Genomic DNA, 57,671 nt, shown 5'->3' with positions numbered 1-57,671 from the left:
GTGAACTCGTGGTCACCGGCGTCGGCGGCCAGGGCATCCAGCTACTCGCCAAGACCGTCGCCCTCGCCGCCACCCGCGAAGGGCGGTACGCCATGCTGACCGCCGACTACGGCGGCGAGATGCGCGGCGGCCCCTCCCGGGCCGGCGTGGTGATCGGCGACGCGCCGCTGCGGAGCCTGCCGGTGCTCGCCGCCGCCTGGTCGGCCATCGTCGTCCACCACCGGTTCAGCGAGCCGGCCCTGGTGCGGCTGCGCCCCGGCGGGCCGGCGGTGGTGAACGTTCCGCTCGTCGACCCGGCGAGCCTGCCCGACATGACCGTGTACGCGGTGGACGCCGGCGCCGTGGCGAAGTCCGTCGACGCGCCCCAGGCGATCGGGTTCGTGCTGCTCGGGGCGTACAACGCGGTCGCCCGGGCGGTCGACCCCGAGGCCCTGGTCGAGGCGATGACCGAGCTGCTGCCGCCGTACCGTCGACAGCACGCCCCGGCCAACGCCCGGGCGCTCGCCGCCGGCGCCGCAGCGCTGGCCGGCGCCCCGGTGGGGGTGACGTCGTGACCCGGGAGTTGCTGGAGGGCAGCGCGGCCATCGCGGCGGCGGCCATCACCGCCGGCTGCCGCTTCTTCGCCGGCTACCCGATGTCACCGTTCACCGGCCTGCTCGAGAGCATGTCGCGCGAGCTGCCGGCAGTCGGCGGGGTGTGCGTCAACGCCGAGAGCGAGATCGAAGGGGTCAACATGGTCCTCGGCGCGGCGGCGGCCGGCGCCCGGGCCGCCACGGGCTCCTGCGGCCAGGGGATCGCCCTGATGCAGGAGACGATCGCCGAGGCGGCGCTCAACCAGACCCCGTTCGTCGTCTTCAACATGGCCCGCAACCAGCAGGACTACTTCCAGTGCACCCGTGGCGGCGGCTGGGGCGACTACCGGACGATCACCCTCGCGCCGAAGGACGTCACCGAGGCGGTCGCGCACACCCAACTGAGCTTCCACCTCGCCGAGCTGTACCGCGCGCCGGTGATCCTGTACGGCGACCCCCTGATCGCCCAGACCCGCGTCTCGGTCACCGTGGCGCCCCAGGACCACGGGCCGCTGCCGGCGCGGGACTGGGTGCTCGACGGCACGGGCGGCGGCACCGGCAAGTCCCGCCAGGTCTGGACCTGGGCGATGGGCAAGGCGACCGACCCGGGCCCCGGCCCGGACCGGCACTGGCGGGCGGTGGCCGACAAGTTCGACGCCGTCGCCGCCGCCGAGGCCCGCTTCGAGCAGGCGCACGTCGAGGACGCCGAGACGGTGGTGGTGGCCTTCGGCACCGCGGCGCTCTTCGTCGAGTACGTGGTCGAGCAGCTGCGCGCCGAGGGCCACCGGATCGGGTGGTTCCGGCCGGTGACCCTGTGGCCGTTCCCCGGGGACGCGTTGGCCGCCGCCACCACCGGGGCGCGCCGGGTGCTCGTGTTCGAACTCAACGCCGGGCAGATGCTCGACGACGTCCGCATCCACGCCGCCGACCGCTCGGCCGTCCGGTTCATCGGCGGGGTCAGCATCGCCGAGTCCGGCCTCGCGTACGGCGACCTGATGGACGCGCCGGCGATCCGGGACCGGATCCTCGCCGCACTCACCGGAGGTGCCCCCGCATGACCCGGGAACAGATCGTCATCGATACGTCGGGCCCGCCCTCGGTGCCCGCCCGCAAGGTGGCCGACCCGCGACCGTCGCTGCTCCTCGGGGAGCACTCGCTCTGCCCGGGCTGCGGCGAGCCGGTCGCGCTGCGGCTGCTGCTGGAGGTCCTCCAGGAACTGGACATCGTGCAGCGGACCATCGGGGTGGTGGGGCACGGCTGCTACGGCAGCTTCGTACGGATCATGGACGTCGACGTGCTCCAGTGCCTGCACGGCCGGGCGCCCTCCTGCGCCACCGGGATCAAGCGCGTCCGGCCGGAGTGCGCCGTGTTCACCATGCAGGGCGACGGCGACATGGCCAACGAAGGGCTCCAGGAGGTCCTGCACGCCGCCGCCCGGGGCGAGAAGATCACCTGCGTCATGCTCAACAACGGCGTCTTCGGCGACACCGGCGGCCAGCTCACCGCGACCACCGTGCTCGGCCAGCGGACCAAGACCAGCCTGGCCGGTCGGGACGCGGCGGCGCACGGCTACCCCATCCCGGTAGCCGACCTGGTCGCGGGGTTGCAGGGCAGCGCCTACGTCGCCCGGGGCGCGGTCTCCACCGCCGGCGGGGTGGCCCAGACGAAACGGATGCTGCGCCGCGCCTTCGAGACGCAGCTCTCCGGCGCCGGGTTCAGCCTCGTGGAGATCCTCACCATGTGCCCCACGGGATGGTTCGTGCCGGCCGGCGAGGGCCCCGGATATCTTGTCGGGTCGCTGGAGCAGAGCTATCCACTCGGGGAGTTGGTCACGTGACAGCACTGGTGCGGGCGAAGGCGGGCGAGGCCGTCGCCGGACACATTCTCGGGCTGCTCTTCGACGGCACGCTGCGCAGCGGCGACCGGATCGACCTCGACAGCATCGCCGCCACCCTCGACGTCAGCCGGGTCCCGGTCCGGGAGGGGCTGATGCAGCTCGAGCGCGACGGCCTGGTGAGCATGCCGCACTACCGGGGCGCGTTCGTCTCCGCCTTCGATGCGGGCACGGTCCGCGAGGCGTTCGAGTTGTACGGCATGCTGAGCGCGTTGACCAGCAGCCGGGCGGCCACGTCCGGCGACGCCGGGCTGCGCGAGACGCTCGACAAGCTCATCGAGGCGCTGGGCGGCTGCGACCAGGTGGACGAGTTCGAGCGGCTGGCCCGGGAGTTCCGCAAGGTGGTCAACCTCGCCGCTGCGGGGCCGCACCTGAGGGCGCTGCTGCGTACCTTCAGCGGCCTGGTGCCGGTCGCGGCCAGGTTCTCGATCGAGGACGCGATGGACGAGGAACGGGCCGCGTTGCGCCGCGAACACGCGGCGCTGACGGCCGGCGATCCCGAGGCCGCCGCCGAGGCGAGCCTCGACCACGTGTTGATGACGGCCGAGAACGCGGTGCGGGCGCTGCAACGACGCGGCGTCTTCGCGGCGGATGCCGCGCCGCCCGCCACGGGGGACCGGGACCGACTGCTCGGCATCGTGCGGGCCACGACCGGAGGAGTACGCCAGTGACGGCACCGGAGAACGCGACGAGGAGCAGTCGGGGCACCCTGGTCATCGACGTCGAGAGCTGCAAGGGCTGCGAGCTGTGCGTCATCGCCTGCCCGCCCGAGGTGCTGGTGATGTCCGACGAGGTCAACGAGATGGGCTACCGGTTCCCGGAGCTGACGCCGGGCTGCACCGGCTGCACCGCGTGCCAGATGGTCTGCCCCGACTTCGTCTTCTCGGTCTACCGGCTGACGCCGGCCAAAACGGACGGGGGGCCGGAGCGCACCGCCCGATGACGCTGCCGTCCTCGCCGCCGGGCAGGACCCGTGACGCCCCACACCTGTCACTTCGCGGTAGCGGCGCCAGCAGGCCCCGCACGAAGTCGCGCATGCGCCGTCGGGTTCCGGCCTGCGGAAGCGCTCGCCGATGGTCAACATCAAGTCTTCGAACAACACCCTCCATCGCTGAGCGTCTACCCTGTAGCCGGCAGCCACCGCGACGTCATGGTCAGTCCACACAGCCGTCCGTGATCGACGTGGCCGCTTCCGCTCGCGCAGCACATCGCGCTCAACCTCGATGGTCAGACGAGGACGGCTCAGTGAGTGACATTCCGGACCTCGGTCCCCTGCCGCAACGCATCACCGTTGACGCCGAACAGGTGCGTCGGCTCATCGCCGACCAGTTCCCGCACCTGGCCGACCTCCCGGTTGAGCCGGTAGCCAACGGCGGCTGGGACAACTGGACCTTCCACCTCGGTCCTGAAAGGCTGGTGCGTCTGCCCAGCGCAGCCGAGTACGCCTTGGCGGTCGACAAGGAACATCGGTGGCTTCCTGCCCTCGCCGCTCGGCTGCCGCTGCCCATCCCCGCCCCGCTGGCGAAAGGCAAACCAGATGCGGGCTACCCCTATCCGTGGTCGATCTACCGGTGGCTCGACGGCGAGCCTGCGAGCGTGGATCGCATCGCCGACCCGGTGCGATTCGCGATCGACCTGGCCGAATTCCTGGCGGCCCTGCAGGGCGTCGACTCCACTGGGGGCCCGCAGCCGGGTGTCCACAACTGGTTCCGGGGTGGCACCCTGCGCACCTACGACAAAAAGATTCAGAGTGCGCTCACGGACTTGGACGGCCACGTCGATGCCGAGCTGGTGCGCGAGATCTGGGCGCGGGCACTCGACGCCTGCTGGGACGGTGTAGACCGCTGGTTCCATGGGGACATCGCCCAGGGAAACCTTCTACTTGCTGACGGCCAGTTGGCGGCCGTCATTGACTTCGGGACATGCGGTGTCGGTGACCCGGCCTGCGATCTGGCGATTGCCTGGACGTTGCTGACCGCCGACGGCCGGCAGGCATTCCGCAAGCAGCTGCCGGTAGATGATGCGACGTGGGCGCGCGGACGTGGCTGGGCCCTCTGGAAAACCCTCGCCACCTGCTCCTACACCTTCGAAGATCCCGAGGACGCAGAAGAATTCGCGAACGCGCAACGCGTCCTCGGCGAAATCTTCTCTGAATACACGGGCAGCGCTGTCACCAAGCCTCGACCGTGACAGTGATTACGCCCTGACACGCCCTCGTCCAGCCGTGATCACCATCCCCGACTGGAGTACCAGGCAGCGTCGCGAAGCCGAGTACGCGTGTCGATGATCGATAGGCGGCGAGGTCTCCGGTAGAGGGTCCTTCGGCCAAGAAGAACCTGCTCATGTTGGCGATCCGGCGGCAGCGTCATGTGCCTCCGTTGGTGGCTCGGCCAGCGTGGGCACCGGTCGGTGAACGTGGATGGACCGCCGTGCGCAGGTGGGGATCGGCGCGCTTGGCGATGACGCGTACGCGCAACTGATCAAGGGTGGTCTGGATCGGCTGGCGCAGGAGCTGACCTCCAAGTAGGGCAGCACCAGATCCGCCGCCTGACGCCGTTCGCCGAATGCAAGCCTCCGCAGCTCGCTAATCTCCTGGTGGATGCCTGTTCCGTCAGCTGGAAAGCGAAAGATTCTAATGGCAGAGGAAATCATCCGCGCGGCTGTCCACCCGGCGATCGGTGTGGCGCGGGTAGGCAACAGCGACAGTGAGTATTTCATCGGTCCGGAGATGCCGGATCCTCCGCCTCGTGCGCCGGGCTTCTACCGGGACCCGTCCGGGGCGCTCAAACGTCAGGCCGCCCGGTTCCGGGTGTACGGGTACAACGCCAAAGGTCAAGTGGTCAAGGAGATCCTTCCCCAGGAAGGCACGTCCCTGCGCTGGAGCGTCGAGCTGGCCAACAAGAAGGCCGCCTGGTACCAGTTCCGGCTGGCGTTGGACATCCCCGAGGCCGAGCAGGCCAAGAACGCCGAGCTGCGTAACGTCGACGTGCCGCGCGCCGAGCGCGACCGGCTGGAGATCAAGCCTGGCCCCCGCGAGATCAGTGGTGTCAATGTCAGCACCGGTGCCGTCTTCGACACGGGCAAGTTCATGGGCATTCCCGTCTATCTCGGCGAGCTGCACACCGATGAGGAGGGGCGGCTGCTGGTCCTCGGCGGCAAGGGTGTCGCCGCCCCGTACGACAAGAAGTACGAGACGCTGAAGTCGTATGCCAACAACGACGGTTGGCACGACGACGTCTCCGACGGACCCGTGACCGCGAAAGTGACAATCGACGGCCGTGAGATACCGGTGGATCCGGCGTGGGTCATCGTCGGACCGCCCGACTACGCGCCCGGCGTCAAGAGCGTGCGCACGTTGTACGACCTGCTGTTCGACATGCACGTCGCCAGCGGTGTGCTGCCCTTTCCCGAGGTGTCGTTCCACGAGCACATCGCGCCCGTGCTGCGCCGGATGAGCGAGCTTCAATGGGTCAACCACGGGTTCGCCACCCGGTTCGGCTGGGGCGGGGCCGACTACTTTCTCGACGACTCCTTCCTGGCCAAGCTCGCCCGGCCCGATCAGCAGTACGCGGAGCTGCGCACCCAGATCTACACGGCGCTGCGCCACATCGACCGGGACGGGATCTCCCCGGTGCCGTGGCCATGGATCTACGGCGACGCCATGTCGGTGCCGCCCCGCTCGGTGCGCCACCACGTGACGTTGTCACCCGTCCAGTACCGCATGTTCCGCTACTGGGCGGCGGGCAGGTTCGTGCCGGGCGACCCGCCCGCCACGGGAGGGCAGTTCTGTGACGTGACACTGGATCTGCAGCCGCAGACGCTCGACCGTGCCGCGCTCGACTTCTGCCTGGCCGACGCGTTCCACCCGGGTTGCGAGGTGACCTGGCCGATCCGGCACCCGTCGATGTACCAGGGCCGCTTCCGCATCCGGCACCGGCCCGGCGGCTGGCAGGAGCCGTTCTACGGGCCCTGGCTGACCCCGCAGACCGCACTGGCGGTGGACGGCCCGCTGTACGCCCAGGCTCCCGGCGACCTCACCCGCTGGATGGCCGTGCCGTGGCAGACCGACACCTCCGAGTGCCGTTCCGGCTACGCCAGTCAGGAGGAGATGGGCTTCACCGCCGGGTTCGACCCGTACCTGCCGACGTGGTGGCCCGCGACCGTGCCCAACCACGTGCTCACCGAAGCCGACTACCGCACGGTCATGGACACGCACCAGGACATCGAGGTGCGACGCAGGGCATTCGAGCAGCGGGCGGTGTGGTTCCGTGCGCTGCACGGCGACGACGAGCAGCAGCACAAGCAGATGGTGGAACTCTGGTCCAAGCTCGGCATCGTGGAGACCCGCGACGGCCCTGACGACGGCACGTTTCCCGCTGTCATGCGGGTGGAGTCGACGCCGCTGCTCGACCTCGACCAGGTGCCGTACACCCGCAACCTGATCGCCCTGCACGTGCCCGAGACGGCCGACGGTGCAGGGGTCTCCGATGACGAGGTCGGATACGTCATCGAGCAGAGCCCGTTCGACTCCGACGAGGTGCTGGTGGGCCGCTTCGACAAGGTCAGCCCGTACCGGGACCAACTGTGAGCGGAGGCGGCCCGCCGCCCGGTTCCTGGTACGACGTCGTGGTGGCCGGCGGCGGTCCCGCCGGTGCCGCCGCCACTGCGGCCCTGGTCCGAGCGGGCCGCTCGGTCCTGCTCGCCGACGCCGGCCACCGCACGCCGCGGATCGGGCAGGCCCTGCCCGGGGCGGCCCGCCGCATGCTGAACGAACTCGGCCTGCCCACTCCGGACGCGGCCGGCGGCCACCCACGGTGCCTGGCCAACCTTTCGGCCTGGGACTCGGAGACCCTTGCCCGTGTCGACACGATCCTCGACCCGTACGGGCACGGCTGGCACCTGGACCGGCCGCTCTACGACCGTCAGCTGCGCGCGGCCACCGTGGCCGCCGGAGCCCGGGCCCTCGACGACACACGGGTCGCCGAGGCCGTGCGCGAGCCGGGCGGTGCGTGGACTCTGCGGCTGCACACCGCGACGGGAGCCCGCTGGGTAAGGTGCGCGTGGCTGGTCGAGGCGACCGGCCGGGCCGGGGCCATCGCCCGTCGTCACGGCGGCCACTACCGGACCACCGACCGGCTCGTCGGCGTCGAAGTCCGAGTCCCCGCAGCCGATCCGGGTCTGGCAGCCTCGCTGGTCGAGGCGGTGCCCGACGGGTGGTGGTACGCCGCGCCCGCTCCGCACGGGCACCGGGTGCTCACCTACTTCACCGATGCCGATCTGGCGCCGGCGGACCTGCACCGGCCCGTCCGGTACCGGGCGCTGCTGGCCAGGCTCCACCATGTGTACGCTCCTGTCCAGGACGTCGGAGAATGGGCCCCACCGCGGCGGGTCGCCGCCCACAGCAGCCATCTCACCCTCCCGCACGGCGACGGGTGGATCGCCGCCGGTGACGCCGCCGTGGCCTTCGACCCCCTCTCCAGCCAGGGCATCCTCACCGCCCTCTACACCGGGCTCGTCGCCGGCCGAGCCGTCGACCGGCACCTGCGCGGCGAGCGTGACGCCCTACCCGGGTACGCCGCGAACCTTGCCAGGATCCGGGCGGCGTACCGCCGCCACCACCGCGACGCGTACCAGAGGGAACAGCGGTGGGCCTCGCGCCCCTTCTGGCGCCGGCGCCGGTAGCCCTCTGCGCGGCCACGGTCTTTCGGCAGCACGCCGGTGCCGCATCCGCTCACCGGCAGCTCCTGCACCGCGGCCCCGCGACCCACTCAACTTGGAGATCATGGAGGATCAATGGTGATCAAGCGCGAGATCGAGATTGCCGACGCCGTACCCAGCGCCATGTTCCCGTGGATCATCGACTGCGACAGCTGGGGCGCCCGCCGGCCGAAGCCCCCCGGGGTGGTGCTGCTCGACGGCACCACCCGGAAGATCATCCTTCACCACACCGGGGAGCCGACGCACAACACCACCGACTTCTCCCGCGAGCGGGCGGTGAGGTTGGCGAAGGACATCCAACGATTCCACCAGGACGAGAGGGGCTGGTCCGACTCCGGGCAGCACTTCACGATCAGCCGGGGCGGCCATGTGCTGGAAGGACGGGCGCGCAGCCTCGAGACGCTGGAGACCGGCCTGGCCCAGGTCCGATCGGCGCACTGCCCCGGCCGCAACCACGACTCGATCGGCATCGAGAACGAGGGTTTCTACATCGAGGAGACCCCGACGCGGAAGCTGTGGGACTCGCTGGTGCGGCTCTGCGTCACGATCTGCCGGCAATACCAGCTCAGGGCGCACCACATCTTCGGCCACTGGGACTTCCGCAACACGCAATGTCCCGGCATCGGCTTCTACCGTCAGTTTCCGCAGCTGCGCCGCGAGGTGGCGGCCCAGCTCGGGACACAGATCGGGGAGGTCCCGGAGCGCACCTGGCCCGACATCTACGAGGTCGCCGAGGGTACGCCCGTCGGGGGCCCGGTGGTCACCGTCGCCCAGTACCTCCTGCGCAACGCCGGCTACCCCATCCCGCTGACGGATGGCGGGCAGTGGTTCCCCGAGATGACCTCAGCCATCAGGGACTGGCAGCACAGGCACGGTCTTGCTGTGTCACCGGACGGGACCATGACCGCCGAAACCTGGGAGACACTCGCTCCCGAGCTGGACCAGCACGCCACTGGCGATGTGGTCAGGGCGCTGCAAGGCATCCTCGTCGCCAAGGGATACCTGGAGGTCGGCGTCAACGGCCAGTTCGACGACGCCACCGGGAGTGCCGTCAAGGACCTGCAGGAGCTGCACGGCCTGCCCGCCAACGGCGAAGTGGACACCAGGACGTGGTGCGCCGTCACTGGCGGCGTGATCCGTGAGGCCTTCAGGGACGCCCTTCGTTCGTAGCGCCCATGCGACAGGAACCAGGTTGCCTGGGCCCCACACCTGCGGCAGCCTTCGCGACGTGATCGAGACGCGTGTGCTCACCGAGGGCGATTGGAAGACCTGGCGGGATCTGCGGCTCGCCGCGCTGGCGGAGGCGCCGTACGCCTTCGGCTCCCAACTGGCCGACTGGCAGGGCGACGGCGACCGGGAGGAACGCTGGCGCGGCCGGCTGGCCGTTCCCGGCTCACACAACGTCGTGGCGACGCTCGACGGGCACCCCGTCGGCATGGCCAGCGGCGTGCCGACCGATCAGGACCGCGTGGTCGAGCTGATCTCGATGTACGTGGCGCCGGTGGGACGCGGCCGGAGCGTGGGCGACCACCTCGTGCGGGCGGTCGAGCAGTGGGCTCGACGGGTTGGCGCGAGGACTCTGCGCCTGGCCGTGGCGGAGGGCAACAGCAACGCCTGGGCGCTCTACCGGCGCAACGGCTTCCGTGACACGGGTGAGCTCGGCGACCTCATGCCCGACGGTCTGCGTAGGGAGCACGTCATGGCCAAGGAACTCACCGCCTAGCGGACCGGTCCGACGGGTCGGTGCCGTCACGCCGGCGGCGTCAGGGGATGAGCCGGTCGAGCAGCTCGAACCGCTCGTACGGCTGGTCGTGGTCGCCGAAGTGCCCGTCGTCGCGCACGATCTGGGTGCCGCCGAGCCGCTCGAACATGGCGCGTCCCTGCCGGTCGTCGCAGCCGTACGGATCCTCGCGGGAGTTGACGAAGTAGATGTCCCGTACGTGCGACCGGATGGCGGCCCAGTCGTAACCCTGCTGGAGGACCGGTTCCTCCTCCGTGTTGGGCCGCGTGCAGTACCCGGCGACCAGGATCGCCTGGGCGACGGTCACGTCCACGTGTTCCAGGAGCGCGAGCAGGAGGGCCGCGCCGCCGGAGTGGCCCACGAGGACCGTGTCCTCGTCGAAGCTGTGCCCGTTCAGCACCTTCGGCAGGAACGTGGCGATCGGCTCGACGTTGATGCCCGGGTGGTGCGGCACCTCGACGGCGTATCCCCGGGCCGCGAGCCGCCCTGCCAGCCAGGGATACCAGCACGCGTCCGGGTTGCCGCCGGTCCCGTGGAAGATGATCGCCCTGCGCCCCACCGTGCCCCCTTCGGATCGACGTCCTGATCACATCACCTCTACCGCTGCGCGTCGAAGTGCTCCTTCATCGCGGGGTAGTAGTCGTCGAAGTCCGGCGCCGGCCGGCCGTCGCGCGAGGCGGCCAACGCGTCCAGGTAGTACTCCCAGCCGGGCCCGACCTCGCCGACGCCCTCCGTGCCGGTCAGGTGCTGCGTGAACCGGAGCTCGGTCACGCCCGCACGTTCGACCAGCACCAGGTCCAGATGCCAGTCGCCGTGCTCGTCCACCGCGGAAACCGCCAGCCGGTGCGGCGGTTCGCACGCGTCGATGGTCATGTCCAGCCAGGGCTCGCCCTCCTCGTACGCCATCTGGACCTTGATCGTGCGTCCCGGCGCGGCGTCGCCCTGCCACGGGCCGAACCAGCGTGCCGTGCGCGCCGGATCGGTGAGGCTGGCCCAGACGTCCGCCACGGGGGCGCGGAACGTGCGGGTCAGCATGAGGTCGTCGCCGATCAGTCGGCCGGTGGGTGTGGGGCTCATGCGGTCTCCTTCTCCGATGGGTGCCGCCCGGCGGCTGTCTGCCGCTCGCGGCGGGTGCGGTAGACCTCGGTCTCCAGCGCGTCGAGGCGGTGCTGCCAGCCGGCCGGGCGCGTCAGCCGTCCCAGCCACCCGGTCAGCTCGTCGAGCGGCGCGGTGACCAGCGTGTAGACGCGCCTGCGTCCGTCGGCCGTGTCGCGCACCAGCCCGGCCTCGCGCAACACGCGCAGGTGACGGCTGACGGCCGGCCGGCTGATCACGAACCGGTCGGCGATCTGGCCGGCAGAGAGCGGTGCGTCGCGCAGCATCAGCAGGATCTCCCGCCGAACCGGATCGGCGATCGCGGCAGCCACCTCGTCCACGGCGAAAGGGTAACCAGGTTGTTACGCTTTTGGCAACGTCGCGCCCACGAGCGGACCGGCTCACGCGTTGTCGCGCACGAACGCCCGCATGAGCTCGGCGCACTCCGCCGCGTGCGTCTCCAACAGGAGGTGGCCACCGTCGTAGATGTGCGCGTCCAGGCGCTCGAGGACGCGGTGGTAGGCGAGAACCTCGTCGACGTCGAAGTAGGCGTCGTGCCGTCCCCACAGCACGAGCGCCGGCGGCTGGTGGGCGCGGTGGTATTCGGCGAGCTCATCGAAGCGGGCGACGTGGTTGGCGTAGTCGGTGAAGAGCGCGAACTGCGCGTCGACGTTGCCGGGTCGGCTCATGCGCTCCCAGTCGAGGTGCCACGACTCGGGTGCGTGCAGGGCGCGCAGCCGTTCGGGCAGCCCGGCCAGGTACTGGTCGCGGGTGCCGGCGAAGTGCAACCAGTCCGGCAGGCCGGCGCGCGTGGCGTCGGTCGGGTCGGCCCAGTAGGCCCGGGCGCTGTCCCACTGCACGCCGAGGCCGTCCTGGTGCGCGTTGCCGCTCTGGACGATCAGCCCGCGGATGCGGGCCGGGGCGCGGGTGGCCAGGTGGTATCCCACCGGTGCGCCGAAGTCGTGCAGGTAGACGAAGAAGCGCTCGATCCCGAGCCGGTCGAGAAGGTGCTCGATCGTCCAGGAGAGGTTTTCGAACGTGTAGTCGTACTCGTCGACGGTGGGCGACGCGGACATCCCGAAGCCGGGCAGATCCGGCGCGATCACGTGCGCGACGTCGGCGAGGGTGGGCATGACCTGGCGGAACGTGTGCGACGAGGAGGGGAACCCGTGCAGCAGCAGTACCGCCGGCTGACCGGGACGCCCGGCCTCGCGGAAGAACACCTCCAGTCCGTCGACGTCGGCCCGTCGATGGTGGATCTTCTGGACGGCCCGCATCGCGTCCTCCTCCCGGCTGCCCCGGCGCAGTGGCGCCGGTGGTCGCCGTCGCGTCCGGCCACGGCCGTGATGATCAGGTGTACGGGACACCGACACCGCCCACCCCATCGTGCCGGACCCGAACCGACCTTGCCCGACCATCTCGACATCCGTAGCTACCGCGCAAGCAGGGAGCGCAGGACCTTGATGATCTCGTCAGGCGCTTCCTCGGCCATGAAGTGCCCGGCCGACGTGGTGCGGTGGTCCAGATCAGCAGCCCAGGTGTGCCACAGCGCGGCGGCGTCGTAGCCGAGTGCGGCTCCCCAGTCCTGCTGGACGACGGTGGCCGGCATGGGCAGCCGGTTCCCGGCGGCGCGGTCGGCCTGGTCGTGTTCGATGTCGATGCCGGCCGAAGCGCGGTAGTCGGCGACGATGGAGGGGACTGCCTCGCGGGAGGCATTCAGGTACTCCGCCCGCAGGTCCGCAGGAATCGCCTGGGGATTCCTGGCCCACACGTCGAGAAAGTAACCGAAGAAGGCGTCCGCGCTGGCGCTGATCATCTGCTCGGGCAGGCCGGGCGGCTGGGCCATCAGGTACAGGTGGAAGGCGATGGCGGCGGAGGACCCGTGCAGGATGTCCCACATGTCCAGCGTCGGCAGGACGTCGAGGATGGCGAGGTGGGTGATCGTGGCGGGATGGTCGAGGCCGGCGCGGATGGCGACGAGGGCGCCACGGTCGTGTCCGGCCAGGGCGAAGCGCTCGTGGCCGAGCCTGCTGGCGAGGGTGACGATGTCGGCGGCCATGGTCCGCTTGGAGTACGTCTCGACGTCGCGCGCGTCGGGCTTGTCGCTTGCCCCGTAGCCGCGCAAATCAGGACAGATCACGGTGTGGTCGGTGGCCAGGTCGACGGCGACGTGCCGCCACATGACGTGGGTCTGCGGAAAGCCGTGCAACAGCACGATCGGGCTGCCCGTACCCCCCACCGCCGCGTTAATCGTCACGTCCCCGTCGACCGCGACGCGCTGGTAGTCGAAGCCGGGAATGGTGATGGTCATGGTCGTCCTCTTCTCGTCGGGTGGGCGATTCCAGCGTGCCGGTCGCGGATGAGCAAACGATGAGCGCGATACGTTGAACGCAGGTGCGGAAGGGCGGTTCGATCAGTGCAGGTCAGGTTCGGTGTCCTCGGGCCGGTCGACGCCTGGGACGCCGCCGGCGCGCCGATAGACCTGAAAGGGCCGAAACACCGCGCGGTGCTGGCGCGACTCCTCGTCGGGCGCGGTCGGGTCGTACCGGTCGACCGCCTCGTCGACGACCTGTGGGAGGAGCCCTCACCAGGTGCGGTGGGCAGCGTCCGCACGTTCGTTGCGGCGTTGCGGCGCGCGCTGGAGCCGCAGCGAGCACCGCGCGAGCCGGCACGGTTGCTGGTCACCGAGGGCCCGGGCTACGCGCTCAGGGTGGCGCCGGACGCGGTCGACGCCTGGCGGTTCGAGAACGAGGTCGCCGCCGCGTCCACCGCGCCGCCGCACGAGGCACTCGAGCGGCTCGATCGTGCCCTGGGCTGGTGGCGGGGACCCGCGTTCGCCGGCATCGACGACGAGCCGTGGACGCGCGTCGAGCGGTCCCGCCTCGAACAGCTACGGCTGAACGCGATCGAGCAGCGGGCCGAGGCGCGACTGACTGTCGGGCGCGCCTCGGACGTCGTACCCGATCTCGACGCCCACGTAGCCGAGCATCCGTGGCGGGAGGAGGCGTGGCGGCTGCTGGCGCTCGCCCTGTACCGCGCGGGACGCCAGGGTGACGCGCTCGCGGTACTGCGCCGAGCCCGCAGCCTGCTTCTGGAACAACTCGGCGTCGATCCGAGCCCGCGACTGCGTCGCCTGGAGACCGACATCCTCCGTCAAGCGGATCGGGTCGGCGACGGGCTGGGTTCACCGGGACCGCAACGGGTCTGGGCGGAGACCGCAGCGGCATTCGACCGTACGGTGGCGTCGGGCTCCGGGTCCCGACTGGAGTCGACGGTCGGCCTGCTGCGAAGTCTCGCCGTGACGGGGGCGAGCGGACTCGAGGCCGCGCGCGAACAGCGGATCGCGGCCATCGCCGCCGCCGAGCAGTTGGGCGATCCCGACCTCACCGCCCGGGTGATCGGCGGCTACGACGTACCCGCGATCTGGACGCGCTCGGATGATCCGGCGCAGGCGACGCGGATCGTGGCGGCGGCCGAGCGGGCCCTGGCCGCCCTTCGTCCTGGCTCGTCCGAGGCCACCCGAGCCCGACTGCTGGCCACGATCGCGGTGGAGTCACGCGGCACCCGCGCGGCGCGCGGACCCCAGGCGGCCCAGGAAGCGGAGCGGATCGCGCGCCGCCTGGGCGACCCGGCCCTGCTGGCCTTCGCGCTGAACGGCGTGTTCATGCAGACCTTCCACCGTGCGGGCCTGGCTCCTGAGCGGGACCAGATCGGCGCCGAGCTCGTCGCGCTCTCCGCCCGGCACGGCCTGGGGACGTTCGAGATCCTCGGTCATCTCGTCCGACTGCAGGCCCGCAGCGCGCTCGCGGACTTCGCCACCGCCGACCAGCACGCCACCGCAGCGGACCGGCTCGCCGAACGGCACGACCGCCCGCTGGTCGGCGTGTTCACCCAGTGGTACCGCGCACTGCGGCTGGCCGCGACCGAGCCGTCGCCGCAGGCCGCGGAAACGGCCTACCGCAACGGGGCGGCACAGCTCGCCACCGCCGGCATGCCCGGCGTCGAGCGGGGCCTCCTACCACTGGCCCTGCTGTGCCTGCGCGTGTCGCACGGCGAACCGGTCCGCTTCGACGGTGACATCGACTGGGGCCCCTACGCGCCCTGGGCGCGTCCACTCGTCCTACTGGGACGGGACCGCCCGGCCGAGGCCGGCGCGGCGCTGCGTCAGACCCCGGCTCCGCCGCGCGACCTGCTGTTCGAGGCCCTGTGGTGCCTCACCGCCCGAGCTGCGATCGCCCTGGACGACCGGCCGGCGATGGAACGCGCCCGGAGCGAACTCACGCCGGCCGCCAACGAGCTGGCCGGAGCCGGCAGCGGCATGCTCACCGTCGGCCCCGTCGCAGGCCATCTCGATGACCTCGACGCGGCCCTCAGCCGCAGCCGATGAGCCGGAGAGCTGGGCCGGGAGATCTTCACGCGCGACGTGACCTACGACGACCCAGGCCCTGGCCTCGCTACGTCACGGAGAGGACTCGCGTAACGTCCCAAAGCGATCGTAGGAAACCCTTGCCCTCCAACGGAAGTAGCCTTACGTTGCATCGATGATCCTCAGCGGTGAGCCTCGCCCTGACCCTCCTCAGAATGTCAGCCACGGCGATCTGCCACCCGAGGATCTCGGTGGCATCGCCTATCTGCGGGGACTTTCGAGACGGGGGTTCATCACAGGCGCCGCGTTGGCGGCATCCGGGGTGTCGGCCGCCTTTGCTCTGCTGCCCGGCTCCGCTCAGGCTGCCGGCAGCTATCAGAGGCCGTGCGGAAACGTCCGGATCTCGAGCTCGTGGCAGGACCACCGGAACCGGACGCCGCCCTCGGGCGAGCCGGGCACCGACTACGCGGTCGGAATCGGTACCCCCGTCAAGGCCGCGGCGAACGGCACGATCCGTTACGTGAAGACCGACACCTCCACCGCGACCGGGCGCGTCGTGGGGATGGCTCACGATGATGGCAACTACACCCGGCACCTGCACCTGTCGACGATCGCCGTCTCGACCGGTCAACGTGTGTCGCGGGGCCAGACGATCGCGTACTCCGGCGCCTCGGCGCACGGCAGTGACCGCGGTGTCGGGCCGCACGTGCATACGAGTCTCTGGCTGAACACCGGCAGCCCCACGAATTTCCGCGCGACGGTGGATTTCGAGAACTACGTCGGAGACGTCGCCAACCCGAACCCGACCGACCAGGAGGTAGATGAAGTGTTCATCGCGAATGTCAAGGGCAACTGGTACCTCGTAGTTCCCCAGGGCACCGGTAAGCCGCGGGCGGTGGTGCTCGGTGGCGACAGCAATGCCGCCGCTTCCGGCCTCCCCGTCCTGAACTTCAGCTGGGACCCGTCGATCAACGCGCTCAGGGCCGCAGTCGACGGCATCGGCTGATCTGGCCTGACACGTCACGACGGCCCGGGACCCACGCGGCGCAGACATCGGCAGCGTTGTCGTGCGCCGCCACCCAGGTCCGTTCGGCGTCGACATTCCCGACCTCGGCCTCGTGCTGCCCGGCAATGCCGCCGGCCTCGACGACGGCGCGCTCAACGTCGCCGGGCGTCGGCCGTCTGGGAAGCCGTCGTCTCACAACTGCCGCGTTCCCGCTGCGCGCCGTACGATGTCGCCGAGCTGCTCCCACGCCTGCTCCGTCGGTTCGGCGAGCGCGTACGAGGTCGGCCAGAACCCGCATTCTTCGTCGAGGGCCGCCTGCGTGCTCACCCCGAACGTCGAGTAGCGCTCCTTGTCCATCTGCCCGCTGCGGAAGAAGACCACGACCTTCCCGTCCCTGGCGTACCCGGGCTGGCCGTAGTACAGCTTGGGGGCGAGGTCCGGCGCGACGGCCGTGACGATCGCGTGCACACGCTCCGCCATTTCCCGGTCTCCGTCGGGCATCCGCGCGATCTTCGCGAGCAGCTCCGCTTCTTCGGCGGCGGCCTTTTCCGCGCCCTTCGTGCGCCTGGCACCCGCTCTCAGCTCCGCCGCACGCTCCTTCATCGCCGCCCGCTCCTGCGTGGAGAAACCTCCCGCGTCAGCGTCCTTCTTCGTCATCGTCGTTTCTCCTCGACGTCGCATGGCCGTGTGCCGTCCACGCTATCGGCGGTGCATCCGACGTCACTTCTCGATTCCTGACCAGTCACGCCAGCTCCTCTCACGAGGACAGGTTGTGCCCGCGTCCACGGCAGCCCGACGAGCAGGGCCTTCCCACAGGATGATGCTGCGGCCACGGCGCAGCGATAGCCTGCCGTCATGGTGAGCGCCGAACTGGATGAGTTGATCGTCGCGGACGCCGAGGCGCTGCGCGCGTGGCTGTCGGCCAACCATGCCACGTCGCCCGGTGTCTGGCTCGCTCTGACCAGGAAGGGCGGCACGGTCACGACGCTGACCTGGCAGCAGGCGGTCGACGAGGCCCTGTGTTTCGGCTGGATCGACGGGCAGGCCCGTAAACGGGATCAGGAGACCTCCTGGATCCGGTTCACCCCGCGCAGGCCCCGCAGTTCCTGGTCGCAGCGCAACGTCGCCCACGTGGCGCGGCTGGAGGCGCAGGGGCGGATGCTGCCCTCCGGCCGCGCCGCTGTGGAAGCCGCGAAGGCGGACGGGCGGTGGGCGGCCGCCTACGCCCCGCCGTCGGAAGCCGAGGTGCCCGACGACCTCCTCGCCGCCATCGCTGCCGACCCCGCCGCCCAGGCCATGTTCGACGTGCTCACCAAAACCAACAGGTTCGCTCTGATCCACCGCGTCAACGGGGTCAAGCGGGCGCAGACCCGTGAGCGGAAGATCAGCGAGTTCGTTGCCATGCTGGCCCGTCACGAGACGATCTACCCGCAGAAGGCCAAGCCGCCGCACTCGCCGTGATCGGCGTTGTCATGATCACGAACGTACGGGAACGTGCCTGCTGTGGGATGTCTGCCTCAGGCATGCACCGGGAAGTTGGCGCGGAACACGTGGTGCGGGTCGTGGCGGCGTTTGATGTCGCGGAGGCGGGTCAGCGTGTGCGGGGTGAAGGCGTCGGCGAGGGTTTCGGTCGGGTTGAGGAAGGTGAGGGGTTTACGGCCGCTGGTGGGCAGTGCCTCGGCGAGGGCGCGTTGCTTGGCGACGACGGCTTCGGCGCGGGCCGGGTCGGTGGGCAGTCCGAACAGGTAGAGCGCGTAGGGCTCGGTGAGCGGGCCGTGCGGGCTGTCCGATGGGCGGGCCAGCGCGCCGCCCAGATGCCGTAGTTGCGCGCTGAGCAGCGGTGCGATCGGGTCGTCCAGCAATGTCCTGACCGCCTTGTCGTCCAGTGTGGTCAGGAGTTCGGTGTGGGACAGTCCGGCGCTCGGCTCGGTTGGTTCGGCGGTGATGGCGCCGAGTTCGGCCACCGACATGGGCTGCCGGCTGTCGGAGATCGGCGAGGGTAAACGGTCCAGCGGGGCCAGCAGGTCGCGGGCCTCGTCCGGGTCGCCGAGATAGGTGGCGTCCACGGCGACCATCGGCTCGGCGCCGGGGAAGTGCAGCAGGTCGAGCCAGACGGTCAGCTCGTCCGGCGCGGCGGCGGTGATCGTGCGGTAGGCGTCCATCACCGCGGGGGCGTGCCCTGCGGGCCACAGCACCCTGCCTCCGTAGAGGCGGGGTGCGGGGTGCAGGGCGAGGTGCAGGGCGGTGACGATGGCGAAGCTGCCGCCGCCACCGCGCAGTGCCCAGAACAGGTCGGGTTCGGTGTCGGCGGTGACGTGTCGTTCGCGGCCTTCGGCGTCGACGATGTCGAGGGCGGTGACGCTGTCGGCCACCCAGCCGTGTGCGCGGCTGAACCAGCTCAGTCCGCCGCCGAGTGCGACGCCGGTGACGCTGACCACCGGCGAGCTGCCGGGCAGGCCCGTCAGGCCGTGTGCTGCGGCAGCGGCCTGGACCCGGCCGGACGGCACGCCGGCGCCGACACGGGCCCGGCGGGTCGCCGGGTCGATCTGGAGGGTGTCCAGGCGCCGGGTGCGCAGCAGGATCGTGCCGGCAGTGTTGCCGGTGGCGCCGTGTCCGTTGGGTTGGGTGGTGATGCTCGACCCGGCCGCGCGGGCGTGGCGGACGAGCGCGGCGACGTCGGCGGCGTCGGCGGCCTCGACGACGGCGTCGACCGGCTGTTCGATGGCGAGGTTCCAGGGCCGGCGGGCGATGTCGAAATCGGGCTCGCCGGACAGCCACACCTGGCCGCGGAGGGTGGAGCGCAGATCGTGCAGGGCGTTCATCGTTGTCCTTCTGCCGTAGGTTCAGGCGGCGACGCGCGTGACCGCGGCGTCGGTGGCCCGTGGTGGTGTGGCGGCGTCCGGCGTGCAAGCCGACCCGGACGACTCCCGGTCCGTGAGGTCCTCACCGAGGCCGAGGCGGGAGATAACGCGTCGAGGACTCCACGCGGTCTCTCGGTGCGCGGACGACCGCCTCGCCGTGGGCGGCGTCCGCGGCCAAGGCTCGGCTGTCGGTGACGTACATGATTGCTCCGCGGTTGATCGGGGTGTTTCGGTGCCTCAACCTTGCGGCTGGCCCGGACGACGAACAATGCCGACGTGTGCCATGATCGTGAAGCTGCGATTAACGATGCAGGGGGACGGGGATGCTGGAGCGGCACGAGCTGGAAGCGTTTCTCGCCGTCGCCGAGGAACTGCACTTCGGCCGTGCCGCCGAACGACTGCGGGTCTCCACCGCGAGGATCAGCCAGACCATCCGCAAGGTGGAACGGCGAGTCGGCGTCGCACTGTTCAACCGGACCAGCCGCCGGGTCGAGCTGTCCCAGGTGGGGCGTGCGTTCTATGAGGATCTCCGACCGGCCTGGGACCAGGTGGCCGCCGCGGTCGACCGGGCGGTAGAGGCGGGCCGTGGGTTCACCGGAACCCTGCGGGTCTGCTTCACGGGCGCCGCCGGTGGCCAGTTGCTGGTCAGCGTCAGCGAGGTGTTCCGGCGGCGCCATCCCGAGTGTCAGGTCCAGATCCGCGAGGCGCAGATGGGTGAGCTGATGCCCTGGCTGCGCGGCGGGAAGGTCGACCTCGCCCTGGCCACCTTCCCCGTGGACGAGCCCGACATCGGCACCGGCCCGGTCCTGGTGTCCGAGGCGCGGTTCCTGGCCGTGCCGGTCGGGCATCCCTTCGCCGGTCGCGACGCTGTTTCGGTCGAGGACCTGGCCGATGTCACCATGCTGCAACTGCCCGACACCCTGCCGTCATCCCTGCGCGCCGACCGCACCCCGCACGCCACCCCGGCCGGGCGACCCATCAGCGCCGGGCTTCCCGGCGCGACGTTCCACGAGATCCTCACGCACGTCGGTGCCGGACTCGGCGTCTTCCCTGTCGGCGACAACGCCAGGCGCTACTACGCCCGCCCCGACGTCGCGTACGTGCACCTGCGCGACGCGCAACCCCTGCAGTGGGGCCTGCTCTGGCGCACCGACGGGGCCACTGCCCGCGTCCGCGCCTTCGCGGAGGCCGCCCACGTGCTCACGTCCGAGGACCGATGAACGGGCGTTCACCGGCCGCAGCCGGATCGACCACCGCCAGCCAGCCGCACGGTCGGTAGTCGTAGCGCTGCTCGCAGTCAGCGTCATCGACGCAGCCTGGAGTCCCGCTTGAAGGGGTCACGTGCAGGCAGGCGCTGTCCCGTGTCGGCTGGCAAGGGGTGGGGTCGACCAGATCCCCTGCCACGCTACGAGTTTCCACGCGCCGATGGCGCTCGTTCGTCGCGGCCGTGAGCCTGCCAGCAGTATCAATGGCCGTGGGTGGCCCCGGCCGGAGGGAAAGTGCCCACCGTCGTCAGGGCGCCCGGGTGGGTGCTTCGGAGCCGGGTGCCGGGAAGAACAAATGCGGCCTGTACCAGACATAGCGCGCGGAATGCAGTCCCTTGCGGGGCATGAGGCGCGCGGCTAATCTCGCCCCATCGAAGACCGCGTATTGGCGCGAACTGCCGATTCACGCTCCGTTGCCTGCACGATGTCGTAGTCGCTCCACGGGGGAGTTGGTGCCATGTCTGGTGACGGCAAGCGTCGAATTCGTCCAGCGCCGCCGATCGCGCCTTCCTTGTGAATCGTCGCATCCACCTCAGGTGACTGTCCTTCATTCGAGGCGGTCCGATCCGCAGGCGATGTCACGCGCCCGAGGGTGCGGATTCGGGTTGCAGTCCGGCCGTGCAAATCCGTAACGGGGGTCTTCAGTTGCAACTCGTTCCCGAGGGCTCCGCCCTGATGTCAGGACGGTTGTCCAGCGGTCCGTCCCGTCAGGTGCATGACGAAATCCTCCGACCGCAGTTCGACTTCGACATGACCCACCTGCTTCCCCACTATCTCGCCGTGGAAGTGGTTCTCCTGCTCGAGTACGAGCGGATGGGCATCGTCACCGGCGACCAACGGCGCGACATCTCGGACAAGCTCGGCAGGATCGACGAGTCCACGCTCAGCGCCGACCCCGCCACCAACATGTCCGACACGTCGATGGCCATCGAGCAGTGGGTGCACGGTCAGTTGACCGGGCCGGTCCCGGCCTGGCACGTCGACCGCAGTCGTAACGACTCTCAGGCGACCGCCCACGCTCTCGCGGCGCGCGAGTGGTTCGGTGGGGCGGCGGAGGACCTGCTGGGCCTCGGTGCGGCCGTCCATCGACTCGCCAACGGCACGACCGACCTGCTGATGCCGGGATACACCCACCTGCAAGCGGCTCAGGTGATCACTCCCGGCTTCTACCTGGCCGCCCTCTCCCAGCAGATCCTGCACAACCTGCGCCGCTGGCTCGCCACCTACGACGGCAACGACCTCTCGCCGCTCGGCGCGGGCTCGATGGCCGGCCAGCAGTTGCCCTGGGACCGTCACCGCATGGCGCACCTGCTCGGCTTCGCGGGACCGGTTCCGCACGCCCTGACCGCCGTGGCGTCCCGGTCGCTGGCCTTGGAGATGATGGCGGAATTCTCCATTCTGGGCGCCGAACTGAGCCGCTTCGTCACCGATCTCATGACCTGGGGCAGCAACGAGTACGCCTTCATCGACCTGCCTGACGAGCTTTCCGGCATCTCGGCGGCGATGCCGCAGAAGAAGAACTTCCCGATCCTGGAGCGGATCCGCGGGAAGTTGGCGCATCTCGGCGCCTTCGGTGTGGACATCGTCCTCGCCCAACGCTCGACGCCCTATTCCAACATGGTGGAGGTGTCCAAGGAGGCGACGGCGAACCTCCATGTCTCCGTCTCCACCACGCGGACGGCCCTGCGGCTCTTCTCGACCGTCGTCGACAACCTGCGTTTCCGGTCCGACCGGATGCGGGAAGCCTGCCGGCGGGAGTATCTGGGGGCGTTCGCACTGGCTAACGACCTGACCCTCGACGACGGGATTCCCTGGCGCGACGCCCAGATCGTCGTCGGCCAGTACATCGCCGCCGCCATCTCCTCTGGCATCCCGCCCCATCCCGGAGACCCCGGGCTGTTGGTCGAGGTCGCCGGCCGGCACGGATACCAGGTCTCCGATGCCGCACGCGTGCTCGCCGCCGCCTTCGACATCGAGAACGCAATTCGTGGAAAGCGGTCGACGGGCTCGGTCAATCCGCAGGAGTTGGCCGACCTGCTCGCCAGCCAGGCGGACGAGTTCCGGCTCCTCCGGCAGCAGTGGGACGACCGTCGTGAACGGCGAGGTTCCGCCCGGGCGCTGCTCGGGCGTCGATGAGCGTCGAATCGGGGGGAAGAATGACGATCTTGAGCGGAGCAGCCCGGGTGGGCGCGAGCGACGTCGGCACCCACGGACGATCGGGGGCCGGCGCGTGATCTTCCAGAACGTCGTCGACGCCATCGGGCACACGCCGTTGATCAGGCTGACGATGGATGTCGACCCGCGGGTCGAGGTGTACGCCAAACTCGAACTCCAGAACCTCTTCGCGATGAAGGACCGGGTCGCCCGCTACGTGATCCTCGAGGCCAGACGGCTGGGCGTACTCCGACCGGGCGCGCCGATCGTCGAGAGTTCCTCCGGCACGATGGCGCTGGGAGTCGCCCTCGTCGGCACCGCTCTGGGTCATCCGGTGCACGTCGTCACCGACCCCCGGATCGACCCCGTGACGCTGGCCAAGCTGCGCGCCCTGGGCTGCCAGGTGCACGTCGTCGACCGGATGTCCAGCCAGGGCTGGCAGGGTGCCCGCCTCGAACGGCTGCACGAGCTCCTCGAAGCCCTGCCGGGCGCGTTCTTTCCCGAGCAGTACCGGAATCCGGACAACCCGGGTGCGTACCGGTCCCTGGCCGGGGAGCTGCTGGGGGACCTCACCTCCTTCGACGTCCTGGTCGGGGCTGTCGGCACCGGTGGATCGCTGTGCGGCTCGGCCCGGGCGCTGCGACGCGCGCTGCCCGAGCTGCGAGTGGTGGGGGTGGACTGCGTGGGCAGCGTGCTGTTCGGTCAGCCGGACGTGCCCACCAGGTTGCAGGGCGGCCTCGGCAACAGCCTCGAGCCCGCCAACCTGGACCGTCGCCAGATCGACGAGGTGCACTGGCTCAACGACCGGGAGGCGTTCGGCGCCACCCGTGACCTGGCCCGCGAGCAGCAGATCTTCGGCGGCAACACGTCGGGCTCGGTCTACCAGGTACTGAAGGACGTGGCTCGCCGGGCGGAGCCGGGGAGCCGGATCGTCGGCATCTTCCCCGATCGCGGCGACCGGTACGCGCAGACCGTCTACGACGACGGATGGGCCGCCGACCGCCTGCACGAGATGGACGCGGCGGACCGGCCACGCCCGATCAGCCCCGGCGAGGTCGCCGTGAGCTGGTCGCGGACGGACGACGTCCCACGCACGGACGGCGAGCGGTACCTGTTGTTCCTGGAGGCGAACACGAGCGGGACCGGCGTGCTCGCCCTGAGCGTCGCGCGACGGATGGGGCTGCGCCCGGTGCTGCTCACCGACCGTCCCGACCGCTACCCGGGGCTCGTCGACACCGACTGCGAGATCCTCGTCTGCGAGACGCACGACCTGCCGGCCCTGCGCTCGCTCATCCAAGGCAGGTTCCGTCGTGAACAGCTCGCCGGGGTGACGACGACGAGCGACTTCTACACCGTGCTCGCCGCCGAGCTGGCCGACTGGCTGGGACTGCCGGGCAACCCGCCGGCGGCCGTGGCCGCCTGTCGGAACAAGGCCCTGCTGCGGGAGGCGCTGCGGGACAGTGGGATCCGGCAACCCCGCTTCGTGGCGGTGACGGATCCGGCACGGGCCGCTGCCGCGGTGCGCGAGGTCGGACTGCCGTGCGTGGTGAAGCCCGCGGACGACTCCGGATCCAACGCCGTGCTGCTCTGCGCCACCGTCGAGGAGGCGACCGCGCACGTGGCGGCGGTCCTCGGGATGCGCGTCAACGTCCGGGGCATGCCGACCGCCCGCTGCGCGCTGGTCGAGGAGTACGTGCGGGGTGCCGAGTTCAGCGTCGAGGTGTTCGGCGAGAGCAGCGGGAACCGCTGTCTCGGGATCACCGAGAAGCGGGTGACCGGTGGGCCGTACTTCGCGGAGCTCGGGCACGTCTTTCCCGCGGACCTGCCGGCGGACCAGGCGACCGAGATGGTGGATGCCGTCCTGCGGGCGCTCGCCACGGTCGGGATGTCACACGGGGCGACCCACACCGAGGTACGCCTCACGCCGTCCGGCCCGGCCATCATCGAGATCAATCCCCGCCCGGCCGGCGGGATGATCCCCGAGCTCTACCGCCTCGCCACCGGCTCCGACCTGCTCGCCGCGCAGCTGGCCGCCGCCGTCGGGGGGCCGACCCGGCTCTCCTCGACCACCCACGGGTACGCCGCGATCGAGTTCCTGGTGGCTTCCCGGCCCGGGACGCTCCGGGCTATCGCGGCCGGGGCGGAGATCGAGCGCCTCGACGGCGTCGAACAGGTGACCGTGACGGCGTCCCCCGGCACGTCCGTGCGGCCACCGCGCAACGGCTACGACCGCCTGGGGCACGTCATCGCCACGGGCTCCAGCAGAGCGGAGGTCGTCCGCCGGATCCGTGCCGCCGTGGACCAGGTCCAGCTGCTGGTCGACGAGGACAGCCCGGACGCCGTCAGCGACGAAGCGTCCCTGGCCCCGGCCCACTGAGGGACGACCATGACCCACACCTCGCTCATCGCGGCACTGTCGGCCTGGGCGGACACCCGAGCGGACGACCCCGCACTGACCTTCGTCGACAGTGCCGGGGCGACGACCACCACCACGTACGGGCAGCTCGACGAGGGCGCTCGTACCGTGGCCGGCCACCTACGGTCGATCGCCGAACCGGGCGACCGGGCGCTGCTGCTCTTCCCACCCGGCCTCGACTACGTCACGGCCTTCCTCGGCTGCCTATACGCCAACGTGGTCGCGGTGCCGCTCTACCCGCCGGGCCCCCACGCGCGCCTCGACCGCGTCACCACCGTCGTACGCGACTGCGGAGCCACCCACGCGTTGACCACCGCGAAGCTGGTCGAAGCGCTGTCGGGGCTGGCAACCGAGCCGGGCGGACCGGCGGTGCACCCGATCGAGGCGGTGCGGGCGCAGGCCGCTCCGGTGGGCCCCCACCGGCCGGCGCCGGGCGACCTCGCCTTCCTCCAGTACACCTCCGGGTCGACGGGCGATCCCAAGGGGGTCATGGTCGGGCACGGCAACCTCACCGACAACCACCGGGCCATCGCGGCCGGCTTCGGGATCACCACCGACGACGTGGTGCTCAGCTGGCTGCCGATGTACCACGACATGGGTCTCATCGGCACCACGTTGCTGCCGCTGTTCATGGGCGTGCCGGCGGTCCTGCTCGACACGTTCGCGTTCGTCCGGAATCCGCTGCGCTGGCCGGCGGAGGTGTCCCGGTTCAGGGCGACCCTCTCCGGTGGACCCAACTTCGCCTATCAGCTCCTGGCGGACCGCTTCGACGCCGGGCTGCTCGACGGGATCGACCTCAGCTCGTGGCGGGTCGCGTTCAACGGCGCGGAGCCGGTGGACAGGCGGACGATGGACGCGTTCTCCGCCGCGTACGCGCCGCTCGGGTTCGACCGCCGGGCGTTCTATCCGTGCTACGGGCTGGCGGAGGCGACGCTCTTCGTCAGCGGCCCCGAGGCGTCGACCGGCTACCGCGCCGGCACCTTCGACCGGCGCGTCCTCGAGACGGGCCGGCTGACCGGGACGACCGGGGCAGCGGCGACGGACCCGGTCACGCTGGTCTCCTGCGGCACCCCGCCACCGGGTACGACGGTCGCCGTGCGCCGCGCGGACGGCGCACCCTGCGCGGCGGGCGAGGTCGGCGAGATCTGCGTGAGCTCCGGCGGGGTGGCCGCCGGGTACTGGGGCAGGTCCGACTCCGCCGCGACGTTCGCCGCCACCGTCGGCGGCCGGCAGGGGACGTTCCTGCGTACCGGGGACCTCGGCGCGATGTACGACGGCGAGCTCTACGTCGCGGGGCGCCAGAAGGATCTGATCATCCGCGCGGGCCGCAACTACCACCCCCACGACATCGAGGCCGTCGCCACCGCGGGCGACGAGCACCTGCGCCAGGGCGGCGCCGCGGCGTTCCAGCCGGAGACCGGTGACCAGCGGGTGGTGCTGGTGGTCGAGGCCTCCCGCAGCGGGCTGGCGCGGCTGCTCGCGGACCCCGCGCTGCTCACGTCGTTGACCGGCGGGCTGCGGCGTCGGGTGGCCACCGAGTGCGGGTTGGACCTCGACGACGTGGTCGTCGTCATGCCCGGCGCGATACCGAAGACCTCCAGCGGGAAGGTCCGCCGGCGTGCCACCAGGGAGCAGTTCGTCGGCGGGCGGCTCAAGCTCGTCGTGCCGGCGGTCCCGTCCGTGGCGCCCGAGCGGGCCGCCGCCGACACCCACCCCGGAGACCGGTCCACTGCGGTGGAACAGCTCGTCCGCCGGTACGCGAACCTCGAAGGGGCCGAGTGGGACCCGTCGCTGCCGCTGGCGGCGCTGGGACTCGGTTCGCTGCGACTGATCGAACTCAAGGCGGCGGTCGAGCGGCTGGTGGACGGCACCCTGGACGCCGAGCTGTTCTTCGGCGACCGGTCGGTGGCCGAGCTGGTCGCCGCCGCCGCGTGCCCCGGCCCGGCCGCCGTGCCGCTACCGGCGGAGACCGGCGCGGTGAGCCCCGCCTCGGCCGGCCAGGTCGAGCTGCACTTCTACGACGAGGTGTCGCGCGGCAGCCGGGCGAACAACCTGGCGATCGCCCTGCGCCTCTCCGGCCGCGTCGAGGAGGACCTGCTGCGGGCCGCGATCGACGAGGCCGTCGCTCGGCACCCCGCGCTGCGCACGACCCTCGGACCGCTCGGGTCCGGCACCCAGACCGTGCACGGGCAGGGCACTGTCGACTGGGAGTGCCGGGCCTTCCCGGACGGCCCCGACGAGACGGTACGCGCCCACCTGCACGAGCGGGCCTACCGCCCCTTCGACCTGGTGAAGGGCCCGTTGGTGCGGGCCGGGGTGGCGTACCCGCCGGACGGCACGGTGCTTCTCGTGGCGTGTCACCACGCGGTCGTCGACCACTGGTCGCTCCAGCTCCTGCTCGCCGAGATCCTGCCCCGGATCACGGGCGGCGACGCCCCGCCGGCCCCGGGTGGACCTGGTGCGGCGGACGCCACCGACTGGGCCCGGCTACAGCAGCAGGCGCGACTCGATCCCGACCGGCGCGACCGGGTCACGGCCCTGGCCGAGAAGTGGCGGCCACTGCGTGACCTCGTACTCTTTCCGCAACGACCCGCTGGCGGCGGGTCTGCACGACGACGGCCGGACCCGGACCGGCACCGGGCCGGCTGGCTCGACTTCGAGGCCGACCCGGACGTCGTACGGGCCCTGCACCGGCACGCGGCGCGGCGCGGCTTCACCCCGTTCGTCCCCCTGCTGGCCGCCTACGTCCAAGCCCTGCACGAGGTGACCGGCGAGCCGCGGATCGTGGTCGGCGCGCCGCACCACGGGCGCACCGACCAGCGCTTCGCCGGCACCGTCGGCTACCTGGTCAACATGGTGCCCGTCCTCGGCGACCTGACCGACCGGCCCGATCCGTCGGCACTCGAGGAACGCCTGTGGCGGGAACTGCGGGCGGCACTGTCGACGGCGGACGTTCCCTTCAGCGACCTGGTCCGGGCACTCGGCGCGGATCGGCACGGCCAGAATCCGCTCTTCCAGGCGACGTTGACGCTCCAGCAGCCGGTGGACGGCGGCGACGTCGGTCTGTCCGTGCCGTGGAGCCGACGGCGGCGACGGATCGGGTCCCACGACGTCGAGACGTTCGATGTGCCGCCGATGGACGTCGCCTTCGCGGCGAGCCTCTACGGCGCCCTCGACGCGGGCGGACTCACGTTCCGCCTCGTCCACCAACGCACCCTCGTGTCCGCGGAGACGGCAGCCGAGGTGTGCCGGCGGTTCTGCGAGAACCTCGCCCGGCTGGTCCGGCGGCCGTCCACAGCACTCGCCCACGACCCGGTTCGACTCAGCTAAGGCGGAGATGATGACTGCTTCCGAAGGTGCCGTCGGTAATCTGGTGGAGTCGTTCGACGAGGTCGTCCGCGCCCACCCGGACAGCATCGCGGTGTGCTGCGGGGACCGGCGGATGTCGTACGCCGAGGTGGCCGCCCGCTCGACGGCGCTCGCCGCGGCGATCAGGGCGCGGGTCGACGACCCGTCGCGTCCGGTGCTGCTGCTCCTGCCGCGTTCGGTGGACATGGTGGTCGCGAGCCTGGCCGTGCTGCGGGTGGGCGCGGCCTACGTGCCGGTCGATCCGTCCATCCCCGCCGCCCGGCTGAGGATGATCGTGGCCGACGCGGCGCCCTCGGTGGTGGTGACGACTCCCGAGCTGGCGCAGCTGCTGCCGCCCGACACCCCAATGCTGGGGCCGCAGGACGTCGCGCAGGAGCGCGGCGACGCCACCGGCGGGCGGTGCCCCGCGGCGTGGGACACCCGCGCCTACGTGATCTACACGTCGGGCACCACCGGGCGGCCGAAGGGTGTGGAGGTCAGCCACGGCAACGTGCTGCGCCTGATCCGGGCCACCCGGCCGCAGTTCGGCTTCGGCGCCGGGGACGTCTGGACGATGTTCCACTCGTTCGCCTTCGACTTCTCCGTCTGGGAGATGTGGGGCGCGCTGCTGTCCGGCGGCCGGCTGGTCGTCGTGGGACAGGACGTCGCGCGGGACCCCGTGGCCTTCCGGGCGTTGCTCGCCGACGAACAGGTGACGATGCTCAGCCAGACGCCCACCGCCTTCAACAGCCTGGCGGCGCACGAGGTCTCCCGGCCCGACCGGCTGCCGCTGAAGTGGGTGGTCTTCGGCGGGGAGGCGCTGCGCTTCGGTGACCTCCGCCCCTGGGTGGACAGGTACGGCGACCAGCAGCCCCAGCTGGTCAACATGTACGGCATCACGGAGACGACGGTCCACTCCTCGTACCGCAGGGTCCTGGCGGCCGACCTGACGAGCACGGCCAGCCTCATCGGTCGTCCGCTGGCAGACCTCGACTTCCTGCTCTCAGACGAGCAGGGCCGGCCGGTGCCCCCGGGCCAGACCGGCGAGATCGTCGTGACCGGACCGGGAGTGGCCATCGGATACCTGGGCCAGCCCGGAGCGACCGCTGAGCGGTTCCTCGACCTGACCGTCGACGGCAGGCCCGTGCGGGGATACCGGTCCGGTGACCTCGCGCGGCTGACTCCCGCCGGCGAGTACGAGTACCTGGGGCGGGCCGACGACCAGGTCAAGATCCGTGGGCACCGGGTCGAGCTCGGGGAGATCCACGCGGCGCTGACCGCGGTGCCCGGCGTCGGGCAGGTCGCGGTGACCGTCCGCCGGGCGCGGCCGCAGCGCAATCCGGTGGTGAAGCAGGAGGCGGCGTCCGGGGGGATCTCCTCGGTCCGCAGTCTCGTCCGGGCCGGTCAGGCGGCGTCGGGCGCCGGCAACGACCGGACGCAGATCGTCGCGTACGTGACCCACGACCCGGGCTGCGAGCTGGGGGAGATTCCGGAACTGCTGCGGGCGAGCCTGCCGTCGTACATGCTCCCGGCGTTCGTCGTCCCGGTGCCGGAGATCCCCGTGAACGCCAACGGGAAGGCCGACTTCACGCTCCTGCCCGCACCGACCCCGGCCAACCAGCTCCGGGCGCCGATGGCCACGGAGGCGGTCGCCGACGCGTCGACGGCGACGGCGGAGCGGGCGATCTGCGCGCTGTTCGAGGAGGTGCTCGGCGTCGAGGGGGTGGGACCCGACGACTCCTTCTTCGGCATCGGCGGGGACTCCATCGTCGCGGTGCAGCTGCGTGCCGCGGCGGCGAGCCGCGGGATGACGCTGGACCTGGCCGACATCTACGAGCTGAAGACGCCCCGTGCGCTGGCCGCGTACGCCGTCACCACGGACGAGACGGTCGACCCGCCGGTCGAGCCGTTCAGCCTCGTCGACCCGGCGGACCGGGCGCACCTGCCGGCCGACGCGGTCGACGCCTACCCGTTGGCCACCCTCCAGGCCGGCGTGCTGTTCCACAGCGCGTACGCCGAGGGCGTCAACATGTACTGCGACATCTTCATGTTCCGGTTGCGCGCCAGGTTCGACCACGACGCCATGAGCCGCGCGCTCGCGCGGGTGACCGGGCGCCACGAGATCCTGCGGACGTCGTTCCACCTGTCCGGGTTCTCGCAACCGCTCCAGGTCGTCCACGCGCGGGCCCGGACCCCGCTGCACGTGACGGACCTGAGCCGGTTCGACGAGGACCGGCAGCTGGCCGAGTTCGAGGCCTGGCGACGCCGGGAGATGAGCAACCCGTACGACTGGGCGCAGCCGCCACTGGTCCGGTTCACGGCACACCTGCTCGGCCCGGACGAGTTCATGTTCTCCATGAGCTTCCACGACACGATGTTCGACGGCTGGAGCGAGACGTCACTGCTCGCGGAGATCCTCGTCGACTACTGGCAGGACCTGCAGGGCATCGCGTCACCCGACCGTGCCCTGCCCGTCCGCCGGTACGCCGACTTCATCGCGAAGGAACAGGCCGTGCTCCGCGACGAGACGGTCCGGGAGTTCTGGCGGCAGGAGCTGGCCGAGGTCGAGCCGAGCCTGCTGCCCCGCCTCGCCCGGGGCTCCGGCGCCGTGCACGAGGGGCGGATGGGCTTCCTCAGCGTGGACCTCCCGGCGGAACTCTCCGACCGCCTGCACCAGCTCGCCGCCGCCTGCGGGGTGTCGGTCAAACACGTGGTGATGGCCGTCCACTCGCGGGTGGTGATGGCGCTCACCGGACGCGACGACGTCGTGCTCGGCGTCGCCGCCAACGGGCGGATCGAGGAGGAGGGCGGCACCGAGGTCATCGGCCTGCACCTCAACCTCGTACCCTTCCGGTTCCGGCCGCGGGGCAGCACGTGGCGCGACCTGATCGCGGCGGCCAGCGACAAGGAGCGGGAGCTGCTGCCGGTGCGGCGCTTCCCGCACGCCGAGATGCTCCGTCTCGCCGGCGTGCCCGAGCTGACCGACATCATGTTCAACTACACCCACTTCCACGGCTACGAACGGCTCGCCCACGCCACGGGCATCGAGGTGGTCGACGGCTTCGGCTACATCCAGACGAACTTCACCCTGCGGGCCGAGTTCAACAAGGACCCGTTCAGTCGGCTGCTCACGCTCGACCTCGAAGCGAACATGGAACGGATCTCGGAGGACCAGCTCCACGAGGTGGCGGATATTTTCCTGCGGGCGCTGACCAGCGTCGTCGACCAGCCGGACGACGAGCCGACGCAGGTCGCGCTGCTCGGTGAGCAGCGGTACCGGGCGCTGGTGGAGATCTCACGCGGGCCGGTCGAGCCGGCGACGGCGACGGGCTTCCTCGAACGGATGGCCCGTTCGGTGGAGACGTTCCCCGACGAGGTGGCCGCCGTCTGCCGCGACCGCGAGATCACCTACCGGGAGCTCGCCGCGCACGTCGAGCGGGTGGCCGGATGGCTGCGTGCCCGGCAGGTGGGCCACGGCACCGTGGTCGGCCTGGCCAGCGGCCGGAACATCGACTACCTCGTCGTCACCCTCGCCATCCTCCGCCTCGGCGCGGTGTACCTGCCGCTGCCGCAGGGCCCGGCCGCACGCGTCGCCCGCATGGTCGGGCGGGCGGAGGCGAGGCTGGTGGTGTGCGACGAGACGCACCGCGCCGCGTTGGCCGCGACCGGTGAGGTCGAGCTGGTCGATCTGGCGGAGGTCATCGCCGCCGCCGGCACGCCGGCCGCGCTCGGCCCCGCACCGGGCGGTCGGGACAGCGCGTACGTCCTCTTCACCTCGGGATCCACGGGCGATCCCAAGGGTGCCCTGATCCGGCACGACGGCATGCTCAACCACATCGACGCCAAGATCCAGCAACTGGACCTGCGGCCCGGCGACCGGCTGGCCCAGGACGCCGCCGCCACCTTCGACATCTCCGTCTGGCAGCTCCTCGCGCCGCTCGCCGTCGGCGCCACGACCGTGATCTACCCGGACGAGATCGGTCAGGACGCGGCGTCGCTGCTGCGGGCCGTGGCCGAGGACGGGGTCACCGTGCTGGAGGTGACGCCCTCCGTGCTCAACATCATGTGCGCCGAACTCGCGTTCTACGGCGTCGACGCGTTTCCGCCGTTCCGCCTGCGCTGGGTCGCCTCGCAGGCGGAGACGCTGACCCCGCAGTCCGCCAACACGTTCCGCCGGCTGCTGCCCGGGGTGGGGCTGCTGAACATGTGGGGGGCGACCGAGACGTCCGACGACGTCCTGCACCACCTCGTCGCGGCGGACGTCGACGAGCGGGACGCCTCCGTCCCGCTCGGCCGGCCCGCGCGCAACACCGCCCTGTACGTGCTGGACGGCGCCCGGGAGCCGGTGCCCACCGGCACGCCGGGCGAGCTGTACGCCGGCGGCGTCTGCGTCGGCGGCGGCTACGTCAACGACCCCGACCGGACCGCCGCGGTCTTCGTCAGCGACCCCTTCGCCGGCGACGGGGACGGCGTCATGTACCGCACCGGCGACCGTGGCCGCCGGCTGGCGGACGGCTCGGTCGAGTTCCTCGGCCGGATCGACAACCAGCTCAAGATCAGAGGGAACCGGGTCGAACTGGACGAGGTCAGTCGGGCCCTCGCCGGCGTCGAGGGCGTCCAGGAGAGCGTGGTGATCGTCCGGCAGTCCGCCGACGGCGGCAAGCAGCTCGCGGGCTTCTTCGTACCGGAGGTGGTCTCCGGCGGCGCCGACGGTGCGCCCGAGGGCTCCCTGGTCCGCCGGGACCTGCGGCCCGAGGAGGTGCGCTCCGGGCTCACCCAGGTCCTGCCCCGCAACGCCATCCCGGACTTCCTCGTCCGCATCGACCAGTTGCCGCGCACGAGCCACGGCAAGGTCGACACCCGCGCGCTGGCGGCGACGGCCCTGTCCCCGGTCGACGAACCGACCCAGGAGAGCTCCGCCCCGATGACCCCGACGGAGGAGGCCGTCGCCGAGATCTGGGCCTCCGTGCTCTCCGGTCGCCGGCCCGGTCCCCAGGTCAGCTTCTTCGACCTGGGCGGGCACTCCCTGCACGCGACGCAGGTCCTCGCCCGACTGGGGGACCGCCTCGGGGTCCGCCTGCCGATCCGGGAGCTGTTCGAGAACCCGACGCTGCGGGGCTTCGCCGCCCGGGTCGAGGCAACGCTGACCGACGACCGGGAGTCGGAGGTGCCGGTCCCGGCGAGGCCCGCCGGCCTGCGGGAGTTCCCGCTGTCCATGGCGCAGTCGGGCCTCTGGTACCTCGACCAGATCGACTCCGACGGCGCCTACACCGACGGGTACCTCCTGCGCCTGCGTGGTGACCTCGACGTGACGGCGCTGCGGGCGGCCGTCGACCGGCTCGTCGCGCGGCACGAGGTGTTGTCCAGCCGGATCGTCGAACGCGACGGCGTGCCGCTGCTGGTCGTGGACCCCGACGCGAGGCCGCACCTGCGGGTCCGCGAGGCCACCGACGCGGTGGTCGCGGAGGGGGACAGCGAGGCGATGCTGGAGTACGTCCGGCAGCGGGCGACGCGGCGCATCGACCTCGGCGGCGTGCTGACCCGGGCCACCCTGTACCGCTTCGCCGACCGGGAGCACGTGCTCGAATGGACGAGCCACCACGTGGTCACCGACGGCTGGTCCAACGAGCTGATCCTGCGGGAGATCGCGGAGTCGTACGCGGCCCACCGGGCGGGGCGGGAGGCGGACCTGCCCCCGCTCCCGATCCAGTACGGCGACTACTCCCGCTGGCAGCAGGACTACCTCGAATCGGCGCCGGCCCGCCGCGACGGCGACTTCTGGCGGTCCTACCTGAAGGGCTACGACGGGGAACTCGCCCTCGCGACCGACCTGGAGCGGACCGAGGACCGTACGCGGACCGCGGGCCGGCGCCGCCGGGAGTGGGACGAGAGCTTCTCCGCCGAGGTGCGGGCGTTCGCGCAGCAGCACAACGTGACCCTCTTCATGGTCGTGCACGCCGTCAGCGCGGTGCTGATGGCCAAGCTCGCCCAGCAGTCGGACGTGGTGATCGGCGCGGCCGTCGCCGGTCGGCACCCGGCGGAGACGAGGGACCTCGTCGGCTTCTTCGCCAACACCGTGCCGTTCCGCTACCAGGTCGACCCGGAGCACAGCGCGCGGGCCGTCGTCGCATCGGTCCGGGACAGCGCCCTGAACGCCCTGGACCACCAGAGCCTGCCGTTGCAGAAGATCGTGGACCTCGTGGGAGCACCCCGCCGGCCCGGGGTGAACCCCCTGGTGCAGGTCGTGGTCTCCGTCGCCCGGTCGATGCACGGTGTCGCCGCGCTGCCGGGCCTGGACACGGGCGTGACCCCGCTGGGCGCGCAGACGAGTCGCTTCGACCTGTTGCTGCACTTCACCGACGAGGACCGGATCGGGCTGACCATCGAGTACGACCGGTCGCTGTTCACCCCGGAGGCCGTCGACCGGCTGGCCGGGGCGGCCGACCGGCTGCTGAGGTTCTTCCTGGACAGCCCGGACCGGCCGGTGCAGGAGGCGACGCTCGTCGACGACGGGGACCGCAGTGCGCTCGGGGAGATCTGGCGGGAGGTGAGCGGCCAGTCCCTGGAGATCGACCACCGCGCGACGGCGACGCTCATCGACTCCCCGCACTGGGGCGCGTACGTGTCGCGGGTCGAAGCGGCAGGGCTGATCGTCCCGCTGGTGCTCGCCCTGTGAGGACCGGCGCGACGAGACCTGGGGAGAGATGCTCATGACGTCGACCGATCGCGCGCTACGGCTGCGTCGGCGGCTCGCCGGACGCCGCGAGGTGTCCACACCGGAGGTCGGCCCGGCCGCCAGCGCACCCGTCACCGCCGACAACCTCGTCGCCGCCTTCGACGAGGTCGCGGAGCGGCACCCCGACCGGGTCGCCGTCCGCTGTGACCGGCAGGCCCTGACGTACCGGGAGCTGGCCGCCGCCTCCCGGGCCCTGGCCGGCCGGATCGCGACCGTCGCGCCGCCCGGCCGGCCGGTCGGCGTGCTGCTGCCGCGCTCGGCGCGGATGATCGTGGCGGCGCTGGCGGTGCTCCGCACGGGTGCCGCGTACCTGCCGCTCGACCCGGAGGCGCCCGCCGCCCGTACCGGCACGATCGTCGGTGACGCCGCGCCGTCCCTCGTGATCACCACGGGCACGCTGGCAGGCTCCCTGCCCGCGACGGCCGCGGCCGTCCTGCTCGACGCGCCGGAGAACGGCGCGGAGCAGCCGGACCCGCCCGCCGCACCGGCCCGCCCGATCGCGCCCACCGACCGGGCGTACGTCATCCACACCTCGGGCACGACCGGCCGTCCCAAGGGCATCGAGGTCTCCCACGCCAACGTCCTGCGCCTGATCGGCACCACGCAGCCACTGTTCGGGTTCGGGCCGGGCGACGTGTGGACCATGGCCCACTCGTTCGCCTTCGACTTCTCGGTGTGGGAGATGTGGGGGGCGCTGCTCACCGGCGGGTGTGTGGTCGTCGTCGCGGGCGAGGTCATGCGGGACCCGGTCGCCCTGCGGCGCCTGCTGCGGGCGGAGCGGGTCACGATGCTCAGCCAGACGCCCACCGCCTTCGGTGCGCTGGCGGCTCAGGAGGACGAGTACGACGACCGGCTGCCGCTGCGGTGGGTGGTCTTCGGCGGTGAGGCGCTCCGGTTCGCGGACCTGCGGCCGTGGGTCGCCAAGTACGGCGACGCCGCGCCCGAGCTGGTCAACATGTACGGGATCACCGAGACCACCGTCCACGCGTCGTACCGCCGGATCCTCGCCTCCGACCTCGCCGGCACGACCAGCCTGATCGGCGTGCCCCTTCCCGACCTCGACTTCCTGCTGTGGGACACCGACGACCAGCCGGTCGCCGACGGTCGGATCGGGCAGATCATCGTCACGGGCGCGGGCGTGGCCCTCGGCTACCTGGGGCAGCCGGAACTCACCGCGCAGCGGTTCGTCACCGTCACCGACGCGCAGGGCCGGGCCGTACGCGGCTACCGCTCCGGGGACCTCGCCCGGCGGACGCCCTCCGGCGAGTACGAGTACCACGGGCGCAACGACGACCAGGTCAAGATCCGCGGCTACCGCCTGGAGCTGGGAGAGGTGCACGCCGCCCTGCTCGCCCTGCCCGGCGTGCGGCAGGCGGCGGTGGTGCCGCACACCGCACCCGGCGCGGGAACGCGGCTGGTGGCGTACGTCGTCGGTGACGGCGAAGCCGGCCCGGCGCAGCTGCGCTCCCGGCTGGAGGACCGGCTTCCGGGGTACGCCGTTCCGTCCGCGTTCATCCCCGTCGACGCGCTGCCGCGAACCGCCAACGGCAAACTCGACCGGGCGGCCCTGCCCGATCCCGGCCCCGTCCTGACGCCACACGTGCCTTCGGGCGTCGACGACGTCACGCGGTCCCTGCTGGCGGTCCTGGCCGAGCTGCTGCCCGGCACCGAGGTCGAACCGGACACCGACTTCTTCCGGCAGGGCGGGAACTCCCTGCTGGCGACCCGCCTGCTGGCCGCCGTACGCCGGCAGTTCGGTGTCGTCGTCCCGCTGCGCGACTTCCTGCGGGCGCCGACGGTGCGGGCGGTGGCGGGCGCGGTCCGCCGGGCCCGGCAGGCCGGACCGGGTGCGGCGTCCCGCCGCCCGGTCGAATTGTTGCCGCTGGGGGATTCCGCGGCGGGCCGGGCGCCCGTGGTGGCGCTGCCCGGTGTCTTCGGGATCGCCGCCTCGATGGCGCGGCTGTCGACGCACGTCCGGGGCCGCCCGTTCCACGCCCTGCACACCCGCGACCTTCTCCGGTCGCAGGACGGGACGCCGTCCGCCGCCGCCGCCGCGCAGGCGTGCCTGACCGAGCTGCTGCCCGTCGTCGATGCCGGGGTCCACCTCGTCGGACACTCCCTGGGTGGGGCGCTGGCGCTGCACCTCGCCCACGCGGTACGGGCGGCCGGCCGCCGGGTGCGGAGCATCACCCTGCTCGACGCACCGAGCCCGCAACACCTGCGCCAGCGCCTCTCCGACGACCAGCGGACCCGGCTGGTCGATTTTCTCACCGACGTCGCCCTCGCCTTCCCCGAGCACACCCGCCCGTGGCGCGAGCTGTCCCCACAGTCCGCCGCCGGGATGGCCGACACGGAACTGCTGCGGTGGGCCGCCTCCACCGCGGCACCCGCGCTGGCTGCCACGATCGGCGGGCTCGCCCACGCGTTCGAGGACTACCGGACGATGGGACGGATCATGGCGGAGCCCGCGCCTGCCCTGACCGTGCCCGCACTGCTGCTGGTGGCGGGCCTGGAGAGGTCCACCGACGACGGCGGGCACACCGGGGGCTGGCACCTGGTGCTGCCGGACCTGACCGAGACGGTGGTGGCCACCAGCCACGAGGGCATGCTGCGGGACCCCGACGCGGCGACCGTCGCCGAGACAATGATCGAATTCCAGCACCAGCAGGACAAGACGGAAGGACACCCGAGTTGACCCGGGAACCGGCTGCGAGCGCAGCGTTCCGCCCACCGCGACTGGCCAGGATCCTCGTCGGCGGTTCCGGCGTGATGAGCCTGGCCAACGGCGTGACGATTCCCTTCCTCGCCATCTACCTCCGCAACGAACTCGGCCTCTCCGTCTCGACGGTCGGCCTGGTCATCGGCTCCTCCGTCCTGTTCGGCATCTCCGGTGGGTTCCTCGGCGGCGCGCTCTCCGACATCGTGGGACGCCGCCGGGTCCTGCTCTCCTGCCTGCTGGTGGTGATCGGCAGCTTCGTCGGGTTCTACTTCGCGCGGGACGCCGTGACGGCGTTCGTCTTCAACGCGTCCATGGCGTTCGCCACCAGTGCCTTCAGCCCGGTCGCGAAGGTACTCATCAGCGACCTGCTCCCCGTCGCGCTGCGGGTGAAGTGGTTCTCCTACCAGTACCTCGCGATCAACGCCGGCTACGCCGTCGGTCCGCTGATCGGGGTGGCCCTCGGGTTCACCGGCGCCCGGATATCCTTCCCCGCCGCCGCCTGCGTGTACCTGGTCTACCTCGCCGTCCTCTGGGCGGCCACGCGGCACCTGCCACGACCGTCCACGGGGGACGGCGGGCTGACGACGCTCGGCCGCAGCACGGGCGCCATCGTCCGGGGACTGGGCGAGTCGGCCCGGGCGGTGATGTCGGACCGCCGCCTGCTCCTCCTGCTCATCGGCGCCATCCTGTTGGAGACGGTGCACAGCAGGATCTCGGTGCTGCTCGCCCAGAACTTCGTCATCGACTTCGCCGACAGCGCCCGGGTGCTCGCCGCGGTCATGACCACGAACGCGGTGGCGGTGATCGTCCTCCAGCTCTTCGCCGCCGGCTACGTGCAGCGCTACAACCCGCTGAACGCCATCACCCTCGGTGGGATCCTCACCTTCGTCGGGATGGCCGGCTTCGCGATCTCCGAGCAGATGTGGCACTACATCGTGGCGATGGTGGTGTTCACCGTCGCCGAGACCCTGATCGTGCCGTCGGAATTCGCGCTCGTCGACCGCATCGCGCCCGAGGAACGGCGCGGAGCCTACTTCGGCGCACAGACCTTCGCGCAGGTCGGTGGATTCACCGGACCGTTCCTCGGCAGTCTCGTCCTCGCGTCCTTCGGCGGGCCGGTCATGTTCCTCGCCATCGGCTCCCTGGCGTTGGTGAGCGTCGTGCTCTACCTGCTGGTCGGCCGGCGCATCCCGGACCTGAGCCGCCACGACACGCTCCCGGAGGCGGAGACCGAGACGGAGACCGAAAAGGCGTCATGAGCGTCGCGGCGGGCATCCTGCGCCTGGCCGCCTGGCCGAGCAGTCGTGCGCTCCGGCGGACCCGGGTGCTCTCCGTGGCGGCCCTGCACGGGACCGTCGACATCGATCGCGACGAACGCGGCATCCCGTGGATCCGCGCGGGCGACGAACGCGATCTCTACGTGGGCGTCGGGGTCGCGATGGCGTACGACCGGCTGTGGCAGATGGACGTCCTGCGCCGGCGGGCGACCGGACGACTGGCGGAGGTGTTCGGCGCTCGTGCCGCCGGTTCGGACGTCCTCGCCCGTACCCTCGCCTTCGAGCGGGCCGCCCACCGGAGCGAGGCCCTGCTCTCACCGCCTGCCCGCGCCAACCTCGCGGCCTTCGCCCACGGGGTCGACACCGCGGTACGCCGGATGCGGCGCCGCGGGCAGCTCCCGCCCGAATTCCACCTCCTGAGGTACCGGCCGGGCCCGTGGTCGGTCGGCGACTCGCTGGCCGTCGTCAAGCAGCTCGGCTTCCACCTGGGCCGCAACCTGCAGCAGGAGGTCTTCCGTGGCCGGCTGCTGGCGGAGCGACCGGAGTTCGTCCGCAGCTTCCTGGCGCCGAAGTACCCGCCCGGCGGCAGCGTCACCATCGCCGCCGACGCCCCGGCGGGGTCGGCGGGACGGCGCGGCGACACCGCGCTGCTCTCCGCGGCCGGCGCCGCCCACCTCGGCGACCTCTTCGGGGGCCGGCAGGGGAGCGGTTCGAACGCGTGGGCGGTGTCGGCGGCCAGGTCCGTCACCGGCTTCGCCGCGCTGGCCAACGACCCGCACATCCTGTTCACCCAGCCGAGCCTCTGGTATCAGCTGGGACTGGACCTCGACGGCGAACGCGTGTACGGGGTGACGGTGCCGGGCGTGCCCGGGCTGGTGATCGGCGCCAACCCCGATCTCGCGTGGGGAGTGACCAACTCCACCGTCGACACCCAGGACCTGGCCGTGGGGGAGCGGCCGGACCCGACGGGAGAGCCCCGGTGGTCGCAGACCAGCGTCGTCCGGGTGCGCGGCGGGACCGATGTCCCCGTGCGCGCCGCAGGCGGTACGGGATACGTCGACCTGCCGGGCCCTGGCGGTGCGGAAGCGGAGCCGGTGGCCCTCTACTGGAGTGGTCTGCACCCGTCCACCGAGGCCGAGAGCTGCCAGCGGATGTGGCGGGCGCGCGACTACCCGGCGTTCCGCGACACCCTGCGGGGCTTCGGTGTGCCCGTGCTCAACCTCGTCGTCGCGACCCGGGACGGTACGGTCGCGCTGCGGACGGCCGGAATCGTGCCCCGCCGGGACCGTCGGGAGGGCCTCGCCCCGGCCGGCGCGGCCGAGGTGGCCGCTCGCTGGAGCACCACCCTCGGGTTCGACGAGCTACCGGAGGTCGTCGATCCGCCGGCGGGCTTCGTGGTCAGCGCCAACCACCAGATCCTGCCCGACGGGGTCGCCCCGCACCTGGGCAGCGACTGGGGCGGACCGTACCGGGCCGACCGGATCGAGGAACTGCTGACGGCGACGCCGACGGCCCGCCCGGACGACTTCGGCGCGTGGCAGATGGACCTGCGCAACGGCCGGGCACAACGCATCCTGCCCACCCTGCTGAAGGCGCTCGACGAGAATCCACCGGAGTCGCCGCTGGCCGTGTTCGGCCACCAGTCGCTGGCCACCTGGGACGGCAGGGACGACGCCGGCCAGGCCGCACCTCTGGTCTTCGGGGCGCTGACCCGGGTGTTGACCGAGCGCTGGATCACCGGCCGGCTCGGCGCGGCCGTCGCCGACGCCATGACCGACGTGACCCTCCAGGTGGATCACCTGGTGATGGACGCGGACGCCCGCCGGCGGCTCGGCGAGACGGAGGACCTTCCGGTCGTCGTGGCCGACGCCCTCACCGAGGCGGCACGTCGACTCGCCGACAGGTTCGGCGTCGACCCCGCCGGCTGGCGCTACGGCCTGTCGAACCGGATCGCGGACCAGCATCCCCTGGCAGCGGTGTCGGACGCGCTGCGTCCGCTGTACGGTTCGCCCCCGACCCCGGTGGGCGGCGGCGGGCAGAGCGTCTGCCTGATGTATCCCGACCGCGACGGCCAGGTGGTCGAGGGCGCGCCGTGGCGCTTCGTCGTCGAGTTCGGCCCCTCCGGCGGCACCCGCATCCGCGACGTGCTCCGCCACGGCAGCTCGGGCCACCCCCTCTCGCCGCACTACGGGGACCAGACGCCGGCGCACGCCGAGGGGCGGCTGTACGAGGTACGCCTCGACAGCCCGCCGGAGGTGCGGAGCCGCCTGACCCTGGCGCCCCGGCCGCCTGGGTGATCGTCTCGCCACGTCCCGGCCTCGAACGGGTGCCGGCGCGGTGCCGGACCGTACCGACCGGGACGGAAAGCGAGTCTTGACACCAGTGGAGCCCGATACCCTAATATCCAAGATCCCAGATGCATGCGGGCTCGCTGGTTCGCCGCCGAAGGGGTTGGTCGGCCCGTCCCGAACCAGCGGCCATCCCCCTGTGGGCAGCAGTCGCAGTCGGTGGTCTCCTCGGTGCGGATCGTTTCCGGTCGTCATTCATCGCGAGCAAGGGGCCGAATGCGGACACTCGACGAAACACTGCCGGGGGACGGGGCGGAGTCGCGTGGCATCGGCCGCCGCCATCTGCTTGGCCTGGTCACCGCCACGCTGGCAGCCGGCATCATTCCGGAGGCGTGGCTCGCGGAAGCCGCGTACGGCGCGACGCCGAGATGGAACCGGCCGTTCGACAAATGGGTGCCGGTCACGTCCTCGTACGGGATGCGGACGGATCCGATCACCGGCGTGTCCCGGATGCACAACGGCACGGACTACAGCTACTCGGGGATCCTCGGCTATCCGATCCGTGCGATCGCGGCGGGCACCGTGACCGGCGTGTCGTACAGCGCGAGCGGCCTCGGCCACCACGCCACCATCACGCACGCCGACGGTTGGCGGAGTGTCTACGGGCACATGCGGGAGGCTCCCAGAGTCGGGACGGGCGTGCAGGTCGCCGCCGGCCAGCACATCGGCAACGTGGGATCAACCGGCCGCTCCACCGGCCCGCACCTGCATCTCGAGCTTTTCCAGCCGAACGGTCAGCGCGTCAACCCCGAGTCGGTTCTCACGGGTGCCCCGTACGCCGGGGCGCCCGGAACTCCCCCTGAGATCGTCACTAAGGATGGACTGATGTACCTCATCTGGAGCACCGGCGGCACCGGTTACCTGGTCACCCCCAACCGCGTCATCGGGCTACGGTCGATGGCGCACTACAACCTGTTCAAGCGCATCATCAACTCGAACCAGGCCGCCGCCCAGCCTGAGGTCTTCAACGCACTGGAGATCGACCAGATCAACGCGTACCTCAACGGGACGGTGCCTGCCTGACCCGTCCGGGGCGGCGGAATCGGCAACGCGACCCGCCGCCCCGACGAGCGGCGTCCGGGGCGACAGCTCCTATCGTCTGCTGCCGGCCTGACGGCGCGGCCTCACCTCAGGTGCCGGGCGAAGAACCGGTTCCCGGCGTCACCCTCGAAGTGCGGGACGCCGGTGTGCCCGCCCATGTTGGCGTGCAGCGTCTTCTCTTTGGCGCCGAAGGCGTCGAACAGGTCCAGGGCCAGCTGCCGGTCGTTTCCTTCGTCGTCCCACTGCAGCAGGACCTGCAGCGGAATGGTGACCCGGCGGGCCTCCTCGAACAGGGTGCGGGGCACGAAGCTCCCGGCGAACAGGAGGGCGGCCGAGATGCGCGGCTCGACCACCGCCAGCCGGATGCCGATGGAGATCACCCCTCCCGAGTACCCGACCGGGCCGCCGATCCCGGGCAGCGGAAGGAGGGCGTCCAGGGCGGCCCGCCATTCCGGGACCGCCTTCTCGACCAGCGGGAGGACGAGCCGATCAACGAGCTCGTCGTCGACCGGCTCGCCGGCCTTCAGCGCCCGGTGCAGGTCGGCGCGGGTCTCCTCGGCGGCGGCGGAACGGGGCCGGTCACCGCTCCAGGGGAGCTCGAGGGTGGCTGCGGCGAAGCCCTCCGCCGCGCAGTGCCGGGCCCGCGCCACCAGGCGGGGGTACATTCTGTGCAGCCCGCCGGGGTGGCCCATCAGGATCAGCGGGACCGGTGCGGAGGCGGATCCCGGCGTCCAGAGGATGCCGGGGATCTCACCGAGGGTGAACTGGCGTTCGAGGACGCCGTCATCGAGGCGCTGTTCGGCGGTGAATCGCATGGTCGTGCCCTTCGGGAGTGCTTGTGAGCGGCGCTCCCGGACGACCTATCGCCCGACCGTGACCCCGGAGGGGAGCACCCATGTCGATACTGCGTTCACGGGTACCACCTCCTCGTTCGCTCGCACGGCCGTCGGCAGAGTAGCGGTGCTCGCCGTGGTCCGCCAACGGGTTTCCGCGGACGCGCGGCAGTCGGGTGTGCAGCGCGTCGCTGCGCACCACGCTGGGGCGGCGAGGGCACGGGCGCGGGACGACGCCACGCCCGTGCTGTCGGCCTCGCCGCCCCGCGCGGTCAGTAGTTGACGTACGCGGTGACGGCGCGGTGGTCGGAGTACGCCCCGCCGGTCATGGACTCGGTGACGGTCGCGACGTTGCTGAAGCCGTTGCCGCTCTTGACCAGTAGGAAGTCGATTCGCCGGCTGTTCAGCGTGTCGTGGGCCGAGGAGCAGTTGCGGCTGCCGCACTTCTCGGCGATCGGGTCGCGGTAGCCGTAGCTCTTGCCGTCTTCCCACCAGCCCTCCGTGTCGGGCTCGGTGTTGGCGTCGCCCGCGACGATCTTGAGGTCGCCGCCGAGGCGTCCCATCGCCTCGTCGGCCTCCTTGATGTTCTCGTCCGCGCACGTGGGGCCGTGCCAGGTGTTGGTGGGCCAGTGGATGGAGGCTACCGAGACGTCCTGGTTGGCGACCCTGTCGTGCAGCCGGATGCCGATGTTGTGGACCCGGTCCTGGCTGCTTCTGGTGGGTTCGAGGTTGCGGCATCCGCCGGTGCCCGCGTCGTAGTCCTCGGGGGCGTCGGAGCGCCAGCGGGTGGCGGCTTCGTAGGTGAACCGGTCGGAGCGGTAGATGACCGCGTTGGTCTGCTGGTTCTTCAGCTTGCCGCAGGTGCTGGTGTAGCCCATCGAGCCCGGGTTGGCGATCGCGATCTGTCCGGCGTAGGTGCCGGGCAACTCGTCGGAGAGGCGCCTGGTCAGGGTGTCGAGCTGCGCCTGGTTCGAGACCTGCTGCACCGTGAAGATGTCCGGGCTCAGCGGCCGGCCCTTGAGGTAGGTGATCAGGCGGTCCCAGATGTGGCCGTCGGCGCAGGAGCTTGGCAGCCAGTTCTCGATGTTGTTGTTGTAGACCACCAGATAGCTCGGCGAGGTGTTCACGGCGGCCTGGGCGGCGGTGGCGCCCGTGAGGCCGACCGCCGCGGTCTTGAGGACCGTGGTGAGCACAGCGACGGCGCCGCGTACGAGGCGGTTGTTACGGATGGACAACTTTCCTCCTGATCTTGCCAACGATCGTCACAAGCCTCAACCCTCTGACCCTGTCAGAGGGTCCGCTGGTATTCCTCCCAGGTGCGCTTGGGGCTGACCGCGGGACCGTCGTCGGTGCCGCGGTTCGCCAGGCCGTTGCGGCCGAGGTAGTAGTCGCCGGCCTGGTTCTGCGCGCCTGCCGACTGGTCGGTGTCGGCGAGTGCGATGGCGTGGATGTGGTAGCCCCAGTCCCCCTGGCTCGGGGTGCGCAGCCAGGCGGCGAAGCCCACTGTGCGAAGCCGGCGCAGCACGTCCGTCCGGGTGGCCGAGGAGAGACCGCTGACCGACAGGTCGAGGGCACCACCGCCGTCATGGGTGCCCGCGGACGCCCCTACGCCGGTGTTGTAGGACCCCTGCGTGATGCTGAGCTGGCGCCCGAGCAGACGTTCGGCCTCGAGCAGCATCGCCCTGGTCCGGGTGTTGACCTGGAAGCCGCGCAGGGTCACGACGCTGCCGGGCGAGATCGCCTTGACCACTGTGTAGCGCCCCTCGCCCAGCAGCCGCAGCGACGACGGGCCGGGCAGGCCTGTCGCGTCGAGGCCGGTGTAGCCGAGGGACCGTTGGTACGCCGCGTACGCGGCGATCGTGCTGGTGCCGAAGTGCCCGTCCACGTAGGTGGCCGACAGATGTCCACTGGCCTGTAGGGCGCGCTCGACCAGCAGGACGCTGTCCTTGGCGCCTGTCGTGATGGCGCTGTCCGCCCGGCGCGGGTCGATCTGGGCGGCCTTGATGAGCGCCTCCATGTCGACCTGGGGCAGCGCGGCGGAGGCTGGGCGGGCCAGCGGCCCGGCGGCGGCCGCGGCGGCGCCGGCGGCGACGAGCAGGCTTCTTCTCGTGATCACGGTTTCTCCGTCGGTGGGTGGGGTGTGGCCGGTCGGCAGCGTGGGACGCCGGGGATGAACCGGCCCGTGCCGATCCGGTCCCAGATGGTGCTGATGCCGTACGTGTCGCCGAGGCCGGTCACCGCGTCGACCTGACCGCGATCACCCGCTCGGTCGCCCGACTATCAGGTACGACGGCGCCTTCGTCAAGATGCTCATCGATGGAGAGCCGGTCCGCGCTGCGTGCGGCGGTGGTGGCCGCCGAGCCGGTCCGCGGGCGGGAGGGTCGGACGACGCTGTCGAGCTGAGTCGTCTGTGACATCAGGCGTCGTCTGGGCCACTGCGCACCGGACGGCGGTGAGTCGCCTGCGACATCAGCTCGACAGCGTGGCACGTGCGGATCCTCCGCCGACGGACACCAGGGCGGAGCATTGGATTCGTCGCGAATCCGGATCTCGGTCGGAAGTGCCGGTTTGCGCCCACGGTCACTCGATCAACGTTCTGAGACGAGGCATCAGCCTCGGATGGCGGAGACGGCGGTGCGTGCCCCGGGAGGTTCCGGGCAGCGACCGCGGCGAACCCAGCCCGCACGGTGATCCCTGCGCCTGGCTGCCGACCGCAGCCGCATGGCGCCGGCCGGAGCCGGCGCCATGGTGGTGGAGCGGCTCCGGTCTACCAGTTGCAGTTGGCGGCCGGGATCCAGCCGTCCTGACCCGGCGCCTCGGCCCCGTGGCCGTAGTACCAGGTCTGGATGTCACTGCCGCCGTAGATCGAGTGGACGCGGAAGCCTCGCCCGGGGCTCAGGGTGCGCAAGGTGTTGCCCCAGGGCTGGTCGCGCAGCCAGGTGGCCTGGTTGGTCACGCAGATGTCACCCGGGCTGTCGCTGGCGGCGGCCGGCGCGGACACCACCGCCGATCCCGCGGTGACGACGGCCATGACCGCCAGCACGCGTACAACGTTACGCTTCATGCGTTTCCTCTCGATCGGGTGCCTTGCGAGGCATCGATTATGCCCAACGCCTCTGACATGACAGGTCGGGCATTCCGAGCAGTAGGTCCGGGCCCAGCCGATGCGTTGGTGGGCGGCTTCCCGGCTGCCGGAGGTGGTGCTGATGCGCCCCGGATGGGGCTGGTCGTCGGCCGCCGGTCCCGGCGCCGGCCTACCTGCGGGTGCGTCGGTCGGAACGCCGGGGCTGGGCGCGGGCGACCCACCAGCCGAGCAGGACGATGAGGAGCGTGACCCCGAGCTTGATCGACAGGCTCCAGATCAACGCCGTGCCGTTGCGGTACCAGTCCCACCAGAGGATTCCGCCCAGTGCGAGCAGCACGACGAGCGCCGCTACGACGAGGCGCACGCCGACCGGCCTGGTCCGGGGCGAGAGCAGGGCGGCGGCCGAGAACCCGGCCAGTAGCAGAAAAACCGCGAGCAGGGTCAGCGCGATCGGCACCGCGGGCACCAGCAGGGACACGGCCAGCAGCACGGCGCCGGCCGCGACGGCGATCTCCACTGCCCGCGTGCCCATCGCGCTGCGGCGGGTGAGCAGGGCCACCATCGCCCAGACGGCGAGTGCGTAGCCGCGGAAGGCGGAGAGCACCACGGCCAACGGCCTGGTGCGCGCCGTGTCGCCGGCGACGTTGGCGAGGACGGTGGCGGTGTGCGACGTGGTTCGGGCGAAGGTGTCGCTGCCGATGTCACCATCGATGCGTTCGCCGCCGATCTGGGCTGCCTCGTTCCACAGCCGCCACAGATCCTGGGCCGGCATCTCCCGACCGGCCTTCCGGTCGGCGGCGTCGAAGGACGCCAGCCAGGCGGTGCTCGTCCTGGCCCGATCGGTGCCCTCGGCGCGTACGGCGGCGGCGAGGCCGGGCAGGTCCTCTCTGAGCACCGAGGTCTGGATCGGTCGGGCGATGGCTCTGGTGCAGGCGCTCAACGATCGGGCGTCCGGGTTGCCGAGGATCTGCTGCGCCTCGCGTTCGCACGCCGCGCGGTCCCGCGCCCACTGGTCGGCCAGCCACCCGCGGTCCGGCGATCCGTCGGGAACGGCGCACCGCTCGAACGCCTCCATCAGCCGGTCCACCGCCGCAGCCTGGGTCGGCCGGGGTCCGGCGCAGGTCGCTGACCCGGGGGCCAGCAGACACTGCCGTAGTCGCTCCGGTGCCAGCAGGATCCGGATGAGCTGCTCGACGGCGTCCATGCGGCCGTGCAGCCAGTCGTTGAGGCGCCACGAGCCGCGGTAGAAGGCGCCGAAATGGTGCAGCTGGATGCCGGTCAGCAGATCCGGGTGCAGCGAGGAGACCTTGGCGAGTTCCACCTCCTGCTCCGGGTCCTGACTGGCGCTGGTGAAGGCGAGCTGTACGACGTCGAGCCGCAACATGTTCCGCAGGACGGTCTCGTCGGCGGGCCGCACCGGGACGAGGAACCGGTGGAGTGCGGTGAGCCGCTCCGTCCACTCGCCATCCGGATCGAGCACGTCGTTGCCTGCCTCGCTGACCGTCCGCAGGGCGGGGGCGACCTCGCGAAGGCTCCGGGCCAGTTCGAGGGCCTGCCGGTGAAGCCGGGCCCGGCGCACGCCGTCACCGGGTACGGGCAGGGCGTCCCACGCCGCCAACGCTGTGGTGAGCCAGCGTTCGAGCTCGGGCAGGTTGTCGGCCGTCCGGTTCAGCGAGCCGCGGCGCCTGGGCATCGGATCGATGCCGTACTGCGCCGGTCCCGTCGGTGCCGTTGACCAGTAGCGGTTGAGGTCGGTGCGGTCTGCGTGGATCTCCTCCAGGGTGGCGGCCGTCTGTTCGCGGCAGCGCACGATCCTCGTTCGCTCCGGCGTACCGAGGTGAGCCAGCCACACCGATCGTTTGAGCAGGTCGACGGTCATGTCCGCCAGGCGCTGGACGGTGGTCTGCCCCCAGTCCCAGCCGGCTCCGGTTCTCCCGAGCGCTTCCGCGAGGGGGCCCTCGGGGACGAACGACAGCCGTTGCCGCCGAAGCGCGGCGAGCAGTTCGTGCCCGCTCCACTGCTCGGCGGGCCGGCCGCGCTGCCCCACCGCCAGCAGGGGAGCGATCGTGGTGGCGGCGTTCTCGACGCGCACCTCCAGGTACGCCGGCCACGCCCCCTCAGAAAGCTGCTCGGCGACACCGATCATCGCCGTCGCGAACCGGTCCCGGGCCCGGCGGCGCATCCGCACGGTGGTGTTGCGGCTGCGGATCTCGGTGAGTTCCCGGGAGACGGAGTCGGTGGCCCGCAGTCGGGTGAGGACTCCGAGCAGCACCTCGCGGGCCGACGGGAGCGGCTCCGCCGGGCCGGCGGCGTCCGCGTGCGGGGCGGCCGGCGAGTCGGCCGCGGGGGAGGGGCAGAGCTGCTCGCCCGGATCCGGGGCGACGTACGCGAGGACCCGGCGCACCTGGAAGCCGGCGGTCTGCCGGTACACGGCCTCCAGGGCCGGGCGGATCGGCTTGTTGAGCAGCACTCCGCCGTCCACCACGTGCTGCGCGTCGCGGAAGTTCGATCGGCCCGCCGCGGACTCCCACCGCAGGTCGCTGCCGGGATCTCCGGGGCGCACCCGCACGAAGTGCGGCTCGAACGCGCCCGGGAAGGACGACGTGCACCGCGCGGCGGCGGCCAACTCGTCGAGCACGGCATCGGCGGCGAGGTCCCCACTGACCGGTCGGCCGTCACGGTAGCCGGCCCGGAGGTCGGCGAACCGGAAGGTGGCGTCGTGATCGGTCTCGGTGATCCCGACACCCAGGTCGTCGGTGAACGTCGTGGACCTGCCCTGCCAGAGCGTCCCGGTCAGCACCAGCTCGATAGGCACCCGTTCATCGTCGGTCCGGCCCGACGGCGCTCCGGTGGTCGAGACGACCTTCTCCAGCGCGTCCCGCACCTTTGGGAGGAAGTAGTCGTCCCCCTTCAGCAAGGATCGTGGACGGCGCGTCAACGGGTCGCGCAACAACCGGTCCAGGCTGCCGTGCTCGTGCCACAGGTCCCGCATGACGGACAGGTCCCCGCCCCTGGCCAGGCCCAGCGCGAGGAAGGCGCCGTTGAGACCGCCCGCCGAGGTGCCCGAGATGACGTCGACGCGAACGTCCGCCCGGAGCAGATCCAGCAGCGACGCGTACGGCGACTCCGGGTCCGTGCGTGCCGCGGCCAGGCGGGAGACCTCGAGGGTGACGCCGCTGATCCACACCGCCAGGCTGACTCCACCAGTCATCACCACGGCAAGGCGGATGTCCTGCCGGTCGGCCTCGTCGCTGGAGTACGCCGGCCGCGGCGGCTCCCGGTCCTCGCCTGTCTGCGCCACTGCTACCCGGCGGTGCGGGCAGGCGGAGGCATGATCGCTCGGGTGGATCGTCCGTACATATCCGACATGTTAGGTCGGGCCGGCCGTTCCGCAAAGCAGGTCCGGCGGTCCGGGCGGGTGCCGAGGGGCGGTGACGGCTGCCCGGACCCCCGCTACCGTCGCTGCCGCGACGGACCCCTGCCGAGACTGGCGGCGACGGCGCGGAAAGGCACGCGGGTGCTCAGGCAGCGGGGTGCGCGAGCGTCACGGCGATCGCCGGTCCGAACGCGACGCTGAGCAGGTACGCGAGATTGAACAGGCCCAGGGCCTCGGCCCGACGCGAGGCGGGCACGACGCCGGTCGCTCGCAGGGCGAGTACGCCCTGGCCGGTCGCGGCGGCCAGCGAGCCGAGCGTCATCGCCGCGAGCAGCAGCGGTACGGCGGTGGTGACCGCCGCCAGCAGCGGCGTGGCGGCGCCGGTGACGAGCAGCGCGGCGGCCGCGACGCGGTGGGGCACCCGCACGGACGCCGCGACGAGGAACCCGGAGCAGAAGCCGCCGAGCAGGTACGGCGCCAACAGCACGATCCCGCTGCGGGTGCCGTCCCATCCCGCGTGCTCCCGCAGCAGGTCCGGCGCGGCGTAGAGCAGGGCGAAGTTCACCACCCCCAGCGCGAAAGCCGACGCGCACGCCGCGAGGAACCGGCCGTTGCGTGCTACCGCGGCGGGCAGGAAACCGTCCGGACGGAACCTGATCCAGCCCACCAGCGCGAGCAGCAGCGCGACGGTGGCCGTGCCGGCCACCAGCGGTCGGTGCGGAATGAGGACGGCCGCGGTGACCAGCATGGACAACAGCACCATGCCGAGGGGGTCGAACGACGCCGGCGCCGCCTCCGGCGAGGTGGTGCCGCGGCGAGCCGCGGGCACGGCGAGCACCGCCAGCAGCGGCAACGCCAGCGCCGCCTGCCACGAGGAGATGTCGGCGACGAGCGCGCCGGTCAGCGGGCCGGTGGCCCCGACGACCGCCAGCGACGCGGTGACCACCCCCATCTGCCGGGCCGAGTCGGCCAGCTTCATCGCCGTCACGGTGAGGCCGGCGGACCCTAGTGCCTGTACCGCCGCGCCGGCCACCAACGCCGGCACGCTCGGCACCAGCACGAGCAGGAGCGTCCCCGCGCCCAGCAGCACGGTCGAGACGGTCAGGACCGCCCGTACGCCGCAGCGGGCCAGCAGCGCCGCCAACAGCGGCGTCCCCAACGCGATTCCCCAGCCGAAGGCCGTCACGCCGGCGGCTGCGGCCTGTTCGTCGGTACGCGTCGCGCGCGCCACGTCGTCGAGGAGCAGGGCCGGTGCGGCGATCCCGTACGACAGCGGGCCGGCCAGCAGGGCGAGCCAGGGTGTGGCTACCCGCCCTGGTGCGAACGGTCGGTGACCGTGAGCGGCCCGGGGCTCTTGCAGACGATCCATCTCATTCCTCCGGTGTCGGCTCGGATCAGCCTGCCCGGGGTCGCTCACCACCGGCTGACGGCCGGCTGACGTACGCGTCGGCGCCGCGAACCGGTGGGCGACCGACGGCCGACGGACGTTCGTGGGGCGCGACCGTCGACTGGCTAGTGTGAAAGTCGTGATGTTCGGGGTGCTGGGCGGGATCGCGGTCTGGACGTCGGACGGCAGGCCCGTCACCGTGCCCGGCCTGAAGGTTCGTGCTCTCCTGGCTGACCTGCTGGTGCACGAGGGACGCCCGGTCTCCGCCGACCGGCTGATCGAGGATCTCTGGGGTGACGAGGCGCCGGGCAAGGCGCTCGGAGCACTCCAGACCAAGGTGTCGCAGTTGCGCCGCGCGCTGGAGACGGGCGAGGCGGGTGGCCGTGCACTGGTCGAGTCCGGCGATGCCGGCTACCGGCTGCGGGCGTCGCCGGAGTCGGTCGACGCCGGTCGCTTCGCCGCGCTGGTGGCGCGTTCGCGCGCGCAGCGGGAGCCGGCGGGGCGGGCGGCGACGCTGACGGAAGCCCTGTCGCTGTGGCGCGGTTCCCCGTACGCCGACTTCCGGGACGAGCGGTTCGTGCGCCAGGCGGCCGAGCGGCTCGACGAACAGCGCCTGGCCGCTTTGGAGGACCTGGCCGAGGCCCGGCTCGATCTCGGCGAGCACCACCTGCTCGCCGGTGAGCTGGCCGACCTGGTCGCACGCCATCCGTGGCGTGAGCGGCTACGGGCCGCGCACCTGCGCGCCCTGTACGGCTCGGGACGGCAGCGTGAAGCCCTGTCCGCGTACGAGCAGTTCCGTCGGCAGGTGCGCGACGAACTCGGCATCGATCCCGGCCAGGAGTTGGCCGAGCTGCATCGGGCGATCCTGCGCCAGGACCCCGCCCTGCGGCCGCCGGCACCGCCGTCGACTCCGGCCCGGACCAACCTGCCGGCCCCTGTGTCACCCGGTCCGTACGGCGGACTGATCGGGCGTGAGACGGCCGTCGAGGCGGTGCGGGAGCGGCTCACGAACGAGCGACTGGTGACCCTGACCGGGATGGGCGGGGTGGGGAAGAGCAGGTTGGCGCTCGAGGCCGCCCGGGTGCTGGCCGACACGTTTCCCGCCGGGGTGTGGCTCGTCGAGCTGGCCGGCCAGCCGCCCTGCGGCGGCCAGGCGACCTGCACCGAGATCGTCGAGGTGGTGGCGGCGACCCTGGAGATCCGGGACGACAGCCCGCCCGGCCTGCCCGGTGAGCGACCACGCGAGCCGATGGACCGGCTGATCGCCGCGCTGCGGGACCGGCGGATGCTGCTGCTGCTCGACAACTGCGAACACGTGGTGGCGCCGATCGCCGAACTGACCGAGAGCCTGCTCGGCGCCGCGGCCGACCTGCGCATCCTGGCGACGAGCCGCGAACCGCTCGGGATCCCCGGCGAGGTGGTCCTTCCGGTGCCGCCGCTGACCCTGCCGGAGCCCGGAGCCACGGCGGAGCAGATCGCCGACGCCCCGGCGGTCCGGCTCTTCGCCGCCCGCGCCCGCGCCACCGAGCCGGGGTTCACCGTCGACGCGCGGAACACGGACACGATCGCCACCATCTGCCGGCGCCTCGACGGCGTACCGCTGGCGCTGGAACTGGCCGCGTCCCGGCTGCCCGTTCTCGACCCGGGCGAGTTGGCAGCGCGGCTCGACGACCGCTTCCGGCTGCTGTCCTCCGGCCGGCGCACCGCGCCCGCGCGTCAGCAGGGGCTGCGCGCCATGATCGACTGGAGTTGGGAGTTGCTGTCGCCTCCCGAACGGGCGGTGCTGCGCCGGCTGGCGGTCTTCGCCGACGGCGCCACCCTGGCCGCCGCCGAGCAGGTGTGCCCGGGCGGGCAGGTGGCGTCGGACGAGGTCCTCGACGTGCTGGCACGCCTGATCGACCGCTCGCTGGTCATGGTGCGGCACGGGGAGAGCCCGCGACGCTACCGGCTGCCGGAGACGGTGGCCGCGTACGGTCTCGAACAGCTCGACAGCGCCGGCGAACTGCGCGCGACCCGCCGCCGTCACGCCGCGTGCTTCGCGCGTCTCGCCGAGCAGGCCGCCCGGCGGCTACGTGGTCGGGAGCAGAGTGGCGCCCTGCGTGCGCTCGACGCCGAGAACGCGAACCTCCGGGCGGCACTCGACGTCGCCGCCACCGACGGTCAGGCCCGCGTGGGCTTGGCGCTCGCCACCTCGTTGTGCTGGTACCGGCTGCTGCGGGGCCGGTTCGGGGAGATGAGCCGGTCCCTGCGGACGGCGTTGGACATCATTCCGGGCAGCGCGGACGACGCCGCACCGGACACCCTGCGGCGCCATGCGGACATGTGGCTGACCGCCCTCGCCACCCGCGACGGTGACCCGACCGCCCCCCGGCAGCGGATCCTGGAGCGCTACCGGGACGCCGGCCGGCCGGAGAAGGCGTTCGCGCAGTGGTTGTTCGCCTCCATGATGCTCGGCTCCGGAGATCCGGGGGAGGCCGCCGACCTCGTCGACGCGGCGCTGGCGGCGTTCCGCGCCGACGGGGACCAGTGGGGCATCGCCGCCGCCTGCGCCACCCGGGCGGACCTCGCGCTCGTACACCGCAGCGACCTGCCCGCCGCGCAGCGTGACTGCGAGACCAGCCGGTCGCTGTTCGGGCAGCTGGGCGACCGCTGGGGACAGGTGCATCCGACGAGCCTGCTGGGGTCCCTGGCCGAGATCCGCGGCGACTACGACCTGGCCGCCGCGCACTACCGGGAGGCGCTGCGCACCGCCGAGCACCTGCGGCTGTGGACGTCGGTGTCGCGGCAGCTGGCCTGCATCGGCCGGCTCGCCCTGTTGCGCGGCGACCTCGACGAGGCCGCCGCCAGTCACGACCGCGCGCTACAGGTCGCGCGGGAACAGTCGAGCCGCTCCGCCGCCGCCTTCGCCGGCACGGGCCTGGCGATGATCGCGCGACGGCGGAGCGACCTCGACGCCGCCGAGGCCCAGCAGCACGACCTGCTCGACTGGAACCGGCACGCCGGCTATCTGCCGGGCTGCGCGCTCGCGCTGGCCGAGTTGGGGTTCATCGCGGAGCACCGGGGCGACGCCGTCCGCGCCGAGCGCCGCCACCGTGAGTCGCTCGACGCGGCGCGCGCCGCCGGAGACCACCGGGCGGTCGCCCTGGCCCTCGAAGGGCTGGCCGGGGCCATGAGCCTCGGCGGTGACCCGCGCCGTGCCGCGCGGCTGCTCGGCGCGGCCCGCGCGCTGCGCGAGGCCGCCGGAGCGCCGCTGCCCCCCGGCGAACGGCACGACGTCCAGCGCGTGACCGGCCGCCTCCGGGAGGCGCTCGGCGGCGGGGAACTCGCTGCCGAGATGAGCCGTGGCGCGCAGCTTGACCTCGACGACGCGACGCTCAACGGCCTCGGTCAGGCGACGGTCAGCGGACGGTAAGCCTGCCCGGCACGGTTGACCGAGAACCGAGCCGAGCCAGGAGGCAACCGTGCAGACCGACGCCAGGATCGCCGTCATCTACTACTCCGCCACCGGCACCGTGCACCGGCTCGCGCAGGCGTTCGTCGACGGAGCGGCCGACGCCGGCGCGGAGGTCCGCCTGCGTCGGGTGGCCGAGTTGGCGCCGGAGCAGGTCGTCGATGCCAGACCGCAGTGGCGGGCCCATCTCGACGCCACCGCCGATGTCCCGCTCGCCACCCTGGACGACCTCCGGTGGGCCGACGGGTACGCCTTCGGCACGCCGACCCGGTTCGGGAACGTCTGCTCCCAGTTGCGCCAGTTCCTCGACACCACGAGCGCCCCCTGGCAGGCGGAGGAACTGGCCGACAAGCCGGCGACCGGCTTCACCGCCACCTACGAGGAGCACGGGGGGCAGGAGGCGACCCTGCTCAGCCTCTACCAGACCTTCCACCACTGGGGAGCGGTCATCCTGCCCACCGGCTACCTGAACTACGACACCGCGCACGCCGCCGGCGGAAACCCGTACGGCGTCAGCCTCGTGGAGAGCCGCGCCGGCCGGGATCCCGGGTACGCCCGGGCCGTCCTCGAGACGGCCCGCTTCCAGGGCGCGCGCCTCACCCGCATGGCAGCCGCCGTCGCCACCGTCCGCGCGGAGCGCCAGCCCGGCTAGCCGCCCGCGACGGGAGCAGTACGGCGTGCGGGACGAGACCGTGCGTGGCGACGAAGGGCTCGCGTCACCTGACGCGCCACCACCACCTGAGTGTGAGACGAGAGGAAAACATGCCGACAACGCCCACCGCCGATCCGACCAACCGGGCCAGCCAGGTCACCGTGCTCGGCCTCGGTGACATGGGATCGGCGATCGCCAGGACGTTCCTCGACCGCGGACACCGTACAACGGTCTGGAACCGGACCGCGAGCAAGGCCCTGCCGCTGGTCGACGCCGGCGCCACGGCCGCCGCGACCGCCGCGGAGGCGGCGGCCGCGAGCCCGCTCGTCGTGGTGTGTCTGCTCGACGGCGCAGCGGTCGACGAGGTGCTCGGCTCCGTGGACGCCGCGGTCGCGGGCAAGGTCCTGGTGAACCTGACGAGCGGCTCGCCTCAGCAGGCACGGGCCAACGACCGCTGGGCGAGAGCGCGCGGTGCCGAGTACCTCGACGGCAAGATCATGGGAGATCCGCCCTACGTCGGTACGCCGCACGTCATGTTCCCGTTCAGCGGTTCCCGCACCGCCTTCGAGGCGCACGGGCCGACGCTGCGGGAGTTGGGCACGGTCGTCTACCACGGGGAGGAGGCCGGCTCGGCCGCCGTGGAGTTCGTGGCGCAGGTCGCGATGGGCTACGAGATCCTCATCGGGTTCCTGCACACGCTCAGGCTGGTGCAGGCCGAAGGGGTCGACGTGGCGGAGTTCGCGGAGCGTGCCGCCGACAACGTGGCCGCGCTGGCACCGCTGTTGACCTCGATCGGCAAGGCGGCCAGGGCCGGCGACCACCCACCGGATCTCGGCCCGCTCGACGTCCAGGCCGCGCTGATGGACGACCTGATCAGCCACCGGGAATCCATCGGCGTGGAGGCCGTGCGGATGCGCGAGGTCAAGGGCCTGATGGACCGCCGGATCGCTGACGGCTTCGGCGCTCAGGGGTTCTCGAGCCTGTTCGAGCTGGTGGCGAAGCCCTGACGGCGGCTGCCCAGGGCCCGGGGGAGACGCCACAGCCCGCGCGGCGTCGTTCCACGTGGGGCGTGCGTCCAGGGGCTGGGTGGGGGCATCCGGACGCCGGGACGGGGTGAGGTCTCCGGTAGGGGGCTGTTCGGGGGGAACAGGCCCGAACCGGAGACCTCGCGGCTACGCCTTGGCGCCGGCCTTCTTGGCGGTGGCGGACTGGCCGACCGCCTGGGTGAACACCGGGAGGTAACCGAGGGACTGCCCGGTCGCCATCGGGTGGTACGAGTTCGACAGGTTCAGGATGTCGACGGCGTGGATCCACTTGTTGCCGCTGCAGATCTGGTGTCCGACGAAGATGCCGCGTACGTCGGCGAAGGTGAACCCGGCGCGGGCCGCGGCGGCGGCGATCAGGCTGTCGGCCAGGTTGATGCCCTCGTTGACCTTCGCGCGGGCCGCCTCGCCGATGCCGAGGCAGACCGTGCCGAGCTGGTAGAAGACCGGGTAGCTCAGCACCACGACCTTCGCGTTCGGGGCCTTGCTGCGGATCGCGGCGTAGGCCCGGTCGAGCAGGCCGGGGAGGTTCGCCCGGGCCTGCACCTGGGCCGCGTCCACCGCGGCGATGCAGGCGCTGGAGCCCTGGAGGGCGCAGGTGCTCATGATGGTGCCGAACCCGGCGTCGTTGCCGCCGATGGTGATGCTGACCAGGGTGGTCTGTGCGCTGAGCGCGGCGACCTGGGAGTTGATCACGTCGGTCGTCTTCGCGCCGCCGCAGGCCACCGACTTGTAGGAGGCCGGCGCGTTGGCCGCCGCCCAGAGGGCGGAGAACGCCTTGGTGCTGCGCTTGCAGGAGCCGCTCTCCGTGGTGTAGCTGCCGGCGCCGACACCTGAGGCGTACGAGTCGCCGAGCGCCACGTAGTGGTGGCCGGCGGCCTGCGCCGGGGTGGCCAGCCCCAGTACCGCGAGTGTCGCGGAGAGGACGCCTGCGAGCAGGCTCAGCGTTCGGGATCTGGTCATGTACCCCTCCAAGGTCCACCGGTTGGTGAACGATTAATAGCACTACATCGATGTTTAGGGATAGGTGCAGATCGACTCGATGTGGCGATCGGGTGGAATTGAGGGGGGGCTCGGCGCGGGGCCGGGCCCACCCCTGCCCAGGACGCCGGATCCGGTGACCTGGCCGTCGATGTTGCGGGGGCGTCGACGTGTGCGGTGCCGGCCGAGCCGCCGGCCGCCACGGGTTTTTTCGATGTTGTGGCCGTGTCCCGCCATCCGGTCGTGGCGGGTGAAGGGAGCCGGCCAATGGATCGCGAGCCGGGCTTGCTGACCTGCCAAGTCGCG

At 71.8% G+C, this 57,671-nt stretch carries 39 protein-coding genes (1 of these 39 running past the window's edge); 25 read left to right on the top strand and 14 right to left on the bottom strand.

Annotation, left to right across the window (positions count from 1 at the left end; genetic code table 11):
* From ACN27A_RS08325 to ACN27A_RS08280, 10 genes are all read left to right on the top strand, one after another.
* Positions 1-554, top strand: partial view of a 2-oxoacid:acceptor oxidoreductase family protein gene (locus ACN27A_RS08325; protein ID WP_421451051.1) — the 3' portion only. It extends 7 nt beyond the left edge of the window; the window shows 554 of its 561 coding nt (coding positions 8-561); the start codon falls outside the window, past its left edge; its stop codon occupies positions 552-554.
* Positions 551-1,630 (top strand): hypothetical protein, encoded by a 1,080-nt coding sequence (locus ACN27A_RS08320; RefSeq protein ID WP_421451049.1) that lies wholly within the window; start codon positions 551-553, stop codon positions 1,628-1,630. Before ACN27A_RS08325 ends, ACN27A_RS08320 begins: the two co-directional genes overlap by 4 nt.
* Complete coding sequence (locus ACN27A_RS08315) at positions 1,627-2,409, top strand: thiamine pyrophosphate-dependent enzyme (RefSeq protein ID WP_421451047.1); 783 nt, start codon at positions 1,627-1,629, stop codon at positions 2,407-2,409. The genes ACN27A_RS08320 and ACN27A_RS08315 overlap by 4 nt, the downstream gene beginning before the upstream one ends.
* On the top strand, positions 2,406-3,137 hold the full coding sequence (locus tag ACN27A_RS08310; RefSeq protein WP_421451046.1) for a GntR family transcriptional regulator: 732 nt from the start codon (positions 2,406-2,408) through the stop codon (positions 3,135-3,137). Before ACN27A_RS08315 ends, ACN27A_RS08310 begins: the two co-directional genes overlap by 4 nt.
* The gene (locus ACN27A_RS08305) at positions 3,134-3,409 is read left to right on the top strand and encodes a 4Fe-4S dicluster domain-containing protein (protein ID WP_421451043.1); all 276 of its coding nucleotides are present in this window, start codon (positions 3,134-3,136) and stop codon (positions 3,407-3,409) included. Before ACN27A_RS08310 ends, ACN27A_RS08305 begins: the two co-directional genes overlap by 4 nt.
* Positions 3,410-3,711: 302 nt before the next feature.
* A complete protein-coding gene (locus ACN27A_RS08300; RefSeq protein WP_421451041.1) occupies positions 3,712-4,656 on the top strand; it encodes an aminoglycoside phosphotransferase family protein in 945 nt (314 codons plus the stop codon).
* Positions 4,657-5,065: 409 nt separating this feature from the next.
* Complete coding sequence (locus tag ACN27A_RS08295; protein ID WP_421451038.1) at positions 5,066-7,054, top strand: LodA/GoxA family CTQ-dependent oxidase; 1,989 nt, start codon at positions 5,066-5,068, stop codon at positions 7,052-7,054.
* A complete protein-coding gene (locus ACN27A_RS08290; RefSeq protein WP_421451036.1) occupies positions 7,051-8,148 on the top strand; it encodes an FAD-dependent monooxygenase in 1,098 nt (365 codons plus the stop codon). Before ACN27A_RS08295 ends, ACN27A_RS08290 begins: the two co-directional genes overlap by 4 nt.
* Positions 8,149-8,262: 114 nt before the next feature.
* Positions 8,263-9,354 carry an N-acetylmuramoyl-L-alanine amidase gene (locus tag ACN27A_RS08285; RefSeq protein WP_421451034.1) on the top strand — a complete coding sequence of 364 codons (1,092 nt, stop codon included), beginning with the start codon at positions 8,263-8,265 and terminating at the stop codon, positions 9,352-9,354.
* A gap of 58 nt (positions 9,355-9,412) precedes the next feature.
* The gene (locus ACN27A_RS08280) at positions 9,413-9,907 is read left to right on the top strand and encodes a GNAT family N-acetyltransferase (protein ID WP_421451031.1); all 495 of its coding nucleotides are present in this window, start codon (positions 9,413-9,415) and stop codon (positions 9,905-9,907) included.
* Positions 9,908-9,947: 40 nt separating this feature from the next.
* Here the strand turns inward: ACN27A_RS08280 and ACN27A_RS08275 are convergent, their stop codons facing one another.
* The 5 genes from ACN27A_RS08275 to ACN27A_RS08255 all read right to left on the bottom strand — a co-directional run bounded on the left by ACN27A_RS08275 (position 9,948) and on the right by ACN27A_RS08255 (position 13,331).
* Positions 9,948-10,484, bottom strand: a complete 537-nt coding sequence (locus ACN27A_RS08275) for an RBBP9/YdeN family alpha/beta hydrolase (protein ID WP_421451029.1) — start codon at positions 10,482-10,484, stop codon at positions 9,948-9,950.
* 38 nt (positions 10,485-10,522) lie between these two features.
* Positions 10,523-11,002, bottom strand: coding sequence for an SRPBCC family protein (locus ACN27A_RS08270; RefSeq protein WP_421451026.1), 480 nt, complete (start codon positions 11,000-11,002; stop codon positions 10,523-10,525).
* Complete coding sequence (locus ACN27A_RS08265; RefSeq protein ID WP_421451024.1) at positions 10,999-11,361, bottom strand: metalloregulator ArsR/SmtB family transcription factor; 363 nt, start codon at positions 11,359-11,361, stop codon at positions 10,999-11,001. Before ACN27A_RS08265 ends, ACN27A_RS08270 begins: the two co-directional genes overlap by 4 nt.
* A 60-nt stretch (positions 11,362-11,421) precedes the next feature.
* Positions 11,422-12,297: an alpha/beta fold hydrolase gene (locus ACN27A_RS08260; RefSeq protein ID WP_421451021.1), complete on the bottom strand. Its 876-nt coding sequence runs from the start codon at positions 12,295-12,297 to the stop codon at positions 11,422-11,424.
* 155 nt (positions 12,298-12,452) lie between these two features.
* Complete coding sequence (locus ACN27A_RS08255) at positions 12,453-13,331, bottom strand: alpha/beta fold hydrolase (RefSeq protein ID WP_421451018.1); 879 nt, start codon at positions 13,329-13,331, stop codon at positions 12,453-12,455.
* A gap of 105 nt (positions 13,332-13,436) precedes the next feature.
* Here ACN27A_RS08255 and ACN27A_RS08250 point away from each other — a divergent pair, with 105 nt between their 5' ends.
* On the top strand, positions 13,437-15,407 hold the full coding sequence (locus ACN27A_RS08250) for an AfsR/SARP family transcriptional regulator (protein WP_421451016.1): 1,971 nt from the start codon (positions 13,437-13,439) through the stop codon (positions 15,405-15,407).
* 154 nt (positions 15,408-15,561) lie between these two features.
* Entirely contained in the window at positions 15,562-16,392 is an 831-nt protein-coding gene (locus ACN27A_RS08245) for a M23 family metallopeptidase (RefSeq protein WP_421451013.1), read from the top strand.
* Positions 16,393-16,584: 192 nt separating this feature from the next.
* Here ACN27A_RS08245 and ACN27A_RS08240 read toward each other — a convergent pair whose 3' ends face one another.
* Positions 16,585-17,049: a DUF1801 domain-containing protein gene (locus ACN27A_RS08240; protein WP_421451011.1), complete on the bottom strand. Its 465-nt coding sequence runs from the start codon at positions 17,047-17,049 to the stop codon at positions 16,585-16,587.
* 198 nt (positions 17,050-17,247) lie between these two features.
* On the opposite strand from ACN27A_RS08240, the gene ACN27A_RS08235 reads away from it, so the two are divergent.
* A complete protein-coding gene (locus tag ACN27A_RS08235; RefSeq protein WP_421451008.1) occupies positions 17,248-17,853 on the top strand; it encodes a YdeI/OmpD-associated family protein in 606 nt (201 codons plus the stop codon).
* A 56-nt stretch (positions 17,854-17,909) separates the two neighbouring features.
* Here the strand turns inward: ACN27A_RS08235 and ACN27A_RS08230 are convergent, their stop codons facing one another.
* Positions 17,910-19,214, bottom strand: a complete 1,305-nt coding sequence (locus tag ACN27A_RS08230) for an FAD-binding oxidoreductase (protein ID WP_421451005.1) — start codon at positions 19,212-19,214, stop codon at positions 17,910-17,912.
* A 362-nt stretch (positions 19,215-19,576) separates the two neighbouring features.
* On the opposite strand from ACN27A_RS08230, the gene ACN27A_RS08225 reads away from it, so the two are divergent.
* From ACN27A_RS08225 to ACN27A_RS08185, 9 genes are all read left to right on the top strand, one after another.
* Positions 19,577-20,473: a LysR family transcriptional regulator gene (locus tag ACN27A_RS08225; protein WP_421451002.1), complete on the top strand. Its 897-nt coding sequence runs from the start codon at positions 19,577-19,579 to the stop codon at positions 20,471-20,473.
* Between the two features lie 825 nt (positions 20,474-21,298).
* Positions 21,299-22,654, top strand: coding sequence for an argininosuccinate lyase (locus ACN27A_RS08220; protein WP_421450999.1), 1,356 nt, complete (start codon positions 21,299-21,301; stop codon positions 22,652-22,654).
* A 94-nt stretch (positions 22,655-22,748) separates the two neighbouring features.
* Complete coding sequence (locus tag ACN27A_RS08215) at positions 22,749-25,049, top strand: pyridoxal-phosphate dependent enzyme (protein ID WP_421450996.1); 2,301 nt, start codon at positions 22,749-22,751, stop codon at positions 25,047-25,049.
* A 9-nt stretch (positions 25,050-25,058) separates the two neighbouring features.
* Positions 25,059-28,418, top strand: coding sequence for an AMP-binding protein (locus ACN27A_RS08210; RefSeq protein WP_421450993.1), 3,360 nt, complete (start codon positions 25,059-25,061; stop codon positions 28,416-28,418).
* Positions 28,419-28,428: 10 nt separating this feature from the next.
* Positions 28,429-35,112 carry an amino acid adenylation domain-containing protein gene (locus ACN27A_RS08205; RefSeq protein WP_421450991.1) on the top strand — a complete coding sequence of 2,228 codons (6,684 nt, stop codon included), beginning with the start codon at positions 28,429-28,431 and terminating at the stop codon, positions 35,110-35,112.
* Positions 35,113-35,146: 34 nt separating this feature from the next.
* Entirely contained in the window at positions 35,147-37,867 is a 2,721-nt protein-coding gene (locus ACN27A_RS08200) for an amino acid adenylation domain-containing protein (RefSeq protein WP_421450989.1), read from the top strand.
* Positions 37,864-39,150, top strand: a complete 1,287-nt coding sequence (locus tag ACN27A_RS08195) for an MFS transporter (protein WP_421450986.1) — start codon at positions 37,864-37,866, stop codon at positions 39,148-39,150. The genes ACN27A_RS08200 and ACN27A_RS08195 overlap by 4 nt, the downstream gene beginning before the upstream one ends.
* Complete coding sequence (locus ACN27A_RS08190; protein ID WP_421450984.1) at positions 39,147-41,465, top strand: penicillin acylase family protein; 2,319 nt, start codon at positions 39,147-39,149, stop codon at positions 41,463-41,465. The genes ACN27A_RS08195 and ACN27A_RS08190 overlap by 4 nt, the downstream gene beginning before the upstream one ends.
* A gap of 267 nt (positions 41,466-41,732) precedes the next feature.
* On the top strand, positions 41,733-42,539 hold the full coding sequence (locus ACN27A_RS08185) for a M23 family metallopeptidase (protein ID WP_421450982.1): 807 nt from the start codon (positions 41,733-41,735) through the stop codon (positions 42,537-42,539).
* 101 nt (positions 42,540-42,640) lie between these two features.
* On the opposite strand, the gene ACN27A_RS08180 is transcribed toward ACN27A_RS08185, so the two are convergent.
* From ACN27A_RS08180 to ACN27A_RS08155, 6 genes are all read right to left on the bottom strand, one after another.
* Positions 42,641-43,372, bottom strand: coding sequence for an alpha/beta hydrolase (locus tag ACN27A_RS08180; RefSeq protein ID WP_421450980.1), 732 nt, complete (start codon positions 43,370-43,372; stop codon positions 42,641-42,643).
* 290 nt (positions 43,373-43,662) lie between these two features.
* Positions 43,663-44,625, bottom strand: coding sequence for a hypothetical protein (locus tag ACN27A_RS08175; protein WP_421450977.1), 963 nt, complete (start codon positions 44,623-44,625; stop codon positions 43,663-43,665).
* 53 nt (positions 44,626-44,678) lie between these two features.
* A complete protein-coding gene (locus ACN27A_RS08170; protein ID WP_421450974.1) occupies positions 44,679-45,506 on the bottom strand; it encodes a peptidoglycan-binding domain-containing protein in 828 nt (275 codons plus the stop codon).
* Between the two features lie 651 nt (positions 45,507-46,157).
* Positions 46,158-46,454, bottom strand: a complete 297-nt coding sequence (locus ACN27A_RS08165) for a hypothetical protein (protein WP_421450972.1) — start codon at positions 46,452-46,454, stop codon at positions 46,158-46,160.
* A gap of 190 nt (positions 46,455-46,644) precedes the next feature.
* The gene (locus ACN27A_RS08160; protein ID WP_421450969.1) at positions 46,645-49,776 is read right to left on the bottom strand and encodes a patatin-like protein; all 3,132 of its coding nucleotides are present in this window, start codon (positions 49,774-49,776) and stop codon (positions 46,645-46,647) included.
* A gap of 220 nt (positions 49,777-49,996) precedes the next feature.
* On the bottom strand, positions 49,997-51,220 hold the full coding sequence (locus tag ACN27A_RS08155; protein ID WP_421450967.1) for an MFS transporter: 1,224 nt from the start codon (positions 51,218-51,220) through the stop codon (positions 49,997-49,999).
* A 148-nt stretch (positions 51,221-51,368) separates the two neighbouring features.
* On the opposite strand from ACN27A_RS08155, the gene ACN27A_RS08150 reads away from it, so the two are divergent.
* The 3 genes from ACN27A_RS08150 to ACN27A_RS08140 all read left to right on the top strand — a co-directional run bounded on the left by ACN27A_RS08150 (position 51,369) and on the right by ACN27A_RS08140 (position 56,348).
* Complete coding sequence (locus ACN27A_RS08150) at positions 51,369-54,650, top strand: BTAD domain-containing putative transcriptional regulator (RefSeq protein WP_421450965.1); 3,282 nt, start codon at positions 51,369-51,371, stop codon at positions 54,648-54,650.
* A gap of 49 nt (positions 54,651-54,699) precedes the next feature.
* The gene (gene wrbA, locus ACN27A_RS08145) at positions 54,700-55,341 is read left to right on the top strand and encodes an NAD(P)H:quinone oxidoreductase (RefSeq protein WP_421450962.1); all 642 of its coding nucleotides are present in this window, start codon (positions 54,700-54,702) and stop codon (positions 55,339-55,341) included.
* 110 nt (positions 55,342-55,451) lie between these two features.
* Entirely contained in the window at positions 55,452-56,348 is an 897-nt protein-coding gene (locus ACN27A_RS08140) for an NAD(P)-dependent oxidoreductase (RefSeq protein WP_421450960.1), read from the top strand.
* 165 nt (positions 56,349-56,513) lie between these two features.
* Here the strand turns inward: ACN27A_RS08140 and ACN27A_RS08135 are convergent, their stop codons facing one another.
* The gene (locus tag ACN27A_RS08135; RefSeq protein WP_421450958.1) at positions 56,514-57,347 is read right to left on the bottom strand and encodes an SGNH/GDSL hydrolase family protein; all 834 of its coding nucleotides are present in this window, start codon (positions 57,345-57,347) and stop codon (positions 56,514-56,516) included.
* Between the last annotated feature and the right edge of the window lie 324 nt (positions 57,348-57,671).

Origin of the sequence: Micromonospora sp. WMMD737 (assembly GCF_049179055.1) — a bacterium.
In the GTDB taxonomy this organism is placed as follows: Bacteria; Actinomycetota; Actinomycetes; order Mycobacteriales; family Micromonosporaceae; genus Micromonospora; species Micromonospora reichwaldensis.
Note: the sequence above shows the minus strand (reverse complement) of the source record. Positions and strands in the feature narration are given on the sequence as shown.

Excerpts from the sequence above, each read along its gene's own strand:
- ACN27A_RS08315 (WP_421451047.1), top strand. The coding sequence starts at position 1,627 with ATGACCCGGGAACAGATCGTCATCGATACGTCGGGCCCGCCCTCGGTG.
- ACN27A_RS08295 (WP_421451038.1), top strand. The coding sequence starts at position 5,066 with ATGCCTGTTCCGTCAGCTGGAAAGCGAAAGATTCTAATGGCAGAGGAA.
- ACN27A_RS08270 (WP_421451026.1), bottom strand. The coding sequence starts at position 11,002 with ATGAGCCCCACACCCACCGGCCGACTGATCGGCGACGACCTCATGCTG.
- ACN27A_RS08260 (WP_421451021.1), bottom strand. The coding sequence starts at position 12,297 with ATGCGGGCCGTCCAGAAGATCCACCATCGACGGGCCGACGTCGACGGA.
- ACN27A_RS08255 (WP_421451018.1), bottom strand. The coding sequence starts at position 13,331 with ATGACCATCACCATTCCCGGCTTCGACTACCAGCGCGTCGCGGTCGAC.
- ACN27A_RS08245 (WP_421451013.1), top strand. The coding sequence starts at position 15,562 with ATGATCCTCAGCGGTGAGCCTCGCCCTGACCCTCCTCAGAATGTCAGC.
- ACN27A_RS08240 (WP_421451011.1), bottom strand. The coding sequence starts at position 17,049 with ATGACGAAGAAGGACGCTGACGCGGGAGGTTTCTCCACGCAGGAGCGG.
- ACN27A_RS08235 (WP_421451008.1), top strand. The coding sequence starts at position 17,248 with ATGGTGAGCGCCGAACTGGATGAGTTGATCGTCGCGGACGCCGAGGCG.
- ACN27A_RS08230 (WP_421451005.1), bottom strand. The coding sequence starts at position 19,214 with ATGAACGCCCTGCACGATCTGCGCTCCACCCTCCGCGGCCAGGTGTGG.
- ACN27A_RS08225 (WP_421451002.1), top strand. The coding sequence starts at position 19,577 with ATGCTGGAGCGGCACGAGCTGGAAGCGTTTCTCGCCGTCGCCGAGGAA.
- ACN27A_RS08210 (WP_421450993.1), top strand. The coding sequence starts at position 25,059 with ATGACCCACACCTCGCTCATCGCGGCACTGTCGGCCTGGGCGGACACC.
- ACN27A_RS08205 (WP_421450991.1), top strand. The coding sequence starts at position 28,429 with ATGACTGCTTCCGAAGGTGCCGTCGGTAATCTGGTGGAGTCGTTCGAC.
- ACN27A_RS08200 (WP_421450989.1), top strand. The coding sequence starts at position 35,147 with ATGACGTCGACCGATCGCGCGCTACGGCTGCGTCGGCGGCTCGCCGGA.
- ACN27A_RS08190 (WP_421450984.1), top strand. The coding sequence starts at position 39,147 with ATGAGCGTCGCGGCGGGCATCCTGCGCCTGGCCGCCTGGCCGAGCAGT.
- ACN27A_RS08185 (WP_421450982.1), top strand. The coding sequence starts at position 41,733 with ATGCGGACACTCGACGAAACACTGCCGGGGGACGGGGCGGAGTCGCGT.
- ACN27A_RS08180 (WP_421450980.1), bottom strand. The coding sequence starts at position 43,372 with ATGCGATTCACCGCCGAACAGCGCCTCGATGACGGCGTCCTCGAACGC.
- ACN27A_RS08165 (WP_421450972.1), bottom strand. The coding sequence starts at position 46,454 with ATGAAGCGTAACGTTGTACGCGTGCTGGCGGTCATGGCCGTCGTCACC.
- ACN27A_RS08155 (WP_421450967.1), bottom strand. The coding sequence starts at position 51,220 with ATGGATCGTCTGCAAGAGCCCCGGGCCGCTCACGGTCACCGACCGTTC.
- ACN27A_RS08140 (WP_421450960.1), top strand. The coding sequence starts at position 55,452 with ATGCCGACAACGCCCACCGCCGATCCGACCAACCGGGCCAGCCAGGTC.
- ACN27A_RS08135 (WP_421450958.1), bottom strand. The coding sequence starts at position 57,347 with ATGACCAGATCCCGAACGCTGAGCCTGCTCGCAGGCGTCCTCTCCGCG.